The following is a 51509-nucleotide window of genomic DNA, read 5'->3' as shown; positions in this document are numbered from 1 at the left end:
AACATCTTGCTCAATGAAGGTCTGAGGGCATGGATGGCAACTCAAGACCAACCACATCAAAACTTTGAATTCCCAGAAGAAGTATTACCTCGTGGTAACGCGCTGTAATTAACCTTGATTAGACTTGCTTAAATTTCTTTAAGCTTTGTTAATAAGCTCCTCGTTACGGGGAGCTTATTTTCATAGATATGTTTGATGTGGTTTTAGAGCTATATTTTTTGTTGATGGTTTATCGGGTTTCGTCTTTAATAGCAGAGAGCAGAAGGATCAATTAATAATAATAATTAGCGACCTAGACTATTATTTTTAACTGCTCCACGATAGGCTGGAAGATAGGACTCTAATATTCAAGATGATTAGTACGGGATAGTAATTAGTTGTGCCAAAGCCAAAAGCCGGCATTGTTTATAACGATATTAAGCCGATCGCCTGCAAAGTTGCCTCAGAAATTACCGAAAAGCTAACCGCCTGTGGCTGGGATGTATGCATGGCTACTGGCATGGGAGGTATTTTAGAATACTCCACTCCTGGTAGTGCTGTCTGTCATACTCGAATTGAGCAGTTAACCCCTGCTAACTTCGATCCAAGTGTTAAATTTGCAGTTGTTTTGGGCGGAGATGGTACGGTTTTATCTGCATTTCGACAACTTGCTCCTTATCATATTCCTCTGTTGACTGTTAATACGGGACACATGGGTTTTTTAACCGAAAGCTACTTAAGCCATCTCAACGATGACTTAGAGCAACTAATGAGTGGAGAATATGAAATTGAAGAACGTTCCATGTTGGCAGTCAGAGTATTTCGTCACGATACTATACTGTGGGAGGCTCTTAGCCTCAACGAAATGGTTTTGCATCGCGAACCCTTGACTAGTATGTGTCATTTTGAAGTGAAAATTGGTGATCATGCTCCTGTAGATGTCGCGGCGGACGGGATTATTATTTCTACCCCTACTGGCTCAACTGCTTATGCTTTGAGTGCAGGGGGGCCTGTCTTAACCCCTGATGTACCTGTCTTGCAGCTAGCGCCGATTTGCCCTCATTCTCTGGCTTCTCGCTCGTTAGTATTTAGCGATCGCGAACCCGTAACAGTTTTTCCCGCCACGCCAAACCGCATGGTGATGGTGGTTGATGGGAACGGTGGCTGTTATATTTTGCCAGATGACCACATCTTAGTCGAAAAATCCATCTATCCTGCCAAATTTATTCGTCGGCGATCGCCTGAATTCTTCCGTATTCTACGAGAAAAGTTAGGCTGGGGACTGCCTCATATCGCTAAACCGACATCGGTAGAATTGCCCTAAACTAGCATTAACCTGATTGTTGCCGTAGGAGTCCTAAGATTTTGGTAAATAAATACAGCGCTACTGATTCATCTATTCTGCTGCTGACAGACGATCTTTTTGCTCAGCAGGCGAGTCTTGATCTGAAAACTTTAGGCTATCAGCCTGTGATCGAAACAGCTCAAAAGGGATGGTCTAAACTAAAGGTTTATCAACCAGTAATGGTGATTGTTGACCGTGGGTTTACAGGCAAATCTGGATTTGATTTGTGTCGTCAGTTACGTTGTGCGGGAGAACATATTCCTGTATTGATGTTGGTCGAACAGGAGACTGTTCCTGAACGGGTTGCTTGCCTTGAAGCAGGTGCTGATGATTACTTGTTGAAGCCTTATCAGAAAGATAAATTGTTAGAGCAGGTCAATTTGTATCTTCAGACAGAAACAGATATTCCTGAGCAGTTAAGGTTTGGTGAATTAATTTTAGATTTAAGCACTCGTCAAGCTATGAGAGGAGATCAAGTAATCGGACTGACAATGAAAGAGTTTGAATTACTTAAGTATCTCATGTCCAATCCCGAACAGGTAATGACTAGAGAAGAAATTATTGAAAATGTTTGGGGCTACGATTATCGTGGTGAATCCAACGTGATTGAAGTATATGTTCGCTATTTGCGTCTGAAGATTGAAAGTCAAAATCATAAAAGGCTAATTCAAACTGTCAGAGGAATTGGCTATGTACTACGAGAATAATTATAGCTGGCGAAAGTTAATAGCTGAAAATCAAAATTTAATTCTCAACAAAACAAATTTTCGTCAAAAATATAAAGACTTTATGTAGATTTTTATCGCGATCGCCAAGCAGGCATGGAGTCTAATCACACTTATCTATCAGAGGAAAGAGCCAAAATATTGCTATAAATATTATCCTTTCTGACAAGTAGTTTTATTAAGTGTATTTACGTATTAGAATCCATGTGTCATTATTAAGAACCTAAGATTTTTATTGCAGTCGTTGCTGCTGTATTTAATTGGGTTTAAAGTTTTTAAGCTTCAAGATTGATATTTTAAGAAGTAACTCAATCTTTTAGTGATTAAAAACACAGGCAAAATCTGCGCAATATCTAAATAATGACAAAAATCTTACGAGAAATAATAGCCAAAATTGCGCTTTTTAGTTAGTAAAACTCTCTGATAATTTATAATTTGAAAATTTAAAAAAGGTAACTTACCATGAAACCAGCCATATACGCCACGTTCATCAAGTTTCTAAAAGAAGAATTAGCTCTTTCCAATGATTCCATTAAGATTGTGCAAAAATCTGTAGAAGAGCATCCTGCTCCTATTCCAATGATTCTTTGGCAATATGGTCTAGTTACTTTAGAAGAGCTAGATCGTATTTACGATTGGCTTCATAGTAAAACAAAAATAGATCCGAGCTAAGTCAGAAGAGACTATCTAATATTTAATTCTATATTTACGTTTCATCTGGCGTTTAAATTCTAAAAAAGTTTAATAATTGTTTTGACTGCTAGCCAATCAAAAAGGTGAAAGCTGATTTAAGCTATGCTCACTTTTGTTTGTTTAATTTGTCCGTGTCCTCAATTTATCTGTTCAAAACTAAAACTGTCTTTTGCTAAAAAATACGGTTAAATGGCTTGAAAAGCTCGAAATAATTGCCTTTAACTGCCGCCAAGTATTAATTTTCCACTCTTTGATAGATGAGCTTACCCTGGAGCGAACAGAAGTCAAGAGAGAAAAGTAGTCTTCAACTGTCTAATTTGATCTCGATCGAGTCTAAAATCACTAAATCGCTGATAATGAGGTAATTGCTCACTGCTTACTGAATAATCATGGTGCTTTTGTTGCGGACAATTTCTGAACTGCGCTCCCATTTGAAGGGCTATCGCCAGGCAAATCAAGGCAAAATCGGTTTAGTGCCGACGATGGGAGCGCTGCACCAGGGACACTTAAGCTTGATTACCAAAGCGATCGCTGAAAACAGCTTAGTAGTGGTGAGCATTTTTGTAAATCCCTTGCAGTTTGCGCCGACAGAAGATTTGGCTAACTATCCCCGACAGCTAGAGCAAGACTTACAGCTATGTGAATCAATGGGAGTAGATCTAGTATTTGCTCCCACACCCGAAGAGATGAACAGCAGGGGTGATACAAACGCTTTAAATAATAAGACTACGGTAATTCCACCTCAAAGCATGACGCAGGTGTTATGTGGTAAATATCGCCCCGATCACTTTACGGGGGTTGCAAGTATTGTTACCCAGTTATTCAATATTATTCAGCCAGATAAAGCTTATTTTGGGCAAAAAGATGCCCAGCAGCTAGCTATTATCCGTCGTCTAGTCCAAGACTTAAATATTCCTGTGGCAATTGTTCCTGGTTCGATTATTCGAGAAGCATCGGGACTCGCATTAAGCTCCCGCAATCAATATTTAACCAAGCTAGAAAAAAAAGAGGCTGCTAAAATCTACGAGAGTTTACAACAGGTAAAGTTGGCTTTTACTGAAGGCGAAATCAACGCTACAGCATTAATTGATTTAGTTAAACAGAAATTAGCCAACTCAGAAGAAGTTAAAATTCAATACATTGAGCTAGTCGATCCTGTGAGTCTGCAAGCAATTACCCAGATTAAGCAAACTGGATTACTAGCGATCGCTGTTTATGTTGGTTCTACTCGTTTAATTGATAATATTGTGTTACAAAAACGTCAGCCTATTATTGCTATCGATGGTCCCGCAGGAGCGGGAAAATCTACTGTTACTCGTTCTTTAGCCCATCAATTAGGCTTGCTCTATCTAGATACAGGAGCAATGTATCGTGCTGTCACTTGGTTAGTACAATCATCGGGAATTGCGATTAATGACCATCAGGCGATCGCTAATTTACTCCAAGACCTAGACTTAAAGTTAACCTCTCCCAGTAGTATCGATTTACCCACCGTAGTTGAGATCGACGGTCAAGATGTAACTACAGCTATTCGTACTCTAGAAGTTACGGCAAATGTATCGGCGATCGCAGCAATTTCTGCGGTCAGAGAGAAACTAGTCGAAATGCAGCAGCAGTGGGGAGAACAGGGAGGATTAATTGCCGAGGGACGAGATATTGGCACGAATGTTTTTCCTCATGCCGAATTAAAAATCTTTTTAACCGCAACAGCCTCGGAAAGAGCTAGAAGACGTTTACAAGATTTGCAGGCTCAAGGCATAAATGATATTGACCTTCAACAGCTAGAGCAAGATATTCAACGCAGGGATGAGCAAGACAGTAATCGAGCCATTTCACCTTTGAAAAAAGCCGATGATGCGATCGAATTAATCACGGACAATCTCAGTATTAATCAAGTAATCGACAAAATCGCTCAACTGTATCGACAATTGGTTGCTAGTTATTAGTAATACTAATCAGCTTGGCAAAGGTAATGTTTAATTTCTGCTAGGACTTGTTACTTGTTACTTGTTACTTGTTACTCACTGCTCACCCAAGCTTTTTTACAAATTACAAATAGTTCAACTCCATATTCATCTGACTGAATTGACAAGGGAAGAGAGCGAAATTTAGAACGAGAGAATAGCGATTCTAAATCCTTTGCGAAACGATAAATCGAATGCCACTCTAAAATATGTTCCAGCAAGATCCGATCGGGGTTAGCAGCGTGTAAATTAGCTAAAACAACAATACCGTCAGGTAAAAGATGGTCGTAAATCCAATCAAGGATACGGATAAATTCGCGATCGCACAAACAATTTGCCATACTGACGCTATAGATCATTTTTTGGGGTGGAATATCAATCTGACTATAGCCTTCAGCCATCAGAAAGAAATTATCCTGAACAAAGGTAAGATGATCTTGAAAACCCCATTTATGAGCGATGCTAGCGGCTGAAGATATTTCCTGATGATTAAAATCAACGCAGGTGACATGAATATTAGGTGGCTCGGCTTGAAAGTATAAATTTAAAATTTCTGATGCTGAACCACTGGCGATACTAGCGATGGGTAGGGGAGTTGATTCTGTCCAGCTATGGATTAAATGTTTAATAGTTTCAGTAATTATCCCGCCACGGTATTTGAGAGCTAAACAGGTAGGTCGAGAGCGAATCCAACGATCTAAATAAATGCCTAAATAGCCATCTCCTTCTGGTTCATTTTGGGAAAGCAGCTCAGTAATATATGAGTCGCTAAAATAGCCTCCAGGTCGACGAAAAGATCGATCTAGGAAGCTACTGAGCATAAAAAACGGAAAAGTTTCGCGAAAGATAAAAGTACCAATTGCCTGAGCAATTTCTGGCTCTTCAATAATCTGTTCTCTGAGGGTGCTAATCAACATATTACAGATTTTGTCGATCTGTATTTGAGCATCCAGTTCATTAATTTCTCGATGACGAATTAATTGTTCGATGCTGCTTAAATTCTTTTTAAATAGTTCAGTTTCACTAACTAATTCAGGAGGAATTTCATTTTGTCCCGTTTGTCCCGTACGATAACCGCAATATTCTGGCGCAATACGTACCCGTCGCATTAGATGAGACACCAGAGAAGAAGTTTGCTGGAGACGACTAGAAAGATTGTGTACCAAAGATTGATAAAACCGATCTGATAGACCAGGTTTAGTATCTAGCAAGCCTGCCAGTTGTGCCTGGTTAATCACAAAAATTTCGACATCTTCTTGAGCGATCACAGCGTCAGTAGTCGGTACACCCTCCAAAAAAGAAACCTCGCCAAAAACCTCCCCTGGTTCGAGAAAAGCGATCGCCACATCTCTACCAGTAGCGGCTCGTTCGATTCTAACTGTGCCTTGGCGGACTAAATAGATTGCCTCAGACAAACGACCTTCTTTAAGAATTACGTCATGCTGTTTATATGTGGCTACCTGAGCTTGCTCCAGTAGAACGCTATAGTCCTCAATAGTCAAATATTTCAATCTACTGTCCATTTAGTTTTGGGTTCTCCATACTGCACACCCCAGTTCATTGTTCCCAAATTAATTGCGCTAATCACTATGTATGATTGAGATTAGGATTGGCAGTTAGATACATCAGGATGTTGTGTCTGATGGTAAAGTAAATTCTTCAGTGCAGCCTGTCTTGTGATGGGAGACTCTGTTGCTAAATTCCAAAGACTTTCATAAAAGAAAAAAGATATGCCAGCAAACTTATGCTCACGGGCAATTTTAACCTGCCTGTAGATTCTCTGCCAAGGAATCGGACGACCTTTTAAACCAGTGAGAATGCCTATGCCTACGGGAATGTGTTCTCTTGCTGCTAGAATTTCAGGTTGCTCTAATTCATTAATAAAGGTATCGTGGCGATCGCGATAGATTTGAACAACTAACTCTTCAATTAAGCCTTTTCTTTCCCAGCGGTGCCAGTCAAGTAAGAAAGAATTGAGGGAAAAATCTTGCGGGTTGGGAGAAACAGAAACGATGGCATCAGGATTATGCTGTTTAATTTCGTGGAATAAAGTTTCCACATAATCTGTAATCTTATCCGCACGCCAGCGCACCCAATCTGGGTCTTGTGGATCTGTTGGCGGTAGTTTACCTTGATGCTCCTGTTGATATAGCTTAACGGTATAGTCGTCATAACCTAATTCTGATGGATAGCCAAAATGATCGTCTAGCTGAATACCATCAATGTCATAATTAGAGACAATCTCCACAATTAAATCTGTCATAAACTTCTGTACATCTGGACGCAAAGGATTTAACCACACCCGTTGATGCACCTTGCCTTCCCACCAAATAGTGCTGCCGTCTTGTCTAGCGGTAAGCCATTGAGGATGACGCTTTGCTAATTCCGAATCCGCAGGAGCCATAAAGCCAAACTCAAACCAAGGAATAACCCTCATGTCCTGTTGATGTCCTAGTTCCACCATTTCCGCTAAAATATCTCGGTTTTGAAGTCCTTCTGTTGGGTCGAGAGCTAGACCCGTAAAGGATTCAGCTATCTTAGAAGGATAAAGAGTATAGCCCCAATTCCAAACCGTAGGATAAAGAGTATTAAAATTAGCTTTGGCAAGTAAAGTGATCGCTTCTTTAGTCTGATCGGCTTTAAACAAAACGTCACTATCAACATTAGTTAGCCACACACCACGTATTTCCTGTTGTGGATCCCCAAGGCAAATTTGCTCAGATTGATTTTGATTTATAGGTAGCTGAGAATGTCCAGGGAAAGGCGCGATCGACACAAGAGTAAAAGCCAAAACGAACAAAAATACCCACCAATACAAACGACCCCTCTCTTGGCTAAACTGCACCAATTTATTAGCGAAAATATCAAAGGATTTAGCAATGCGCTCTTTCATGGATACCGAAAATTTTACAGAATATCGCGATTATAACGGGTTTGATAATTACTGATTACCGATTAAGGACAGGTGTTAAAAATATCTAAAACGATTTGAATCCCACAGGCAAATGCTACCAATGTAATAACGACTAAGGAAGATAAGAAATTACAGGCAAAAGCAAGAGTTAAGACAAAAGCAGCAGCACCAAGACGATAGTAAGTTAGGATTTTTTTACATTTAGTTTGACCTAATTCACAGCTTGTCCAATGGAGGTTAGAGAGAATCATTAAACATAAAGCAACTGCTAGACAAAATAAGACTTTCTCTCCTCTGGTAGCATCACTATCTAAGCCACTAATCATTTTTTCGACTCCTACCCCCGTAGCGGTTAAACCGACAGCCAACGGCAAATGAGAATATAGCCAAGTAAGAGCAACTATCATTTTACCTACCCTCATGGCGTGGAGAGGAGATTCATCCACCGTATCGAAATACATCCACCAAAAGCTAAAGGCAATAGATAAACCTAACAAGGCGATCGCAATTGAGGTGGGAGTCCAGACAAGTTCTGACACTCCACCAACTACAGAAACAATAGATTCACCTAAAACAATAATCGTAAATAGCCCAATTCTTTCGGTGATATGAGCCAGATTGGGCGGCACTTTTGCCACTCTTTGTCCTGCGCTTAAAGGAGTGGCAAAGTCAATGATTAAACCCACCCCCCACAGCACCAAACGCCAGGGAAGAGGCACAAATACTGAAGCTAGCCAGAACAATAGGCTGAGACTAAAACCAACTGTATACCAATTGGTAAGCAGTCTTGCTTGGGGAACATGATAACCTGCATGGAGATATTGGCAGATTAATAAGGCACGAAATGCGATATAACTGAGAGCAAAACCCATGGATGAGGTGCTTAAACCATGATGGATATTGGCTGCCAGGCTTGCTGAGATCGCCATCTGGATCAAGGTAATGAGACGATCTATTAAACCATCATTATTAAAACGAGTGTCATAAAAAACTGCACCAGTCCAACACCACCACACGGGGATAAATAAAATACCTAGTTTGGCTAACCCCACTAGGCTAAAATCTCCGTGAAAATTATGGGCTAACTGGGCGATCGCTACTACGAAAATTAAATCGAAAAATAATTCTAGCCAAGTTACCTTACGCTCCCCATCCTCGCATTCTTCTAGCCGTAACTTGGGAGGTTGAAATATTACTCTTGTCATGACAATAAGCTCACCAGCGTTAGTTACCCATAATTTACCAGAAGTAATTTGGCTTGTGAAAGCTTATGCTGAATTTAAATGTGTTTACTTTAAAATAAAAATATCGAATGTGGATTAGCTTCGTTTTATTAGCTCAAATAGGGCGCAAGATTGCCCTAGCTAAACCGCCATCGCCATCTTTAAGCTTAATTGGTAAGCAAATTAGCTCATATTCTCCAGGTTCTACCTCAGCTAAGTTTAGTCCTTCAATTGCCCAAATACCTGAGCCTAATAAAATATGGTGTATTTCGATTACATTTCCTTTGTACCCACCAACAGATAGGTAATCTACGCCTATGGTACGAACTTTTTTTTCTGCCAGGTATCGAGCCGCTTCTGTAGAAATATGCACAAAGTCTTCTACAAAAGTATCAGATTTTAGAGCGAAATCACTGTTGCGAGTTTTAAATAAAATTCGTTCTCCTGGCTTAATCTTGTGGGGTTCTAGCTCTTCCACCTTAACCTGATGGGAATCTTTGATTTCAATTACCCTAGCTCTGCCAATAGTTGCATCCAGAGGCATTTGGTCGATACCGATGCCACCTTTAATGAAGTGATTAATACCGTCAATATGTGTTCCTGTATGAGTGCCAATCGTCATTTTGGAAACATTGCACACATCTCCATGAGCTAAACATTGACTTGGTTCTATACTTATGGCAGGATTATCAGGCCAGTAGGGCATTTCTGGATGAATAGTCAAAGAAATATCGATCCAGTCGTTTGATTGTGGCATAAAGTTGTTTTAGTTTAATTGAATTTGTTTTCCTTGAATTGAATAGTCTAATAACTCAACAGGATGAAATAATTGAACATTTGAACCCTGTAACTCCAAATGTTTTTGAATTTGCAAAGAACAGCCAGGATTAGGCGAAGCGATGACACTCGCTCCAGTATTGATTAAATTATTCGCTTTTTGTCTGCCTAGTTCATCAGCAGTTTCTGGCTGCAACATGTTGTAAATGCCCGCACTTCCGCAGCATAATCCTGCGTCTAGAGGTTCATGCAGTTTAATTCCTGGAATCTGCTTTAACAGTTGGCGCGGTTGCAGGCTAATTTTTTGTCCGTGCAATAAATGACAGGCATCCTGATAAACAAGGTTTAATTCACCTGATGCTAAAGGATGTAGCTTAGTAGTTAACTTAATTTCGGCTAAAAACTCCTGGATATCTTTAATTTTGAGGGAAAACTGTTTGCCTTTGGCTCGATATTCAGGATCATCAGCTAAGATTTGACCATATTCTTTAAGAGTATGACCACAGCCGGCAGCATTAATAATAATTGCATCTAAATCTTGGTCGCTAAAACTATCAATCATCTGTCTTGCTAAAGCCTGTGCCTGTAACTCTTGCCCTTGATGAGCGGGTAAAGCAGCACAACAGCCTTGACTTGGGGGAATTACCACTTCACAACCATTAGCAGTCAATACCCTGGCTGTAGCTTCATTAACAGGAGAAAAGAATAATCGCTGCACACAGCCTAAAATCATACCTACTCGATAGCGTTTTTTGCCCTGGGCAGGTATTACATTAGGTAAATCATTCTGCCAAGCATTGTCGGTTACTTGGGGAAGAATTGCCTCCATTGCAGCTAACCGAGGGGTTAGCTTGTTGAGAATTCCTGTCTTTCTAATTAACCGCTGTAAACCTGATTGTTGATAAAGCCACAGAGGAGGAAGCAGATGTTGCAAGCGATTGGGATAGGGAAAGAGATTAAAAATTAAGGTTCTAATTAACCGATCAGGTAGGCTGCGAGTTAGGTTGCGCTCGATCTGAGGGCGGGTAGCAGCAATTAACTGATCGTATTTTACTCCTGAAGGGCAGGTAGTCACACAGGCTAGACATCCTAAACAGGAATCAAAATGTTGAGCTGTAGTAGTGTCAACGGTTGCTTCTCCTTGATTGATTGCATCCATTAAGTAGATTCTTCCTCTAGGAGAATCCATTTCTTTGCCAATAACTCGATAGCTAGGACAGGTAGAAAGACAAAAACCGCAATGTACGCAAGAATCGATTAATTTTGGTTCAGGAGGATTTTTAAAATCAAAATTGCTCATGTGTCTTTCTTTTATTAACTGATAAAGAGAAGTTCTAGGAGAGTCACTATTCGGAGGCTTCAAAGGCGATCGCCTTTTTTGTTGCTGTTTCTTGACGAACAGCTTGCTTAATTGATTACACTGATAAAACGCTCTAGTTTTAGGCTCTAGTTTTAGTAACGCTTTATTGACCCTGCAAATTTTTTAGAAATAGCTTTTCGCTATTAGGTAAATCTTCTCCCGATTTCTTTTTATCCGCTAAATTATTCAGCTTTTCATTAGCTTTGTCTTGAGCATTATCTAGAAGTTGCTCACCGTTAGCTGACTTCCCAAACTGATCTTTTACCCCCGTATCTTTAATTACCTCTTGAGCAGCTTGTTTAGTAGAATCAGCAGTATTTGTTTTAACTGTATCAGCAAGTGCGGTGGATGGGAGAAAAGCGATCGCCAGATAAAGAAAGGCGATCGTCATTAGTCTAATTAAATTTTTCATATTTATTAATTTACGGCAAAGCTACTGTAGTTTTGTTGCTGCTGGGCTATTTCTTGTAATTTACGTACTCGCTCTTCTGTAGAAGGATGAGTACGGAATAAAGATTGTATCCCTCCGCCTGAAAAAGGATTGATGATCAATACTGGTTCAAATGCGGGATTCCCGTTCATAGGTATTTGCTTACCAATGGATTCGAGCTTTTGCAAGGCACTGGCTAATGCCAAAGGATTGCCTGTAATTTCTGCTGAACCCCGATCCGCTGAAAATTCCCGAGTACGGGATATTGCCATTTGAATTAATGATGCTGAAATTGGCGCGAGGATCACTAGAACTAAGACTCCTAGAGGATTACCTCCTTGGCGATCGTCTCGATTGACAGGGCCATACATTGCACCAAAAGTAAGCATTCTACCCAGAAACGTCACTGCACCTCCTAGAGTACCTGCAACTGCCTGAGTCAGAGTGTCACGGTTTTTAATATGAGTTAATTCATGGGCAATGACCCCTGCTAACTCATTTTTGTCTAAGATCTGCATAATTCCCTGAGTTACGGCAACCGCAGCATGATTAGGATTTCTCCCCGTAGCAAAAGCATTAGGAGTTTGCGTTGGTACAACTGCTAACTTAGGCATCGGCAAATCTGCTTTTTTGGCTAAGTCGGCAACTATATCGTATAGTTCTGGTGCTTGTTCGCGCGTTACGGGCTGTGCTTGATATGCAGCTAATGCTGCCTTATCCGAGTAAAACCATGAGCCAAAGCTAGTAACAGCAGCCAACAGTAGACCAATTAAAGCTCCTTGCTCAGTACCAGTTGCCCAATAACCACCTAGCACTAATATTCCGCTCATTAATCCCAACAGGGCAGCAGTTTTAATTTGACCACCTTTTAACATAATTCTAAATGTAGCTAGATTTAATAATTTTTTTTTACTAACTACATTAAAAATTGCCAGTTGTTTTTTATGTATCTGCCCACAGCTGTATATTTAAGCGCTTTGACAGATCTATTGCTAAATTTTCCTGTTGGCTGAGTGTTTTATATAGCGATACGCAATTATTTATAAAGACAATCGTTACTTGTTACTTGTTACTTGTTACTTACGAGCAAAGAACTTTAACTTTAATATGTCCTAACCTAATCTTGTACGGCTATAGGTGATGAGTGAGATTCACGATTTATATTTATAATTTATTTATAATCCGCCAAACCACTCGTATCCTCGATCTTCCCAATATCCAGTCTTCGGCATCAATTGATTAGTCAGCATAATTTGAGTTACCCATTTGCTTTGCTTGTAGCCTAACTTAATTGGCGAAGCAAGACGTAATGGCGCACCGTTATCAGCCGACAAAGACTGCCCATTTTTCTGATATGCCATCAGTGTTTGCGGATGTGTTGCTGAGACTAAATCCCAACTTTCGTAATAGCCATCGGCAGATTTGAAATAAACATAGCGGGCATTCGGTTTTGGTTGAGCTAATCGAAGTAATTCCTGCAACCGCACTCCTCCCCACTGCACAATTGCAGCCCACCCTTCTACACACACATGTTGAATCACCATTGATGTCAACGGCATTGTCTGAAGGTCGTTCAGACTTAACTGCATAGGGTGATTGACTTCACCTTCAATCTGGAGGCGATATTTGGCTGGATCAATTTGTGGAGTTTGAGCAAAGGTATTAATTAAAAGTTTATCTGGTTCGATCTGCTCGAGCGAGTATTCAGGAACAGGTTTCTGGGTAAGTAACAAGGCTTGCGTTGCTTGATTGAGTGGCTCAATAGCTTGTCCTACTTCCTTCGACCAGAGATTTGAGCCACAGCTATTGAGCAGTAAACTGGCACTAGATAATCCAGACCATTGCAACAATTGACGACGAGAAATCGATTTTGACATTTTTAAATCATCCTTTTTAAACAAACATCGATTTTATGAGATGAATGCTACCAACTCTCAAAGCCAATAATGAGTGAACAAAAGTAAACAAAATAAAGATAGGAACGGCAATAAAATGAACAGTACGCAGCGTCTGCCAATCTACAAACAAACTAGATAACCAATGAAGCGAAGCGGGTTTATACATCGCCAACCCTGAAGCGATCGACAAAACTAAAATCGGGATAATAGCTGTGTAGACTAATCGATGGAGTGCATAATTTTTGCGCTTGGCGTTCTGACTTACTCGCAATGCCTTAAGATCACTGCCACTGGCATATCGTTTCTGCCAACGGCGGGAAATCATTACATACAAACCATACCACAACAGATTCAAGGCATAAAACCACATCGCCGCAAAATGCCAATTTCGCCCACCTGCCAACCATCCTCCTAGGGTTAAGTAATCGGGAAAATTCCAACCAGAACGTCCGCCAAACACTGGATTTGCATTATATATCTGCAATCCACTAAAAAGCATCACAAATAAACTAATCAAATTCGTCCAGTGAAAAATTTTTGCTAGCAGTGTTTGAGTTGGTAACCGTGGTGATTTTGTCCGTTTTGGGGGTCTTGCCGAAGTCATGATTAAAACTCCTGGTGTTACTGAATACAGGTATGATTTGTACAATTAACCTTATAGTTTCTAGTTTCTAGTTTCTAGTTTTAGCAATCAAAGATGTTAACATTCTGGCAATTTCATTTATTTTACTTTCAAACAAATCTGACTTTTTTTTTGCTTAGATAACCTAAATCTCTAGCTATTAATATTTGACATTCAACCTCTAACGCGCTACCTTTAGCAATATATAAAAATCTAGTTAACTCCTTGTTACCATTTCTTTCGCAGCCCTCTGCAATATTAGATTTTATGCTAATTGATGCTCGTCTTATTTGGTTAGTTAAACCGTATTTTTTTTCTATTGGAAAATTAGAAATTATTTTGTATAAATTAACCGTAAAATTAGGTGATTTTTGCCACACCGCTAATTTCTTAAAATCTTGCATTTTTAATGTAGTTTTTAATATCGGCTATTATACTACTAAACTAGAAACTAGAAGCTGGAAACTAGAAACTAGAAACTAGAATTTTCATACTTTAAATCAGCAACGACCACTGCTGAATCCCCTGAAAATCAGGAATTGTCTTTACAGCTGTCGCCACGGGTGTATTGGTCTGGGTTGCATCGGCGATCGGTTGAGTTGGCAGAGATCTTGTGGTTGGATTCGTTCGTTGATTGCTAAACCCACAAGCAGCCGTTGCACCAGCACCTAGTATACCCAGACCCAAATACATCAAAAGTTGACGGCGCTATAGAATCTAATAATTTAATTTAACGGGTTAAAACAAATGATTAACTCAATTTTTGACACGATTTAATTGGCAAATTGTCCATAAAATGCGTAAAGTTGCTTCAAAATAATAACTCATCCCATTCTACTTGATAGTCATATGAGCTTAGAGCGCTTTTATTAATAAGATTGAGTATAAAATCTATCTATTCATTTTGGATTTTCCATCTCAAAACAATATCATAATTACCTAACTTGAGAAGCATAAACTTAAATTGGTTAGTTATTATTTTTTATGCACAAAATGAGGGATAAGACTCTTTCTTTTTTGCTGTTGAAAAAAAATAGCAAAGTTTAGTTCCCCTACTTGAGATTGTAGGTAATTTAAAATTGCATTAATAAATATCACTACACCCAACATCTCAGATAACTCTTCAATAGTTGAAGCCATCCCATAAACCGTATGATATCCATAATGATCGGCAATATATCCTCCAATCATCTCCATTACTAAAGCACCAAAAACATAAATTGTTCCTGATAATAAAAACATGACTTTAGTTTGACTGGGTAAGGCTAAAATAAATTTTCTATAGATAATCAAAAAAACAACTACCAAACAGAATGCAGGTATGACCCAAGGAAAATATAAGAACCCCTTGGCATTTATTAATCCTTTGAAAACTGGAATTAGCAATTCATGAATACCGCAATTTTCATCTATGGCTAAATACAAAAAAATTAAAGATAATGCTTGCCAATGTTGAGCATATTTTGCCTTGACTGTTTTTTTGAAAGTAGCGATTATAGCAAGTAAATAGCTACAGAATCCTAACGTCACAGATGAATACAAAGTAGGAAAATTCGCCTCTTCGTCAAAATTAAAATATATCGAAATTAATTTACCATCATTTTGAGCGTTTAACCAATGGACTATGCCTCTTTCGAGCAGATTAAACAGAACGAGTAAGGCAATTATTGAAAGTAAAAATTTAGTAACTCTTCTTGGTGACAAGTTATATGTTGCTAGCCATAAAGGTTGGGAAAATTGGCTATTCATCATAGATATTAGTCAATCTTGCTAAATAATAATCTATAGTATAATGTCTAATTAAGCTAATGTTAGTATATTCTTAACCCATGATTATGTCACCTATAATGAATGGGTAATTAAAACACTTAGCATTATTTTAGAGATGCTGCTTCAATAGCTCAAATCAAAAGTTAAGTAGCTGGGTGAAATTAAATATAAAATAACGGATTCTTATTTTTCTCCCCTATCTCCACTACTTTACTACTCCACTACCTCACATAAGTCTTTAAATTAATTATGCCTAGCTACTTAGTTAGCTGAATATATTTTCTTGGCAGACATATATTTATCTGTTTCTCTCAATCTGCGACTCAAGAAGCGACAAAGTTCTAAAATGATTTGGGGGCGTTGAGAGATGAGGCTAATAAAACGTTTTTTCTCTAAACAAAGTAGGGTTGAGTCTTCAAGAGCGATCGCCCCATCCCAGCGGGGAGCTTCATCAAATAGAGCAATTTCGCCAAAATACTGTCCTGCGGTCAATTGTTTAATTGCCTGTGGTTCACCATCAAGCTCTTTGATAATTTGAATTTTGCCCCCAGCGATCATATATAAATGACCGCCCCAACTGCCTTCGGTGTAGATGGTTTCTCCCGCTAGAACCTGTTTTTGTTCGAGGGCTTGATCGATGGAAAACAGTTCATCTAGAGAAAGATTTTTAAACAGAGCAATGTTGCGCAGCAAGAGTAATCGATTCATGGAGTTGCTAACAGGGCAGGTAAGCTGATATGCCAGAGGAAAGATTTCCCGTATCACTGATTGTACGACGGGATCGGGATCGTTGAGTAAGGCTGTGGGTACAACCGCCAAGGCAACGGATGCCCCTGTTTTGATCCAGCGATCGCTTGACTCTAGAGCCTCAAGAAGTATTTTATACCCTTTATCTTCCAGCCATTGAGGATTAGGTTGGAATTTACTGGGGATTTTGCTGGATACTCTCTGTTCCAAGAGGGGCATTAAAGGTTGAATAAAGCGACGATGATTGATGGAGGCGAGAATTTCGACGGCGTTGGCTAAGTCTCGGCGATCGCTGGTGGAGAGGACTCGCTGTACTAAGCTGACGGTACGGGAATAGCCCAAACAGGAAAGAATATATAATACTTTTTGTAATAATCGTTGTTGATAGTCTTCAATGGCTATGGCTAAAAACTGCCAGCTAGGATCTTTTGCAGGTATTTGTTGTTGCCATTTACGAGTTAAATTAAACTGCTGAAATTCAGGAATTAGGTGTTGAAACAGAATTTCATTGGCATGTTTATTTTTATATTTAGCGATCGCGGCGATCGCTGTCTGAACGATCGCGGGATTTGATGCCGTTAGCTGTGATTGAGCTATTGCTAATCCTTTTTGACCATAGGCAGCGAGAGTACAGGCTACCTGTTGACGTACTTGTGCTGAGGTATCTGCTAAACCTTGAGTTATTTGGAGTATGGCTTCTGGAGTATGAGTAATTTCTAAGATTTTGTAGGCAGCAACGCGCACAGCAGGATCTTCATGATCGGTTTCGGCTAAAGCTATTTTAGTTAAGTTAGAGTCTTGAGCCGTAGCCAGACTAACCAGCGCTTCTAAGGCAGCTTGCTTGGCTTCAGGGTTGGCTTGTGGTAATAAATATTCAATTAGGGTAATAAATTCGGGGTTGCCACTATAGCGCACCACTCTGGCGATCGCCTTGATCGTTTCATCTGTTAATTTAAGCTGCCAAAATTGTTCGGCAATTTTAGAATCTAAATCTTTGGCGTGAGTATTTTGAAAGGTAGCAACCAAGGCTAAGGCATGTACTTGACGTTCGGCTTCGCGTTGCGAAGAGTACACCTTCGGATCAGCGCCTTCAAGCGCGTCTCGCTCGGCACAAGGCGTACTATTTGGGGTTGGGGGAAAGAGTACTTGAGGGTAATCGAGATCGCCAACTAGATGTTTCAAGTCAGAGGGATTAAAAGCATACTGATTGGCGATTAAAACTTCTAAAGCAACTCCCCGTACATTGGCACAATCGTCAGCCAGTAATTGAGCAAATTCTTGGAGGATAGCTTGATTGCTGTTTTGATAGAGCTTTAAAATCTCCTGACGCATGACAGCGTCAGCATTTGGTAATAAAGACCTCACTTGAGTAAAAAACTGCTCGGGATTACCAACATTAGCAGCCAACTCTAACCCCTTAAGCTGATTATAGCGATCGCCACTAGTTAAAAATTCATTGATCAAGCTGCTTGATTGCAATGGCAATTGAGTTCCTGGCTGCTCAAAATCATCCAGATTGATGAGATCCCCCCGAATCATATCCTCTAGACTTTGGATATAATATTTGCCCATAGGAATGCGCACCAGCAACAAGATCACCGTCAAAATTAGCGCCAGCCAGGTAATCTGTTCTAGGCTGAGATAAAGATGACATAGCCACAAGACTAGCCCCGCTAAAGTTAAACCGACAGAATAAATTAAGCCGTCGCTCAAAGCCCGAATCCGCCCCACATATTGGTGAGGAATACCGTTATAGTTAAGCTGATGTACGGGCAGGTTAATTGATTTATAGAGAGCATCACCGTTAATCTGCAAAGCGATCGCCGTGGGCAATTTAAAATTAAACAGCAGTCCTCCTAAACTCACTAAAGTTGTGACAGGATAAACAGCGTTGAGCCTGGCTACTCCTACCCATTTAAGCAGTGGGCGAGTAACACCATAAAGAAATACCACCTGAATCAAGGAAATAATCATCCGCATCAGTCCGAGAAATCCCGTTAATTGGGACTCATCAAACTGCTGTCCATAAATATTAAACCAAAGGAATTCAGAGCAAAGATAAATAATTACCAGTAAAAAACTGCTGGCAGCCAGAAAAAACACCAAAGGATAACGTTTGCCCAATTCAGGCAGAATTTTCCAAGATTCAACTATACTCAGTTTTTCTTCTTTAATAGTTTGTAAGCGACGCTGAGAACGTTCCAAATAAACCAACTGCCCAAAAGCGATCCCCATAAACCAAGGCAAGCACCACAGCAATTCTCGGCTGGGCAAATAATTAGATAGCAGCAGGGTCAAACCGCCCCCAACCAACGTTCCCACTGCCTGAGCAATGCCGATAAAAGGAGCATAGCGCTTATATTCCAGCGTAGTAAAATAGTCCGTCAGTAGCCCAGGATAAAGCAAATTATTATAAAAATCCCACTGAAAAAAGATCGCAATCAGCAGCAGATAATAAACCCAGGTTGCATTCAGGTCAATCAACCACCTCAACCCAATCATCAATACAATTGAGCCTAATAGCACGTAGCGAAATACCAACAGGCGACTATAGCGATCGGCAATCTGCGAAAATGCGCCATAAATTGGCACAGAACACAAACCAATTAACATAAAGGCGATGGGCAGTTGTCCCGCACCGACTTGACTGACAAAGAGTGAATTGGCGATCGCCATTGCCATGACGTTATAGATTAAGACAGTGACGGCCAAAAGCAGGAGTTGAGGTAAGCGATCGAATTGCTTAATCATGATACTGTCTGCTCATCTGCTTGAGTGTTGGTGACTGAGGTAAAATCTGGGTTTTCTGGCACCTCTATGCTTAAATTATCCGTATTTTGCAGAAAAAACGTTAACCCCGCCGCAATCATTAAGGAGACTCCACCCAAAACAACTGCTAAGAGGCGATCTTCGTGGAGTAAATACTGCATAATCCAGCCAAAGGCTAAAGCTGCTACAACTTCTGGTAACACTACAAAAAAATTAAATATCCCTTGATAAATTCCTTGGCGCTGGGGGGGAATTGAATCACTTAACATGACATAAGGCATAATTAAAGCGCTCGACCAGGCAATTCCTAAGCCCAACATTGCCAAGAGCAAAACATATTGATTATGGATAGTTAACAAAGATACTAAACAAATCCCGCCACAGAATAAACATAAACCATGAGTTAAAGGACACCCTAAGTATCTAACAAGACGTGGAATTACAAAAGAAAACCCCACACATACCGCGTTATAAACAGCGAAACAAATTCCCGCCCATTCAATACCGTCACTGTAGAGTAAAGAATTTTGACTAGTCGCCCCAAAAATATTGCGCGCCACTGCGGGAGGAAAATATAGTAAGAAACAAAAAATACCCAGCCAGGTGAAAAACTGGATCTTAGCTAACTGTTGCATGATGTTGGGCATTTGTCTGAGAGTATGCCAAGATTGTTTCAAACTGTTCATCACGCTACCCTGAGATGACTTAAGCTGCTCAAACTGAGCCAAATTAGCGGGGGGATATTCAGGGGTGGTCACAATCGTCCACAATACAGTACCTAAAAATAATACTCCGCCTACATAAAAAGATACTTCCACCGTCAGGGGGATCTTACGCCAAGGGGTAATCCCATTGCTGAGGGAAAAAACATTACTCAAAATCCAGGGTAGCGCTGAAGCTGAAACTGCTCCTAAACCCAGCATAATACTTTGCATCGCAAATCCTTTAGTACGCTGTTCTTGAGGTAACAAATCTCCCACAAAAGCGCGAAAAGGAACCATACTGATGTTAGCGCTGGTGTCTAAAATCCAAAGTAATCCTGCTGCCATCCACAGGGTTGAAGCATGAGGCATCAAAATTAAGGCGATAAAAGCCAAAACCGCTCCTGCTAAAAAATAAGGTCGTCTTCTACCCAGAAAATTCCAAGTATAGTCACTTAAATTGCCGACAATAGGCTGCACCAACAAACCAGTTAAGGGGGCAGCTAACCAGAGAATTGGTAGCTGATCGGCATGAGCGCCCAGATGCTCAAAAATAGCGCTCATGTTTGCCATCTGTAGTCCCCAGCCAAACTGAATTCCCAAAAACCCGAAGTTCATATTCCATAGCTGTCGAAAGCTAAATACAGGCTGGGGGGCAGATTGTGGAGAAATTGACATAAAGCGAAAAGTACCAAAATATTGAGCCTGCAAAGACCTAATAATATTGTAAGTTTAGGGCAACTTCAACTCGTTGCCGATTTATCTTTACCTAAAATCGGACAGCCTGGTAGTGTGTATGCTTAAATATGAGGACAGTAATTGATATTTATAATTACGCTTATTTTTCTTTTTCTTTTTCTTTGGTAGATAAATAATTTGGAATTAGCAGAAATTTAAGCTGAATTTCAAACTTTATCCTGAGGTCATAAGTCAAGTAGAGTTGTAGCTATCCACAGTGCGATCGCGTGAGGGATTAAAATGATGAAAATTTTAGCACTAGCTTGGGAATTTCCCCCTCGTATCGTTGGTGGAATTGCTCGTCATGTAGCAGAATTGTACCCAGAAATCATTAAACTGGGCTATGAAGTCCATTTGCTTACAGTGGAGTTTGGTTCAGCTCCCAAATATGAACTGGTGGAGGGGATTCATCTCTATCGCTGTTCTGTTAATCATGGTAATGATTTTTTCCATTGGGTTGCCAATATGAACGATAGTATGGGCTGTCTTGGTGGCGAATTATTAATGAAGCATGGCGACTTTGATTTAATTCACGCCCATGATTGGTTAGTGGGGGATGCAGCGATCGCCTTAAAGTATAATTTCAAGCTGCCTATGCTAGCGACGATCCACGCCACAGAATATGGTCGTTACAACGGCATCCATAACCTCAGACAACAGTATATTAACGGTAAGGAAACACTCTTGGCTCACGAGGCTTGGCGTATCATTGTCTGTAGTCAATATATGCGTGAGGAAATTCAGCGAGTTTTTCAGTCTCCTCCAGATAAAATTGATGTGATTTATAATGGCATCCGTCCAGAAAAGAAACATCACGGTAATAACTTCAACCGCACTAAATTTCGTCGTCGCTTTGCCAACGATCGCGAGAAGATTATTTATTATGTTGGGCGTATGAGCTACGAGAAAGGCATTTCTGTTTTGCTTGATGCTGCTCCACGAATTATTAGTTTAATGGGGGGAGGAGTGAAATTTGTAATTATTGGTGGAGGAGATACTGGGCGTTTAAAGCACCAAGCGAACAGCTTGGGAATCTGGGAGCAGTGTTATTTTACTGGCTTCATGTCAGATGCGGATTTGGATAAGTTTCAGACGATCGCCGACTGCGCTGTTTTTCCTAGTTTATACGAACCCTTCGGAATTGTGGCGCTAGAAAGCTTTGCTGCCCGTGTTCCCGTAGTTGTTTCCGATACAGGTGGACTGCCTGAAGTAGTGGAGCATAACCGTACAGGCATTGTCACTCGTGCCAACGATCCTGACTCTTTAACTTGGGGAATTTTGCAAGTGTTGCAAAATCCTGAATACTCCCAGCAACTCGTAGAGCAAGCCTACAGATCGATTGCCGAACGCTTTAGCTGGAATAATTTAGCTAAACAAACCTGTGGGGTGTATCTGCATATTGCTTCAGAGCGATCGCAAATTGTTTGGTAATTAATGTTCACGGCTCATGGCTCACTATTCTACTTGTCAACTCAGCCAAAAATTTGCTAGCTTATACGTAGTCATAATGAGTATGAGTTATCATGGTTAAAATAGTCGGAATTGTTGGTAGTCTGCGCCCAGATGCATATAGTGCTTTAGCTTTACAGCAGGCAATCGAGCGGGTCAAAGAATTAGGTGCTGTTACGGAAATCCTAGACTTAAGAGATATGCAGTTACCTTTTTGTGATGGTGGTAGCGAATATCCAAATTATCCAGATGTGGAAATATTGAGAGAAAAGGTAAAGGCTGCGGATGGATTGATCTTAGCAACTCCCGAATATCATGGTAGCGTCAGCGGGGTTTTAAAAAATGCGCTAGATCTGATGAGTTTTGAGCATTTATCGGGCAAGGTGACGGGACTAATTAGCGTTTTAGGCGGACAATCTAATAGTAATGCTCTTAATGATTTAAGAATTATTGTTAGGTGGGTACATGGGTGGGTTATTCCTGAACAGATTGCGATCGGGCAAGCATGGCAGGCATTTACGCCATCAGGAGAGCTAAAAGATGAGAAGCTAGGGGCAAGATTCGATCAGTTTGCTCAAAGTTTAGTTAATAGCTCTGCTTTATTAAAAGGTTCAAGCTAATTTTCAGATTAATCATCAAACATACGTCCTGCTAATTCTTGGTCTTTGAAATGTCACAAGTATCATTAGTATCATCAACATGCTTATCTATCAATTGAATTACTAATTGCACTAGACAAAGTTAAATTCTCTACGACTTCAGCGAGATGTTGGTATTAAGCGATCGGGTTATTAATTGAAGTGTTAACTAGCGTGAGTAAATTCCAATTTCGGCGCAAACATTTGACCAACAATTAATGAACAACAAAGTGATTTCTTTTGAATGTCGCTTTGAGGAGAAATATCATGACCAACACAGAATTTGAGCCAGAATATACGAATCAAAATCCTTATCCGAATCTTCCCCCGATTATTGAAAGCCTAGAGACTGAGTATTTAAGTAGCGGTGTTACTAGTTCTGTAGCAATTGCTGGACATCCTATTCATCCAATTATCGTTGTATTTCCCGTTGCTTTTTTAACGGCTGCTGCTGGTGCTGATCTTGGCTACTGGCTTACAAACGACTTTTTTTGGGCGCGTGCTTCAACTTGGTTAATTGGACTGGGATTAGTCGCAGGTATTTTGGCTGCTTTGGTAGGAATGTTAGACTTTTTTAGGGTTCCTAGGGTACGCAAGCGTACTGCTGGCTGGGCGCATATGATTCTTAATATTACAGCTTTAGTTCTAACTGCAATTAATTTTGGGTTAAGACTAGGTAGCCCAGATTTTATCGTCCCCATCGGTTTAATCATATCTTTGCTGGTAGCAACTCTCCTCGGACTTGGGGGATGGTATGGCGGAGAACTTTCTTTTCGGCACAAAATTGGCGTTATTGGTGCTAACGACTAAAAATAGCTACAAGTGAACTTACAACCGTTTTCTTGAAGCAGTCCTAAAGGATTCCTAAAGGATTAGCTTCGCGTCACCGCTCCGCATATCGCTCATGGGGCTTCGCTTTTAATTAGCTTGTTCGTAGCTATCCTCCTTCGAGGACGTAGTCAGCTATCAGCTATTAGCCCTTCGAGTTCTCCTATGAAGATGCTTCGCAAACGGTAGTTACTCTTTTTACGGGGCGTTTTGGGTAAGAATTCTTATCCAAAAGTCGCCTTTGGAAACCAACAAGACCGCATTGAAAGATTGGACATATTATTTAAGGCTTTAAGGCGACACCCAGATTCGAACTGGGGGATAATGGATTTGCAATCCACGGCCTTACCACTTGGCTATGTCGCCGCGCATAACGCTTAGTTAGTATATCAAATTTTGCTTAATATATAACTCTAGTAAATTAAAACTTATAAAACTTAAGTTCAACAAATTGCAGGCTGTCTTTCTTTATGGCTGACGACTGCTTTAGAGAGAGTTAGTTGAGTGCCATCTCTGTTCCAATGAACATCGTCAAAGATCTCGTGCAGAATTGAATAACCTCTGCCATTCTCGGCTTCATCTACAGGGAGCATCTGAGCTTGCTCAATTTTGCTTTTAAGGCACTTGCATTCGGAGGCAAAACCATTTCCTTGATCGACAATTACCCAAGAGTATTCACTACTGGTGGCAGAAAATCTCACAATAATAGTTTTATTGGGATCGAGTTTATTGCCATGCTTGGCTGCATTAACTAAAGCTTCTTGTAGTCCTAATCTTACTTCTGCCTGCCATGCTGAAGGTACGTTTACTAATAACAAGTCAAGAACAGGACAGAGATAGAGTGTTGACGTGAAGCTCATGGTAGTCCACTTGCTTCTATTCCAAGGAATAGGGATGGCAATCACTTAATATATACCTCTTTAAACTCTAGGATTTGTGCTGTGTTAAAGGTCAAATTTGCTGGATTCATGGCAATAACTTGAAGCGATTTAACCTGGGTTTCTAGTCAATACCAAACGGTTGATAGCTAGTTTAAATTGCTTGGCTATAACAATCCTGTCTTGGCAATAATCTGAACTAATTTAATGACTGATTTAACATCTAAAACCATAGTGTTTCTGTTTAGATTAGAGAAAACGCTTTTGTTTCACATATACATTATACTAAACTTTCTGACAAAATAAGGTTTAGACTGCTTTCTACAGCTTGTTTAACAAGGCGCAGCACTCAACGTGAGTTGTTTGAGGGAAAAAATCGGCGGGTTGGATTTGGGTTAGTTGATATGCTCCTGATGCGCATAAGATCTGAACATCTCGTGCTAAAGTTGCTGGTTTACAGCTAATATAAACAATTAGACTAGGGTTGAGCTTAAGAATCGTCTCTAAGACTTGAGGATCACAACCTTTGCGCGGTGGATCGAGCATAAAAATATCAGGTTGAAATTCAATTTGTTGTAAACAGTCTTTCACTTTGCCAGTCAAGAAAATTGCATTGTTAATTTGATTTAACGCAGCGTTACTTTGTGCTTGTCTAACAGAATTATGGTTAAGCTCGATACCAACAACCTGTTTTATTCTTTTTGCCAGAGGCAAACTAAATGTACCAATGCCACAATAGGCATCAACCATGGTTTCTGATCCCGTGAGATTTAGCTGTTGAATAATTGCTTGTAGTAGCAATTCTGCTGCACTAGTATTAATCTGAAAAAAGGTATCGGCAGCAATATGTAGTTCAACTCCAGCAAAGATTTCTCGTAGATAAGGCTTACCGAGTATTGTCTGAGTTGTCTTACCTAAAATTGCGTTAGCGCGATCGCGATTAATATTTAAACAGACTCCCACTAGTCCAGGATATTTATCTAACCATTTTTGTGCCTGTGCTTCAATTCCCGCTAAATTAGGATCGGCGGTAACTAGAGTGAGTAATATTTCCCCTGTATTTTGACCAATTCTTAAGGATAAATGGCGTAATTTGCCTTGATGAGTAGCTTCGTTGTATATTGACCAGCCTTGCTCTTGAATATCTTGCTTTACTTCCTTTAATAAAGGATGCAAACGTTCATCTTGGACAGGACACTGATTAAGATTAATTAATTTATGGCTACCCTGACGATAATAGCCAGCCTGTACTTGTCCTGTACTCGATCGCCCTAGAGGATAGGTAGATTTGTTACGGTAATTAAGAGCATTACGAGCAGATAAGATCGGCTGTATTTCCACATCAGCAAACCCACCAATCCGCTGAAAAGACTGAATTACTTGCTGTTGTTTAGCCTCTCGCTGATAGTCTATGGCGATATGTTGCCACTGACAGCCACCGCATTTATCCGCCACAATACAGTTAGGACGGATTCGATGGGGAGAGGCATGTAATAACTTCTCAACCTTACCCTTGGCAAATTTAGCTTTCGACTGAACTATTTTTGCCGTTAGGCGATCGCCTGTAACCGTATTCGGCACAAACAATACTCTCCCTTCATGTCTACCTACTCCATCCCCATCAGTATTGAGATCGGTGATTTCTAGCTCGACTACTTGACCCTGCTGTAATTTTTGACTCATGAATAAATTGTTGCAGAAAAATGGTCATTGATTACTGATTACTGATTACTGATTACTGATTACTAATTACTAATTACTGATTACTAATTACTAATTACTGATTGCTCAATTTTCACTGTTCATTGTTCATTGAATTAACGGCGACTAAAATTAACTTTTAAACCATCACGAGGATGAGGAGTGGGTACGGTGACTAAATCTAGGTTCTGATCGGGGATTAATTCCCATTGATAATGCTGCAATAGTTTTGAGGCAAATAGACGCATTTCCAGACGCGCAAACTCTTTGCCGATACATTCTCTTAAACCGCCACCAAAAGGAATATAACCAAAGCTGGACTTATCTATTAAATTATCCGCTGCAAAACGATCGGGGTTAAAGCGATCGCTTTCGGGATAAAGATCTTTGTCTTGATGAGTTTGGGCAATTTGGTACTGAATATTCCAGCCTTTAGGGATACGATAGCCAGCAAATTCAAAAGTGGCGATCGCTGCTCGAAAACCACCACCTACAGGGGGAATGAGCCGCATGACTTCTTTGAGTACCTGTTCGAGATAGGTCATAGCTTGCAAGTCTGCTAAAGTGGGAGTCCCCGTGATGTTTAAATTAGCTTGTTCTGCTCTAAGTTTGGCTAGAACATCAGGATGTTGAGCGGTTAAGAAACAAAAAGAGGCGATCGCACTAGTCAAAGTCTCGTGTCCTGCAAACAACAATACAAGAATCTGATCTTTTAATTCTTCTAAGCTAAGACCATTTCCTGCTTCATCTTTTGCTTGAATTAGTAACCCTAAAGCGTCTTCTCCAGGCTCATCTGCTTGCTGACGTTGGCGAATAATTTGTTCCAGACTTTTTAATAACTTTTTACGAGCTTTTAAAGCCTTACCAAATTTAGTCCAGGGTAGAGAAATTGGCAGCGTAAATAACCCAGCACACCAATCCTCGAAATAATGCTTTATGGGAGTCTGTAAATCGACCTCAGTGCTGACAAATAAATTACTGGCAATGTCAAAAGTATAGTCACGTAATTCTGGATACCAGGTAAGCGTACCTATCTCTGACCACTTGTTTAGATAGGCATCAGTGATTTGTGTCATTGTGGGAATATAGCCAGTTAAAGCTCTTGGTTGAAATGCCTGATACAAAAGCTTACGGCGTGAGGTATGAACACTGCCGTTACTAACTGACAAAGATTTTTTACCCAACAAAGTTCTCGTGCTTTTTGGCCAACTAGAAACAACATACTTATTCTCATTACGAAACAAAAAAGTATTAGCTTCTGAACCAATCATGACGATTGTAGGACTACCAAAGATATTAGTTTTATAAACCTTACCGTATTTAGCTACTCTCTTATTGTTAAAGTCAGGATCGTTAAAAAAGGCAATTGTTTCGCCGATAAAAGGTAATCCCTTTGCTCCTGGAGGTTCAGGTAAAGAGTGAATCTTGTCACTTATATTCATATTTACTTTACTGCCTAGAATTAGCTTATAGCTTATAGCTTATAGCTTATAGCTAAATTACTAGAATTTAGCCCCAGTGGTTTGAGCAAACAAGGCAGCAAAGTCTTTAGTGATGGAGTCAGTGTCTGCTTCGGGATAAGACATTAAATCAAAGGCTTTATTGATCGCTGATGGTTCTTTTAATGCCTGTACTACTATTTCTGCCACATCTGCTCGCGGAATTGAGGTTGGGATATCATCAGGTGGATTAATCAGCAATTCGTCATTGTCACCCACTATGAGCTGTCTAACTCCTCCAGGCTGATCTAGCAAACCTGCTGCGCGAAAATTGTGTAGTTTATTCCTGAATTAACTAAATATTCTTCTGCCTTACGCTTCCAAATCAGGATCTTGCCATTACCCATCATGTTTAAAGGATGATTTTCATTCGTCCCACCCATCGAACCGACTAAAACAATCTGTTGAATCCCCTCAGCGATCGCCATATCGATCTGATTTTTTTGTCCCTGATAATCTACTAATTCTGGTGTCCCATCGGGGACATATTCAAACTGAGGACGCTCTCCTGGTTGTGGTGGCGCGACCATTTTTGGCGCTGCGCTGGTGAGAATTACTAACGCCTGACAGCCTTTTAACGCTTCTGTCAAACTTTGGGGATCTTTAATATCACCAAAATAAAAGTTTTCAGTTGAACCAAATAATTCTTGAGCTTTTTCTGGCGATCGCGCAAATCCTTTAACCTCAAAGTTCTGCTCTTGCTGAAGTTTTTGATAGACTATTGAGCCTGTTTTTCCTGTTGCGCCAGTAACTAGTACCTGTTTGATAGACATTAATTATTGAGTAATGCTAGTGGTGATAACTAATAATTAACTTAACAGATTGCTGGAACATGGTTAAACACCGCAAGTTTGGAAAATTACTTGTTAAGTAGCTGGGTGGAATTAAATATAAAATAACGGATTCTTATCTTTCTCCCCTATCTCCACTACTCCCCTACTCCCCTACCTCACATCAGTCTTTAAATTAATTATGCCTACCTACTTACTTACAGCGAATTTCAGCCAGGATAGAACCCATTACCCATTACCCATTAATTCTAATTATCAATCACTGAAGTGACTGGTTGTTGACCATTACTAGTCACGACGATGTTACTATTTCCCAAAGTGCCGCTGGCTTTTTCCCCCGTTAAACGTGCTTGAGGATTAGTTTGTTCATAGATTACACTTCCCATTGCTTCAATTTCTTCAGTATCTATATTCCAGTTCATTTGCCGCGCATATAATTCGGACGCTTTTAGCCGATTGATGCCTTTTACCCCGTCTTCTAATTTAGCTAGCCGTTGCTGAAGATCGATCTCGCCTTTATTCCCCGTCAGGCTAATTTGACGATCGCGGTCTAAAATTTGAATTGGGCGATCGGTTTTGCCAATTCGAGTTTGGTAATTCCAGATCAGAAAGTCTGTGGCGATCTGTAATTGGGGATCTGAAGTAATTAAATCGATATTTTTGCTTAAACTTGCCTGGTTCTTGCGCAGGTTTAATTCAGCGCGATCGCTAACTAGCTGATCGATAATAGTTTTATTTTGATCGTAGTGAACTAGTTTTATGGCACCTGGACTGATGATTTGCTGATCGGGGATATTCCATTCCAGGCGATCGCTAGTTAACTGTAGAGGCGGCTGTTTGCTAGTGGCAACTACATTATCCTGTATTTCTAGCTTTTCAATATCAGTAAAATATTTGCCTGAATCGGCAACAACTTCTAAATTAGGATGATTACCAGTTAATTTGGCTTTAATCAGCATTAGATTATCTTGAGGTCGCCATTCCACTGCCTCACTGCTAATAACACTGTCATTACGTGGGTCACTAGCAATTACTTTTTTATTCAGTAAGATTATATTACCCTGCTGCTTAACTTCCCCTAACTCAGCACTAACTTTCAAAATGACAGCGCCATCTTGGAGCAAGTTACCGACTACTTGGTCTAAAGTAGCAGTTTGTTTATCCTCACTATAAACAATTTTATCTGCCTTAATTTTCCAGACGGTATTAGATTTTTTGTTTGATTGCTCTAAGACAGCATTATTTAAAACTAACTGAGTATCAAGACGACTAACCTCTGAAGCTCGATCCAGATTGACATCTGGACTTGATGACTGACAGCCAGTAATACTAATCAGAAGTATCAACAGCCAAACATTTGGCTGATGGGCTAATTTTAATTTAGGTCTGTTCAAGGACAATTAACAGGAATGATGGTTAAATCCACTCTATACCCTCTACCCGATCATTAACCATTGCTGGAAACAGAAGCAATCTTTCCTTCAGCTACACAGCGCCAGCAAAAAGAAAGATCAAGGCTTATAAGCCTTGATCCCTGGGTCAATTATCGATTAATTTATTTTCTATCTTGCTCAGTTCATGGCAATTTAGAACTCAACCAATAAATAAAATCAAAATTATCTAATCATCTAAAATGCCAAAACCCGAAAAGCTATGGTATGGGTCGCTGTGCTTGTTACTTTTTTGAATATCTTCTTTAATCTGGTCTAGATCTATATAGCGATCTGCCACATTGATTAAACTATCGCTAGTCATAGAACGTAAACTCACCACCTCTACTCTCGCGCCTCGATAGCTAACTGCATCTACGGCATAAGCAAGATCTCCGTCTCCACTGACCAAGACAGCTGTGTCGTAGGAAGCAACAAGAGCCATCATGTCTACAGCAATCTCTACGTCCAGATTAGCCTTCTTTGAGCCATCAGGTAGCTGGACGAGATCTTTGGCAATCACACGATAGCCGTTACGACGCATCCAGAGCAAAAATCCTTGTTGTTTCTCATTGGTGCGATCTACTCCAGTATAGAAAAATGACCTTAACAGTCTTGAACCACCAGTAAGACGATACAGCAGCTTGCTGTAATCAATTTCAATCCCTAGCTGTAGTGCTGCGTAAAATAAATTAGAGCCATCAATAAAAATTGCTACTCGCCCTCTATTTTCTAGAATTTGTTCTGGCGTGAAAATAAGATCGCTTCCGAAATTGTCCAGCATTATATTAAGCCTCGTTTTTATGAAAAAAGTATTTTATTGGGATGGATTAGTGCCTTTTTAACCCAGATTTTTTTATTTAAAGGAGATGTAATGTTAACTACTAAAGAAGCCAAGGCTAGTGTTCTAGTTTGATTGGCAACGAAGCTTTTAAAATTTTGCCTGTTTAAACTAATGGATGACTAGAGCGAATTGGATATTGATTGAGTATTTATACTCATTTTATTAAAACATGGAGCGCCCTAATTTTATATGCCTTAGTTATATCAGTAAAAAAATATACTTAGTCTAATTACTCGTCATTATTTAATCTTTTGACGGTAATTCTAATTTTAAAAAAACAGGACTAGCTTGCCCCAAAGCTTTGCTCATCGGCAACTCACCCCAGTTTGAGTGGGTTGAGAATGCGCCTTGGCTATTTTCTTGCTCCTGGTTAAAATCCCAGTCAAAGCCCAACTGTTGATATATTTTGCTGCTGGTACTAGGAATTACAGGAGATAAAAGATAAGCCGAGAGGCGAATAGACTCTAAAACCGCGTATAAAATTTGCTCAACTTCACTATGCTGTTCCTGTTTAAATAGTTTCCAAGGCGCGCTGTCGTCAATATATTTGTTGACAGCTCGTACTAAGGTTAGAACCGCTGTACAAGCTTGGCTAACTTGCAGATTTTCATATGCTTGGACTACGCGATCGCCTAAAGTCATACCAATACTTTTTAAAGGATGGTCAGAACTAAAGTCAGCACTAGATAATTGCGGGACAGTACTCTGACAATATTTTTTCAACATTCCCAAGGTGCGGTTCAGCGAATTTCCCAGCACATCAGCTAGATCGTTGTTAAGCACGTTAATAAAACGAGTTTCATTAAAATCACCGTCATTACCCAGTTCAATCTCTTTAAGAAAGTAATAGCGCACGGCATCTGCACCATATCTATCTACTAACTCAATCGGATCGATGGTGTTCCCCAAAGTTTTGCCCATTTTAAGTCCGTCCTTAGTTAAAAAACCATGACCGAAGACCTTTGATGGCAAAGGCAAACCAGCAGAAGCTAACATAGCGGGCCAGTAAACCGCATGAAATCGTAATATATCTTTACCAATTAAATGGAGATCGATTGGCCACCATTTAGCCAAGGCATTATCTAGGGTGGGAGCTTGATCTGGGTCGAGCAAAGCTGTGATATAGCCCAATAAAGCATCAAACCAGACATAAATTGTGTGTTGATCGTCTATGGGGATAGGAAAACCCCAGTCTAAATCAATCCGAGAGATGGAAAAATCTTTTAAGCCTTGTTGAACAAAGTTAAGTACTTCGTTGCGCCGACTGGCTGGTTGAATAAAGTCTGGCTGAGACTCATAAAGTTTTTCTAACTGTTGCTGATATTTAGAAAGACGAAAAAAATAGTTTTCTTCATCACGCCATTCTGCTTGTTTATTGGTATGAATGGCACAATAATGATCTTCAATTAGATCTCGCTCTTCTTTAAACTCTTCACAAGATACGCAATACCAGCCTTGCTGACGATCGAGATAAATATCGTCTTGTTCCCAGACGCGAGCAAAGAATTCATTAACAATTTGCTTGTGCTGAGGATCTGTAGTACGGATAAAGCGATCGTATTTAATGTCTAGCTTGTCCCACAAAGACTTAAAACTTTCGACAATGCGATCGCAATGAACCTGGGGTTCTACATTTTCCTCAGCAGCAGTGCGTTGAATTTTTTGTCCGTGTTCATCTGTTCCTGTGACTAGTAAAACTGATTTACCCTGTAAACGGTGGAATCTAGCTATAGCATCTGCCACCATGGTAGTGTAGGCACTGCCAATATGAGGAACTCCGTTGACGTAATAAAGAGGGGTAGTTAAAGAGAACTTATGATTTTCAGTATGATTCATTTGAGTTAACGAGAAATTGCTCTAAGTAAAGGTTTATGGGTTTTGTAACCTTTTCGTCAAGAGCAATTTTCTATAAATTGATGCAGATTACCTGCCATCGATCATGTTGATTCTCGACGAGAGGCAATTGAGACTAAGGAGATAATTTTCGAGACAAATTTAAATAGTTAAACCGCTCTAGATTGAATTGTTATATCTTGAGAACCTAACTAATACAGTATCAATTAGAACAGAGCTTTTAATTAACCTTAAGAGTAATACTTAATAAATTTTCGATTTCGTTAACAAAGTTACTTAGCAGTCCCTAGTAGTTTTCAGCAGAATACAGTGTAATTACTTGAATGTCTTGGATCTACAGCAAATCTTTATCGTTTAAATCTTGGTTAAAGGTTAAGTATTACTTCATACTGTAAATAACCCGATCTAAATAATCAATCTCAGTAATAAAAACGGGATATTAGTACTTTAGCTTGAATATGCTAGTAATTTATTGAATGTTGTCATTTACACCACGTTTGCTTGCTCAATCTTTGATATCGGCAGTTAATCTAAATCTAACGCAGTCTTATACTAATCATATTCCCCAGGATATTCCCACCATCGTGGTTAGTAATCATCGTAGTTTTTTAGATGCACCAATTTTGATTAAGACGATTCCTAACACACTGAGAATTGCCTGTCATCATTACATGGGACAGACTCCAGTTGTGCGAGAAATTGTTGATGCCCTTGGTTGTTTTCCTTTAGGAGTAGCACAAAACAGACAACAAGATTTTTTTGACCGAGCAAATGATCTTTTGACTTCTAGACAGTGGGTGGGATTGTTTCCCGAAGGGACGAAACCGATGATTGAACCCACAGCACCTCATGAAATTAATCAATTTCAGCGCGGTTTTGCTCATCTGGCTTGGAAAGCACCAGTGAGTAATTTGGCTGTTTTGCCTGTAGCGATCGCTTCTTTAGAGGAAACTAACTATCCTAGTATTCCTATTCGCTGGCTTAAGCAGTTTGACCAAAATGAACCTTTTTTTGAGCGCCAAGGTTTACATCCTATGTTAGTTTATCATCGCGTCCATATATTAATCGGTAGACCCTACTTGATTAATTCGACTCACAAGCAGGAATATAAAGGTAAGCAGGCAAAAAAACTTGCTTTGGATCTGACTAACTATTGCCAGGATCAAATCACGGAGTTATTAAAAAAAGGGTGTTATTAAATGAAGTATAAGTTAGACAAATATGAAGAAAAAGAGGATGAAATTAATTTTCATCAGTAAATGTTAGAGAATAATGATTAAGAAGATATAAGTTTTGTTTTATTTTATATATCTATGAATTCTGAACTTAGCGTAGATTTTATCGATCCCAGGGAAGTTAATCCCAATGCGCCTTTATTTGTTTATCTTCCTGGGATGGACGGGACCGGAAAATTACTCCAATCTCAGTCCAATCATTTAGCAGCTGATTTCGACCTGCGCTGCCTGTCGATTCACCTTAATAATCATAGTACTTGGCAAGATTTGGCTAGGGACACAGTGCAGTTAATTAAGTCGGAGCTAGATCACAAAACCAATCAAGAAGTTTATTTATGTGGTGAATCTTTTGGTGGTTGTTTAGCATTGAAAACCGCCTTAGCTGCGCCAAATTTAATTAGTAAACTAATCTTAGTTAATCCTGCTTCTAGCTTTAACCAGTTACCAATTCTCAGTTGGGGAGTAGATATTACTGGGTTTTTACCTGCTTGGGTGCATCGTTATTCTGCGGCTGGACTATTGCCTTTTTTAGTACGTCTCAATCGAATTAGTGATGGCGATCGCGATCGTCTCATTGAAAGTATGAAGTCGATCCCACCTAATGTGATCAGTTGGCGACTATCTTTATTAAGAGATTTTCGAGTATTAGATGAAGAATTACGTAGCCTCAACATTCCTAGTCTAATTGTGGCAGGAGCAGCCGATGACTTATTGCCTTCCGTTGCCGAAGCACGCAAGCTAACTAGTTTATTACCTCAAGGACAGATGATCGTACTACCTCAAAGCGGTCACGCTTGTCTGTTAGAAACAGAGATCAACCTATATAAAATCTTGATCCAGCAAAATTTTATCTCCGCTCAAACTAAACTGCTGGTGAAATTGTAGTAGGTGTTTTGGGGAATGTAGAAATGGTAGCAACGGCGATCGCTTTAGCTAAATCTTCAAAATAAGCCTTTCTTTCTCTTTTTCAATCTTTACAAAGCAAAAAGTGGGAACATCAGCTATAAAGTAACTTTTGCTTCTAGGGACTTAAGATATTCAGTATTTACTTTCGATTCTCTAACTAGGGCAATTTTACCTGTACGAGCAATTTCGCGAATACCAAATTTAGTTAGCATCTGAATAATTGCCACAATTTTACCAGGATCGCCTACAACTTCTAAGGTCAGAGCTTCTTCTGAAAGATCGACCACCCGAGCGCGGAAAATTTGCGCTACCTGAATCACTTCAGCGCGATTAGAGGCATTAGCATTGATCTTAATCAGCATCAACTCTCTTTCAACACAAGGCTGTTGGCTAATATCCTGTACCTTCAAAACACTAATCAACTTGTATAGCTGTTTAATTAGCTGCTCGACGATTTTCTCATCTCCAGGAACAACCATGGTAATCCGTGAGACACCCGATTGTTCAGCAGGACCTACTGCCAAGCTTTCAATATTAAAACCACGGCGAGCGAATAACCCAGCAATGCGGGTTAAAACTCCTGCTTCGTCTTCTACTAAGACAGAAATAGTTTGCTTGGTCATAGTTGAAAAATGAAAAAGTTTAGGTGAGGTTAGTTTCTTATCATAAAGGAATTTGGTAGTGTATAGAACCTATTTGATGTCTTTTGAGGTAATAACAAGCAAGAAAAGAGGTTGAAATCTCAACCCCTGACCAATTATTTAAATTGTTTGAAAGTTATCAAATGTCAGTTGTTCGGTATTAATCCCGTTGAGACTTACCAATACGTCTGTTCCAATCAGAATATTATGATCGGCAAAACTGAGATCCTCAAACTGCAAACCATCAGCTAGACCGAGACTATCACTTTCCAAATTAAAGTCGAGAATCTTATTAGAGCCATTATCCGACCTTAAAACAAAGATATCGTCACCTTTTCCACAATTGAGGGTATCATTACCAATTTGACCATCTAGCAGATCGTTGCCACTTCCTCCGCTTAAAACATCATTACCCTGAACTCCCAATAGGGTATCATCACCGTTTTCACTATTAAGGGTGTCGTTACCATTGCCACCAAGTAGATTATCATTACCTCCGCGGCTAATTAGGCGATCGTTGCCATCACCACCATCAATAGTGTCATTGTCGCTTAAAGCCTGAATTTGCTCGCAGAGATCGCTTCCCAATAAATTATCTGAACCTTCCGTACCGTTAATTGAAACTTCTGTTCCGTCTGTTGAATCATCAACGGTCAACTTAAACAGTTCAGTTCCAGTTTCACCGTTGTCAGCACTGAAAAATAATTCATCACCAATGACAGTTAAGTTAGAAGCATAAGAACCACTTTCCCCTGGATTAAGATCCGCTACTAATTGAGTCCCTTCGGCAGTACCATCGCTGACAAACAGCTCAGTGCCATGAACACCATCATCCGCCGTGAAATATAGCTTGTCATTGAATTCCACTAGGTTATCAGGATCCCAAACGTGACCATTGCTGTCTTGATCCTGTCCTGGATAAAGTAATTGAGTTCCTTCAGCCGTTCCGTCACTGACATATAGCTCTGTGCTTTCTCCATCATACGCAGCGAAGTAGAGCTTGTCGTTAAATTCCACTAGGTCACTAGGACCAGAACCGTAGCTGTTGCTGTCTGTTTCTTCATTAAGATCGACTAGTAATTGAGTTCCTTCAGCAGTACCATCGCTAACAAACAGCTCATTGCCATGAACACCATCATTCGCCGCGAAATAGAACTTGTCTTTGAATTCCACTAGGTTACTAGGTGCGGAACTATTATTATAGCCGTACGGATTTTCTCCTGGATAAATATCCTTAACTAATTGAGTTCCTTCAGCAGTACCATCGCTAACAAACAGCTCATTGCCATGAACACCATCATTCGCCTTGAAGTAGAGCTTGCCATCAAATTCCAATAGGTTACGAGTATAAAAATCATTAAATTGATTACCGTAATAATAGCTGCTGGACTGCAATTCTCCTGGATAAATATCCTTAACTAATTGAGTTCCTTCAGCAGTACCATCGCTAACAAACAGCTCACTGCCATGAACACCATCATCTGCCGTGAAGTAGAGCTTGCCATCAAATTCGGTCAAGTAACGGGGTGAGGAATCCTTCTTATTGCCGTACGGATCTTCTCCTGGATAAATATCCTTAACTAATTGAGTTCCTTCAGCGGTTCCGTCGCTGACAAATAGCTCTTTGCCACTTTCTCCATTATCAGAAGCGAAATAGAGCTTGCCATCAAATTCGGTTAAGTTTGAAAGATTCCTAAAATAGAAACGGGACTGACTATTGTTCTCTGGATAAATATCTTTAACTAATTGAGTTCCTTCAGTGGTTCCGTCGCTGACAAACAGCGCTCGACCAGTTTCTCCATCATTAGCAGCGAAGTATAGTTGGTCATTGAATTCAACCAAGCTATCGGCAGAAGAGTTGCCATCAGGGTTGATATCTTTAACTAATTCAATTTGACCTAAGTTAGTATCCATTTGTTTGATTGTTTTTGATGAGATAAAGTTTATTCTTAATCCGTTATCATATTTCTCTCTCGTCAGCTAAGAGAGATTTTGCCAGTAACTTGGAGTATTTTGCCTATTGTTTTCTACTTGCTCTAAAGCAAGAATTGACAAATCTAAATATATCAGTTTTAAGGTCTATTTTCTGATTTTAGGTCTAATTACTCAAAATTTGATAATAATTTGGAATCGTTGCTGTGATAAGCTCGGATACGTTGATTTTTTCCAATTTGCTTTGCTAGTCCTTTCGAGGAAACGCGATCGCGATCGCATCTATAACAGCGATTAAGCTCCCCTAGAAGATTCACTAAAGTACTAGCTTCGCGTCAGCTAGCACGTTCTTCTATCCTTTGTGTCGCGCGTACTTAACGGATCGTCTCTACAGATCGATTCTAAATTCAAAACCTCTGGATTCAAATCCCAGTTTTTCGTAAAGCTGATGGACTCTGGGACGAGATTTTCTGCTCATGGCAATTAGCTTATAGCAATTTTGCTCTTGAGCGATTGTAATTACCTGCTGGACTAATTTTGTTCCCCAACCTAAACCCCGATAGTTCTCATCAACATAAACATCTTCTAAGAGACCGAAAGGTTTTTGATGCAGTTCATTGTGCATTATGTAAAGATAAGCTCTAGCAACTTCCTGTTTATCTTCGATGATCGAGAATTTGATTCCTCTAGCTTCAACGGTTTTAGTTTGAATTTCTTGAGCAGTATTCATGACAATTTAACTAATTAACTACAACTCTTACTGATAGTGACTATAATAATTGCCGAAGTAAAGCTGCCTTTTCTGATAATGAGTTGATGCCAAAGTCAAAATACCCAAAAATAAGCCGAAACAATCTCTATTTGCTTTTGTTGCTGTTGTTTCCGTTTGTGCTGCTTTGCTATCAAACTTTCAATAAAAACTATTATCCTCTTGACCTGCATACCTTAGAGTTTTTAGGCAATCTGCGCAATTTTTGGCTAGACTTCATTTTTACTAATGTTTATCGGATAAGCAATACCTATGTTACTGGGACAATTGTTTTAATTGCTTTGATTACTTTAATTCGCCAACGTTATTGGTCAGAGGTCAAGGCTTTGGTATTTGCCACTTTAGGTATTTTAATATTGGTAGACAAGGTGCTTAAGCCTTTCTTTGATCGCGATCGCCCACCGAAGCCAAGATTGGTTAGCGATTTGAGTCCAGATAGTTTTCCTAGTGGTCATGCAGCGGGAAATCTAGTTTTCTACTTCTATATATCTTTTATTATTGCGGCTAGATATCCCCACCTGGCTAAATATGTTTATGGGGTTGCTACTTGCTTAGTCTTGTTAATTGGCTTTAGTAGCGTATATGTCAAAGCTCATTGGACAACAGATATTTGGGGAGGGTATTTTTTTGGCTATTGTTGGCTATTAATTAGCTTGAATCTGTTAAAGTTTCTGAATCATCGCCAAATAAAACCAGAATAATTTGCTGCTCATGACTACTGATTCTTCATCTACAGCATTTGCATATGCTCCCAAAACTGTCCGCCGAGCCAAAATAGCTCTATCTTGTTCACCTTTTCGACTAAAGCTATTTCAACAGATGCGGAATCAGAGTGTGCCAATTCAGCAAATTGCTGAAGAGACAGGAATTAAACTAGGCTATGTCAAAGAAGCTTTGAGCGAGTCAAGGATAGAAGACAAATTAGTGTGGCTGATTAATGTTGGCTTGTTACGTCGCGAAGTTGATGGACAAGGTTTAACCGATAGTTTTCGCCTAACTCCTTTGGGACGAAAAATTTTAGCAGAGTGGGAATCAAAAACAGAAATTCCTGCCCCAACCTTGGTCAATCGGCTTTCACATTGGCTCAATCGTTGGTTAAAATTGTCGCTGTAAAGTAGCTAATTAGTAGCTAACTACTGTTATAACAGTGTATATCTTCCACCACAGGAGCAATCGATGAAAGCGATCATGGTAGTCGGAACAACATCTCATGCAGGAAAATCCTTTCTGACTGCTGCACTATGCCGTATCTTGGCAAGACGTGGTTGGCGCGTAACTCCCTTTAAAGGACAGAACATGGCACTCAACGCTTATGTCACTGCCACAGGAGGAGAGATAGGTCATGCTCAAGCTGTTCAGGCATGGGCAGCAAGGGTTGCTCCTCGAGTAGAAATGAACCCAATTCTCCTTAAGCCACAAGGAAACATGACTTCGCAGATTATTATCAAGGGTAAAGCAGTTGGCACGGTCAAAGCGTCAGAATATTACGAGCAGTATTTTGACATGGGTTGGGAGGTTGTTCAAGAATCTTTGTATCGTCTTTCTTTAGAATTTGATTTAGTTGTCTGTGAAGGGGCAGGAAGCCCAGCCGAAATCAATCTCAAGCATCGCGATCTGACTAATATGCGGGTGGCAAAACATCTTAATGCCCCCACTATTTTAGTGGTAGACATCGAACGAGGTGGTGCGTTTGCCCATGTGGTAGGAACTTTAGAACTACTAGATCCTCAAGAGCGATCGCTGATTAAGGGAGTAGTGATCAATAAGTTTCGAGGACAAAAAGAACTATTGGATTCAGGGATCACCTGGCTAGAAGAGAAAACCCAAGTTCCCGTTTTAGGCGTTATTCCCTGGAGTGATCAGCCATTTCCCGCCGAAGATTCCTTAGATTTATTAGAAAGAAATCGTCGCCGTAGCACTCAAGATATCAATATCAACGTGATTAGACTACCCAGAATTGCTAATTTTACGGACTTCGATCCCTTAGAAGCTGAGACTAGCGTGGCGGTAAATTATGTTGATATTCAAGAGTCTTTAGGACATCCTGATGCGGTTATTATTCCTGGGACGAAAACTACTATTCCTGATTTGTTGGCAATGGAAAGAAGCGGTATGGCTGAACAAATCAGAAATTATGCAGCAGCAGGGGGGACTGTGTTAGGAATCTGTGGCGGATTTCAGATTTTAGGACAGCGAATCATCGATCCTGAAGGTATTGAAGGAATGGCAGGAGAGTATAATGCTCTCAATCTTTTACCAATTATCACAATTCTTTCTCCTAATAAAGTTGCTCGACAAAGACAGGTGGTTTCTCAATTTCCTCAAGCAGGACTACCTGTAGATGGGTATGAAATACATCAAGGACGTAGTCGGATCAGTCGTAGTTTGAAAGAAGATACAAATGATTATCAGCCTATTTTTGATGACCCAGGATTAGGATTGGTTGATAAAAGCCAATCGATTTGGGGCTGTTATCTTCACGGTCTATTTGACAATGGTGCCTGGCGACGCTCATGGATTAACCAACTGCGTAAGCAAAGAGGTATGTCATCTCTGGCTACAGGCATTTCTAATTATCGCGATCAAAGAGAGGCTACTCTTAATAACCTGGCAGACTTGGTGGAAAAAAACCTAAACTTAAAAGGATTTTTGTCTACCCATCTTTAAAGTATGAGTATCAAAGTTTGTTTTTTACCAGATGATATTACTGTATTAGCAGAACCAGGAGAACCAATGCTAGAAGTGGCAAACCGAGCAGGAGTAGCTATTGCCACAGGCTGCTTGATGGGTTCTTGTCATGCTTGTGAAGTTGAACTAGATGATAGTGAAGCTGTTTGTGCCTGTATTAGTTCTATTCCAGGAGACAAAACTGAACTAACCATCAATATCTATGAAGATCCGACTTGGTAATTATTATTTACTATTTACTATTTATTGTTCGTTGATTCCATAAATTGTTGGAGAACTAACAGGTATTTTTGCTCATTTAATTCAGGTAGGTTATTATGCCCAGCGCGAGCAAAAATTTCAATGTATTTGGGTTCTGGCGCAGCAGCATATAGCTCTTTTGCCATCAACGGGGGAATTGTGCGATCGCCAGCGCCATGAAGAATTAAAATTGGTGTTTGCAGAGATTTAATCTTCGTAATCGAATCAAAACGTTGAGTTATCAGCAAGCTTAAAGGAAATATCTTTATTCCAGGCATTAAGCCAACCATGTTTTGAATTGAGGTGAAAGTTCCTTCCGTGATTAAGCCAGCCAGATCTGGGTGTTTGCTAGCTAGTTCAATCGCGATCGCTCCCCCCAAGGAATGACCATAAACAAAGATCTGCTGTGGTTTGATTTTTCGCTTTTGAGTTAGATATTGCCAAGCGGCTTCTGCATCTTCATATACTCTTGTTTCATTAGGGAATACTGGACTACTTTTGCCATAACCTCGATAGTCGATTAGCAGTATCGATACTTCAAGCTGATGCAAAATAGCTGCAATTTGAGTTAAATCGCCATTATTACTCCCATTGCCGTGAAAATAAAGTAATGTTGGTGTTGATACTTGTGCAGCAGGAATCCACCAACCATGAACTCGATCTTTTCCCAGACTGAGCCAAACGTCTTGATAATTTAAACCATAGTCTTGGGGTGTAGATTCAATATGGCTATCAGGGAAAAAGATTAATTTAGTTTGTCCCCAACGCAACAATAAACAGAGAGAGATATACAGGGTTACCGAGACGCTTAAAAGAATTACACTTAATTTAGACAGCATTTAATTAAGTTGGCTAAAACTTATTTGCCATGCCGAAAAACATTGCAAAACCACCGAGAACTATTACGCTGATGCCGATCAAAATACCGCGACTAGCAAATTCTACGTTACCTATTCTTTTGTCTAGTTGGTCGCTTTGAGCTTCTAAAACTTTAATATTACCTTTAATTTCAACTTGACCTACTTCTAACTTGCCTATGTTGTCATCTAGTTTGTCTATTTTTTCGCCCAGTTTGTCTATTTTTTGGTCAAACTTTGCTTCAAGAGAGTCAAATTTGCGATCAAACTTTGCCTCAAAAGAGTCAAATTTGCCGTCTAACCTATTTAATACCTGTGCTAGATCGGTTTGAATTATCGGGTTGTCCATCGCTACAATTAATTTAGTTTTACTAAAAAGCACCCCGCGATTTGCAGTCTGAGGGGGTGCTTTTATTTTATCGCTGTCTTGATTGTTATTTGACGAGCTACCTTCCCTAAGTGTGAAGCCATCAAGAAGTTAAAACTGCTTTTGCGCCTGGACGGCTTGGTTTACTAAGCAAATAGGCGATCGCTATGGTAATTTTTACAAAAAAAAGCTTTTAGCCTTTAGCTATCAATGCAAAATGAACATTCAAAATGGAGTTGCAGGAAAAATTAAGCGATTATGGCGTTATCCTGTCAAATCTTTGCTTGGTGAATCTTGTAGAGAATTGTCTGTAAATAAACGAGGAGTTATTGGCGATCGCTGGTTTGCCATTGAAAATAATAGAGGAAAATTTGGTAGTGGAAAAAACACTCGCAGATTTTGTAAGATTGAAGGTCTGTTTAATTTTCAAGCACAATATGATGGAGATATCCTTGTCGTTACGTTTCCCGACGGACGGAAAATAAGAGGAGATAATTCTCTAATTAATCAAGAACTTTCTTTGGCATTGGGACAGTCTGTGACACTAGTTAGTGAAAGACATATTTCACATTTTGATGCTGATTCGCTTCATCTTTTAACTACATCATCCTTGCGATCGCTTAAATCGCTTCTGCCTCAATCAACTATAGACGAAAGAAGATTTCGACCAAACTTATTAATTGATATACCAGGAGAAGGCTTGCTCGAACATGACTGGATCAAAAAAAGATTGTTGATTGGCAAAGAGTTGGAAATTGAAATTACGGGGTTGACCGAACGCTGTATCATGACTTGTCTACAGCAAGAAGAATTAACTAATGATTCCAGAATTATTAGATCTATTAGTAAAAACTTTCAACATAATTTTGGTGTTTACGCCAAGATCATCAAAACAGGAATAATTCAGCTAGAAGATCCAGTTATTATTCTCTAAGAAACTTTTGAAAAATATTAAATAGATAATCAGGTTTTAAAACCTTTTATATTCCTTAGATACATTAAATATTATTTGATTGCAATTAAAGTCATTTCAACGTCTTTAATTAAGTTGCAATATATTTCACTTTCTTGAAGTAAAAGATCAATGAATGACTTATTCTCGACAGCACCACTCAACCTAAATCAATGGCTAATTCGTTTTTTGATTGGCTTACCGATAATTGCAGCAATCTTGATCAATCGTTTTGATCCTCTTGACTAAATTGCTCGCCATTCTTGGTTGAACGTCTTGAGATCAGCGATCTAAACTTAAACAATGAATAATGAATAATTATTTTTTCCTTAGAGATAAGAGTATTAAAAGCGATCGCGACTAAAAGAAGATAAAATGCCCCATAGGATAAAAAGTCAATTGAGCGATCGCAGCGATCATTTGAAAAATATTTGTAGCTATCCAGATGAGATGGAAAACAGAAGAGTATTGGCGATATGACAGGTTTATTGAGGTGCAAGTTTGGGTTGATCGCCCCATTTGGGAATTTGTAGAAAGTAGTAATTTGTAAAGTCGCAAAATCGCCAGCTCACAACCCCGTTGCACCATATTGGTCTAACTTTGAGAAAGACGTTTAACAGGTGCGCCACCAAGTAGCCTGTCGGTTTCGATTAATAGATTGGGGATTTTTTCTGCATAGGGACTATTAATCAAACAAGGTTGTAGATTTAGCTGAGATACCTTGTCAGCTTTAGCGCCAGGAAACCAATGACCACCATTTGTTAGGAGGTTATAACGAGCCTGACCATATTCAATCATGTCGTAAGCCAAAGCTAAATTACGCAGCCAAAGAATTACAGGTAGATTGACATTGCCCGGAGTTTGTTCATAGCTAGGTAGCCCCACTTTCCAGTTACTAAACCAGTCTTTGCCCAGTACGGCGATCGCCTCTTGCTCTAAACGTTCTAAAATTGGGGGTAAGATTTCGTCTGCTTTGTCTAGCAGTGGTAAAACTTTGAGATGTTCCTCAAAATCTGAAGGTTTAGCTGCACCTAAGCTGAGGGTATGAACTTGAGGATGAGATAAGCAAAATAAGTCGTTAAATACCATTGGACTAAGAGGCTGACATAATTCCACTAGTTTTGCTGGCGGATTATAAAGATGCCCTCCCTTATCAGCAGGAGAGATAATAAATACACCCATATCTTGACGTTGTGCTGCTTCAATGGCTGACCAATTCCACTGATTGATGTAGTACCAGTGGAGATTCACATAGTCAAACTCCCCTGTGGCGATCGCTTGGGTAATAATTTCTGTTGAGCCGTGGGTAGAAAAGCCAATATGTCTTACTTTTCCTGCTGCCTTAAGTTTTTTAGCTTCATCAAGACATCCACCAGGGCGCATACTGTTGTGGAAAGTTTCTTGATTATTGATGCCGTGGAGTCCTAAAAGATCGACATATTCTAACTGACAAAAGTTTAGAGACTGTTCAAATTGACGGCGGAAGTCTAAAGAATCGCTCTTAGGAGAGACTTTGGTTTGAAAGATTAGTTTTTCTCTAGGCAGTTGGGGTAAAATCTGTCCCAACTGCATTTCAGAAGTACCATAACCCCTGGCAGTTTCAATATGATTGATTCCTAGCTCAAACGAACGACGAATAGTGGCTTCTAGATTGTGCTGATTAGCTTCGGGGATGTCAGATTGTGGTAGCTCCTGCCATTTATATTGATATCTCATTCCTCCACAGGAAAAAATGGGCATCTGTAACTCTGTACGACCAAAGCGCCGATATTGCATAATCAAACTACTGTTTTTTTTTATATTTCTAATCTCTATATTTTAAGCTATAAGCTATAGGCTATAAGCTGTAAGCTAAAAACCAAAAACTAAGAACTAAGAACTAAAAACTAAGAACTAAGAACTAAGAACTAAAAACTATCTTACACAAACAATCTCATGAAAATTCTCTTGGTGGATGATGAAACTGAATTAAGCGATCCTTTAAGTCGAATTTTATTACAGGAAGGCTATCAGGTTGATGTCGCTAATAACGGCGCAGCAGGAATGAACCTAGCGTTGCAAAACCAATACGATCTACTAATTCTAGATTGGATGTTACCCCATCATTCGGGAATAGAGATCTGTCGTTCAGTGCGATCGCACTTTTTGGCTACTCCTGTCTTATTTTTAACCGCTAAAGATACAGTAGACGATCGCGTTGATGGCTTGGATGCAGGAGCAGATGATTATCTGGTTAAACCCTTTGAGTTGAGGGAATTGCTGGCTAGAGTGAGGGCTTTATTACGCCGCTCAACCCTAGAAATGCCTAATAGCGATCGCTTAAAAGTAGCAGATCTTGAATTAGATCCTGATAATCAGGTGGTATATCGCCAAGGCAAAGCGATCGACCTTTCGGAAAAAGAAATCCAGCTACTAACCTACTTCATGGAACATCCAGAGAGGCTTTTAACCCACGAAGAAATTTATCGCTATCTCTGGCAAGCTGATGAGCAACCCAGTAGTAATGTGCTAGCTGCATTGGTAAGACTATTGCGACGCAAGATTGAAATTAAACATGAAACTCAATTAATTCATACTGTCTATGGTAAAGGCTATCGCTTTGGGATTAATTAATTATGTTTAAAATCTGTTTAAAATCGTAGAAGAGGAGTATTTTGCTCGTGACACTCTAGTTGAGTTGCTTTTGCTTGCGCCTGCATTTTAGCAACTAACTGTCGCTCTTGTTCTGAGCGGTTGGATTTAAGTGATGCTTCAACTTCAGGCGGTTTAACGGGTTTTAACTCCGTTGTCAGTTGAACAGTTTTTTCAATGGGAATCGCCAAACTAGAGCGGTTAATTAATTCCTGTAGTGCTGGACATAGTTCTGAACCATCTTGATAAATTTCTGGAGATTCCCACAAAGGGAAAGCGTGCTTGCCGTTTACTCCAATTACTTCTCCCTGAGAATTTAATAATGGTCCGCCACTCATGCCTTTTTTGACATCATTGGTATAGCCAATCTGGTAGCCTTCGTCCAAAGCTTGATTGAGAACGATTGCTACCCTACCTGATTTTAAAGTTAATTTTTTTTGGGGAAAAAGATTAGATTTCGTCGCAACTCCAGCCGTTTTTGTAGAGCTTGATTCTTGGTACGGAAAGCCCGCTGCAAAGACTGATTCTCCCACTTCTAAGTTTAAAGAACTGCCGATTTTTGCTGTCTGATAGTCAGTATCGGCTTTGAATCTAAGAACTGCGAGATCGTATTGATCTTTGACAGTGTTCGCCTCAGTAATTACTTCTCCACGATAAGTACTACCGTCAACAGTTTCAATGGTGTAAGGAGGTTCTCCTGCCCTCAGAACATGCTGGTTCGTAACTACCAGATATTCTTGATTATTGTGTTGGACAATAAACCCAGAACCTAAAAAATCTTGGTTTAAGATTCTGACGGTAATATTTGATGCTATTTGCGTAATCTTGGTAGCTAAACTTTGGGGAGAAACCGAAGCGATCGGCGTTTTTAAGCGATCGCCATCTCCAGACAAAAACACCCCAGTACAGATAAGACAAAATATCATCTTGGCAACTTGGGATGTTGGGTTGAAAAAGGAATAGTTATAATCCCTTTTCCCTTTGATGTCCTGGTTTTTATAACCCTGCTGGGGTGGCCATTTCATTAATTAAATCTAGCATTAGTACTTTACAAGCTGGAGCTTAATTTTCCACAGGTACTTTTTCGAGGAATTTGTCCATATCGACATAAAATTCTCCGTCAGCGTAAAATCCAGGATCATCCGCACTGAGGGTTAAGGTTTCTCCACTAACACTACGACGGAAATCTACTAACTGAATTAGCACCTGTTCTGGATCGGTTTCTGGCTTGAGAGTGACCAGCACATTTTCGTCAGGGCAGCTACCACCGCGAGCGTCAGCTACACACAGAACTGGCAGATTGTTGACGTTTCCTGTGCGGATGAACTTCAAATTACCCTGGTCAAGAAATTTTTGAAATCTACTGGATACCGCAGAACATCTTTTTTGAGGTGTCCAATCGGGAGAAAATTCATTTTCCCAGTTGATCAGTTTTACTCTGCCTCTTGGGGTATTAACAAAAGTGTTCCAACTATTGTTTAATTGAGCGCAATAATAAGTATTAGTATTTTTAGTTTGGGCTGTGGCAGGGTTGACGACCGCGCTACTGATAATCACACCAAGCCCAGCAAACATGCTAGCTAATGTTTTAATTTTCATGATACTTTCTGAGATATATGAGCCGTTAACAGAATAAACTACAGGTTTACTCCACCGTAATTCTAGCGGAAGTTACCACATCACAGTCATGATGATCTAGTTTAGCTAGCAAATTTTACAGTAAATTCACATATATTGCAAAAATTAGCACTAATTTAATAGCTCTTAGCTTTTACCCAATTAGCTAAAAGCTAAAAGCTAAAAGCTTTTTTGATAAATAAATTAAAATTATTTAGGCTAAGGTTTTCGGTTGAACCAGTTTAGCTTCAATGATCTGGCGGTTTAAATTTTGTCCAATTAAGACTAATTTAGTTTGCCGAGATTCATTTTTTGTCCAGAGGCGATCGTAAAAAGTCTCAAAACGATTTCCTACCCCCTGCAATACTAAGCGCATGGGCTTATTGCCCACGTTGACAAAACCTTTAACGCGATAGATTTCCTGTTGGGCTGATAGTTCTTTTAGTTGTTGAATTAAAGCTTGAGGCTCAAACGATTGGTCTAAAATTAGTTCGATGGAATTAATATCTTCATCATGTTCGTGTTCCGCTTCATGGTCGTGGTGAGAATGACGGTTATCCAAGTCATCTTCTACCGCAGCATTAAACCCTAACAGCAGATCGGGGCTAATTGACCCATCTTTGACAGTGACCACTTTTACCCCAGGCTGCAACTCATGCTCCAGCCAGCTTTTAACTTTGGTCAAGGTTCGATCATCTACCAAATCGGTTTTGGTGAGCAATACTAGATCGGCACAGGCTAACTGATCTTCAAAAAGCTCTTCAATCGGAGTTTCGTGGTCGAGATTAGGATCGTCTGCTCTTTGAGATTCTAAAGCAGCCAAATCGCCGACTAAATTACCCATCCCCAGGGCATGACAATCGACTACTGTGACTACACCATCTACAGTGGCGCTGTTACGAATTGCTGGCCACTGAAAAGCTTGAATCAGGGGTTTAGGTAAAGCCAACCCTGAAGTTTCGATCACTAGACAGTCTATCTGATCTCGACGCTTGAGTAACTCTTGCATCACAGGATAAAATTCTTCTTGAACAGTACAGCACAGACAGCCATTAGTTAATTCAACAATATTACTCTCAGGATTGGATTCATCATCACAAATCTGACACGATCGCAATAAATCGCCATCAATGCCAACTTCGCCAAATTCATTAACTAAAACAGCGATGCGTTTGCCCTGATTGTTTTGCAGTAGATGACGTACCAGGGTAGTTTTGCCTGCCCCTAGAAAACCTGAAATGACGGTTACTGGTATTTTGTGCATTAGTTTAATTAGTTATAAGTTAGTTAAAGTTAAACGGGGAATAATAAACCTAAAACTACGTTGGTCAGAAAAGTAAAACCAACGCCACAGATTGCAAAGCCCGCAAAGCGCAGAGACAAAGGTGATTTGACCGTAGATCTGTTCAAAGCTTGAGCAGTATAAAAAGCGATCCCGCTGATGATTAACTGAATTAAACTAAAACCTAATAAATAAGCGCCTAAAGTGGTCATTTCTACGCCAAAAATAGATTCTGCGTAAGCATAACCATGAAAAATGCCTGCAAACGCTGTTAAAACAGTTAATAAGCTCAAATTAGCTTGACTTTCTCTAGCTAAGAAGATGCCCATCGCTAATACAGAAGTAGAAATAATTAATTCTGGTACAGGTAAGTTGATTCCTTGCAAATGCATTCCTGCCCCCACAGCAGTGGCAGTTACAAAAATCCCAGGCATAACTATACCGATTTTCTTACTTAATGCAGCGAGTAAACCAATGGCAATGACAAAGGTTAAATGGTCGATGCCGATTACTGGATGAGCCAAGCCAGAAATAAATCCTTCCCCAAAGTTATTGGGTAGGTTACCTCCCATGGGATGATGGGCTAAAGCAGGAGCAGCATTAAATAAAAGGTTAATGCTCAACAAGACAGTAGCAGCCAAACCAAAAGCGATCGCTTTCTTATTCATGAATTACCTAAGTTTTGTATTGAATCAGCCGAAAATAAACCGAACTTGATGAAATCCGAGCAGATGCTAACTGGTGTAGGAGTGCCCAGCACTATCTGCTTAATTAGCCTCACCGCCAACTTGGTAACGTTAAGCTGGCGATCAAAGCTGCAAATAAGCAGAAATTTTGTAGAGTAATTAAACTGCCACAGGAATTTACGGAAACTAGCATTATCTGTACCTCGCAGATTTCAAAAAAGCTAATGTATAAGACCATCGGTGGGCATTCTGACTTTGGAGATTGCCGAGGGCAAACTCCTTACAGTTGCGGGACAGTGCCAGATTTTCACTGGGCTTTCCCCCTTACGTTCGCACAGAAAATCTGCGCCAAACCGACTGATAATTATAGTTAGGCGATACTATCACTAATATTGCCAGTAATATTGCTACTACAGCCCAATTTACCATAAGGCGGTAAAATTAAGACTTGAAACTACTCAAGTTTAAGATTTATAAGTCTTGGTATAATCAGCCTGAAACCACTTAAATAATTGCAGAGAAATGGCAGATTGGCAGGTAGTTGAAGGTGGCGTCACTGCCCCCAAAGGATTTATAGCAGCAGGCATTGTCGCAGGATTAAAATCTACTGGAGCAAAAGACTTGGCGCTGATTTTGTCCCAATCAGACGCGATCGCCGCAGGGGTCTTTACCACTTCACAGGTGCGTGCTGCCTGCATTGATTATTGTCGTCAGTGTCTTCAATTAAAAGCCAGTGCCAGAGCAATCTTATGTAATGCAGGACAGGCTAATGCTGCCACAGGGGAGGCAGGCTGGTCAGATGCTCAAGAAAGCGCCCGACTACTGGCTCAAGAACTGAATATCGATCCTCAAGCCGTTCTGCTGGCTTCTACAGGGGTAATTGGCAAAAGAATCAAGATGGAACAGCTTCGTCAGGGAATTATGCCTTTGGTTAGAGCAGCCAGTGAAAAGGGTGGGGCTGATGCAGCCAAGGCGATCGTTACCACTGACCTGGTTACTAAAGAAATTGCCTTAGAAAGTACTATTGAAGGTCGTCCTGTCCGAATTGGGGGGATGGCTAAAGGTTCGGGAATGATCGCCCCTAACATGGCGACAATGCTCGGGTTTATTACCTGTGACGCTGCCGTATCTACTGGTTTATGGCATCAAATGTTAAAACGAGCCGTAGATCGAAGCTTTAATCAGGTTACTGTCGATGGTGATACAAGTACTAATGACTGTGTGCTGGCGCTGGCGAATGGACAGTCTCGCACCACCGCAATTACCGAAGATAGTCCCAACGCTCAAAAGCTAGAGAGTATGCTCACCGCAGTTTGCCAACATCTAGCTAAAGCGATCGCTCGTGACGGCGAAGGAGCAACCTGCCTGATTGAAGTTCAAGTATCAGGCGCACCTAGTGATCGAGCAGCGTCTCAAGTAGCCAAAACTATCGTCGGTTCATCTTTGGTTAAGTCAGCCGTATTTGGTCGAGATCCCAACTGGGGCAGAATTGCAGCAGCAGCGGGTAGAGCTGGAGTTAAATTTCATCAAGATGAGCTAAATATTAAGCTGGGAGATTTGGTCTTGATGCGGAATGGACAGCCTCAAGAGTTCGATCGCAATGCTGCTAGTAATTACCTTAAAACAGCAGCAGCAGGAGAATATCTACAAGGAGATACTGTTTTAATTTCAGTTGATATTGGTTTAGGTTCTGGTCAAAGTACTGCTTGGGGTTGCGACTTAACTTATAAGTACGTTGAAATTAACGCAGAATATACAACTTGAGCAGTGAACAATGAGCAATGAGCAGTGAACAATGAGCAGTGAGCAGTGAACAATGAGCAATGAGCAATGAGCAATGAACAATGAGCAATGAGCAGTGAGCAGTGAACAATGAACAATGAGCAATGAGCAGTGAGCAGTGAACAATGAGCAATGAGCACTGAACAATGAGCAATGAACAATGAGCAATGAGCAATGAACAATGAGCAATGAACAATGAGCAATGAGCAGTGAACAATGAGCAATGAACAATGAGCAATGAGCAGTGAGCAGTGAACAATGAACAATGAGCAATGAGCAGTGAGCAGTGAACAATGAGCAATGAGCAGTGAACAATGAGCAATGAACAATGAGCAATGAGCAGTGAACAATGAACAA

General features: G+C 40.0%; 46 protein-coding genes, 1 tRNA gene, 2 pseudogenes and 1 riboswitch. Of the genes and pseudogenes, 17 read left to right on the top strand and 32 right to left on the bottom strand.

Translation table 11 applies throughout. The features are described from left to right. The 5 genes and pseudogenes from C7B62_RS27100 to C7B62_RS08250 form a co-directional block, all read left to right on the top strand. Positions 1 to 108 (top strand): annotated as a pseudogene (locus C7B62_RS27100) (photosystem II protein D2); the annotation flags it as partial. Between the two features lie 271 nt (positions 109 to 379). Then, positions 380 to 1303 carry an NAD(+) kinase gene (locus C7B62_RS08265; protein ID WP_106234617.1) on the top strand — a complete coding sequence of 308 codons (924 nt, stop codon included), beginning with the start codon at positions 380 to 382 and terminating at the stop codon, positions 1301 to 1303. A gap of 41 nt (positions 1304 to 1344) precedes the next feature. Next, positions 1345 to 2031, top strand: a complete 687-nt coding sequence (nblR, locus tag C7B62_RS08260) for a response regulator transcription factor NblR (RefSeq protein ID WP_106234614.1) — start codon at positions 1345 to 1347, stop codon at positions 2029 to 2031. 480 nt (positions 2032 to 2511) lie between these two features. Beyond that, positions 2512 to 2721, top strand: coding sequence for a DUF2949 domain-containing protein (locus tag C7B62_RS08255; RefSeq protein ID WP_106234612.1), 210 nt, complete (start codon positions 2512 to 2514; stop codon positions 2719 to 2721). Positions 2722 to 3131: 410 nt separating this feature from the next. Continuing rightward, positions 3132 to 4688 (top strand): bifunctional pantoate--beta-alanine ligase/(d)CMP kinase, encoded by a 1557-nt coding sequence (locus C7B62_RS08250; RefSeq protein WP_106234609.1) that lies wholly within the window; start codon positions 3132 to 3134, stop codon positions 4686 to 4688. Between the two features lie 71 nt (positions 4689 to 4759). Here the strand turns inward: C7B62_RS08250 and C7B62_RS08245 are convergent, their stop codons facing one another. The 14 genes from C7B62_RS08245 to C7B62_RS08180 form a co-directional block, all read right to left on the bottom strand. Continuing rightward, positions 4760 to 6229, bottom strand: a complete 1470-nt coding sequence (locus C7B62_RS08245; protein WP_106234607.1) for a cyclic nucleotide-binding domain-containing protein — start codon at positions 6227 to 6229, stop codon at positions 4760 to 4762. A gap of 80 nt (positions 6230 to 6309) precedes the next feature. After that, on the bottom strand, positions 6310 to 7599 hold the full coding sequence (locus C7B62_RS08240; protein ID WP_106234604.1) for a glycoside hydrolase family 10 protein: 1290 nt from the start codon (positions 7597 to 7599) through the stop codon (positions 6310 to 6312). 62 nt (positions 7600 to 7661) lie between these two features. Then, positions 7662 to 8825 (bottom strand): low temperature requirement protein A, encoded by a 1164-nt coding sequence (locus C7B62_RS08235; RefSeq protein ID WP_106234601.1) that lies wholly within the window; start codon positions 8823 to 8825, stop codon positions 7662 to 7664. Positions 8826 to 8958: 133 nt separating this feature from the next. Further along, positions 8959 to 9600, bottom strand: a complete 642-nt coding sequence (locus C7B62_RS08230) for a cyclase family protein (protein WP_106234598.1) — start codon at positions 9598 to 9600, stop codon at positions 8959 to 8961. Positions 9601 to 9609: 9 nt separating this feature from the next. Continuing rightward, positions 9610 to 10920, bottom strand: coding sequence for a (Fe-S)-binding protein (locus tag C7B62_RS08225; protein WP_106234596.1), 1311 nt, complete (start codon positions 10918 to 10920; stop codon positions 9610 to 9612). Between the two features lie 163 nt (positions 10921 to 11083). Then, positions 11084 to 11392: a hypothetical protein gene (locus C7B62_RS08220; protein ID WP_106234593.1), complete on the bottom strand. Its 309-nt coding sequence runs from the start codon at positions 11390 to 11392 to the stop codon at positions 11084 to 11086. A gap of 5 nt (positions 11393 to 11397) precedes the next feature. Further along, positions 11398 to 12285, bottom strand: a complete 888-nt coding sequence (locus C7B62_RS08215; protein WP_106234590.1) for a zinc metalloprotease HtpX — start codon at positions 12283 to 12285, stop codon at positions 11398 to 11400. Positions 12286 to 12585: 300 nt separating this feature from the next. Then, a complete protein-coding gene (locus C7B62_RS08210) occupies positions 12586 to 13287 on the bottom strand; it encodes a molybdopterin-dependent oxidoreductase (RefSeq protein ID WP_106234630.1) in 702 nt (233 codons plus the stop codon). A gap of 16 nt (positions 13288 to 13303) precedes the next feature. Next, on the bottom strand, positions 13304 to 13912 hold the full coding sequence (locus C7B62_RS08205; RefSeq protein ID WP_106234586.1) for a cytochrome b/b6 domain-containing protein: 609 nt from the start codon (positions 13910 to 13912) through the stop codon (positions 13304 to 13306). 128 nt (positions 13913 to 14040) lie between these two features. Then, positions 14041 to 14334, bottom strand: a complete 294-nt coding sequence (locus tag C7B62_RS08200; protein ID WP_199194109.1) for a four helix bundle protein — start codon at positions 14332 to 14334, stop codon at positions 14041 to 14043. A 91-nt stretch (positions 14335 to 14425) separates the two neighbouring features. Continuing rightward, on the bottom strand, positions 14426 to 14623 hold the full coding sequence (locus C7B62_RS08195; RefSeq protein WP_106234582.1) for a hypothetical protein: 198 nt from the start codon (positions 14621 to 14623) through the stop codon (positions 14426 to 14428). Between the two features lie 282 nt (positions 14624 to 14905). Continuing rightward, a complete protein-coding gene (locus C7B62_RS08190; RefSeq protein WP_146132065.1) occupies positions 14906 to 15682 on the bottom strand; it encodes a hypothetical protein in 777 nt (258 codons plus the stop codon). Positions 15683 to 15961: 279 nt separating this feature from the next. Beyond that, a complete protein-coding gene (locus C7B62_RS08185; RefSeq protein WP_106234573.1) occupies positions 15962 to 19198 on the bottom strand; it encodes a cyclic nucleotide-binding domain-containing protein in 3237 nt (1078 codons plus the stop codon). Beyond that, a complete protein-coding gene (locus tag C7B62_RS08180) occupies positions 19195 to 20595 on the bottom strand; it encodes an MFS transporter (protein WP_106234627.1) in 1401 nt (466 codons plus the stop codon). Before C7B62_RS08180 ends, C7B62_RS08185 begins: the two co-directional genes overlap by 4 nt. Before the next feature lie 303 nt (positions 20596 to 20898). Here C7B62_RS08180 and C7B62_RS08175 point away from each other — a divergent pair, with 303 nt between their 5' ends. The 3 genes from C7B62_RS08175 (at position 20899) to C7B62_RS08165 (ending at position 23552) form a co-directional block, all read left to right on the top strand. Next, entirely contained in the window at positions 20899 to 22086 is a 1188-nt protein-coding gene (locus C7B62_RS08175) for a glycosyltransferase family 4 protein (protein ID WP_106234571.1), read from the top strand. A gap of 92 nt (positions 22087 to 22178) precedes the next feature. Next, the gene (locus C7B62_RS08170) at positions 22179 to 22724 is read left to right on the top strand and encodes an NADPH-dependent FMN reductase (RefSeq protein WP_106234568.1); all 546 of its coding nucleotides are present in this window, start codon (positions 22179 to 22181) and stop codon (positions 22722 to 22724) included. 285 nt (positions 22725 to 23009) lie between these two features. After that, the gene (locus tag C7B62_RS08165; protein WP_106234566.1) at positions 23010 to 23552 is read left to right on the top strand and encodes a DUF2231 domain-containing protein; all 543 of its coding nucleotides are present in this window, start codon (positions 23010 to 23012) and stop codon (positions 23550 to 23552) included. A 312-nt stretch (positions 23553 to 23864) separates the two neighbouring features. Here C7B62_RS08165 and C7B62_RS08160 read toward each other — a convergent pair. The 8 genes and pseudogenes from C7B62_RS08160 to metG form a co-directional block, all read right to left on the bottom strand. After that, positions 23865 to 23936 (bottom strand) — tRNA-Cys (locus tag C7B62_RS08160). Positions 23937 to 24013: 77 nt separating this feature from the next. Next, positions 24014 to 24475 carry an anti-sigma regulatory factor gene (locus tag C7B62_RS08155; RefSeq protein ID WP_106234563.1) on the bottom strand — a complete coding sequence of 154 codons (462 nt, stop codon included), beginning with the start codon at positions 24473 to 24475 and terminating at the stop codon, positions 24014 to 24016. Between the two features lie 294 nt (positions 24476 to 24769). Then, positions 24770 to 26131, bottom strand: coding sequence for a 23S rRNA (uracil(1939)-C(5))-methyltransferase RlmD (rlmD, locus tag C7B62_RS08150; RefSeq protein ID WP_106234560.1), 1362 nt, complete (start codon positions 26129 to 26131; stop codon positions 24770 to 24772). Positions 26132 to 26265: 134 nt separating this feature from the next. Then, on the bottom strand, positions 26266 to 27591 hold the full coding sequence (locus C7B62_RS08145) for a cytochrome P450 (protein WP_199194108.1): 1326 nt from the start codon (positions 27589 to 27591) through the stop codon (positions 26266 to 26268). Positions 27592 to 27651: 60 nt separating this feature from the next. Further along, positions 27652 to 28421: pseudogene (locus C7B62_RS08140) on the bottom strand (SDR family oxidoreductase). Positions 28422 to 28687: 266 nt separating this feature from the next. Next, positions 28688 to 29833 (bottom strand): LPS export ABC transporter periplasmic protein LptC, encoded by a 1146-nt coding sequence (gene lptC / locus C7B62_RS08135; RefSeq protein ID WP_233219864.1) that lies wholly within the window; start codon positions 29831 to 29833, stop codon positions 28688 to 28690. 226 nt (positions 29834 to 30059) lie between these two features. Continuing rightward, the gene (locus C7B62_RS08130) at positions 30060 to 30653 is read right to left on the bottom strand and encodes an NYN domain-containing protein (RefSeq protein WP_106234557.1); all 594 of its coding nucleotides are present in this window, start codon (positions 30651 to 30653) and stop codon (positions 30060 to 30062) included. A gap of 303 nt (positions 30654 to 30956) precedes the next feature. Continuing rightward, entirely contained in the window at positions 30957 to 32549 is a 1593-nt protein-coding gene (metG, locus tag C7B62_RS08125; RefSeq protein WP_106234555.1) for a methionine--tRNA ligase, read from the bottom strand. Positions 32550 to 33043: 494 nt separating this feature from the next. On the opposite strand from metG, the gene C7B62_RS08120 reads away from it, so the two are divergent. Both C7B62_RS08120 and C7B62_RS08115 read left to right on the top strand, forming a co-directional pair. Beyond that, the gene (locus tag C7B62_RS08120) at positions 33044 to 33766 is read left to right on the top strand and encodes a 1-acyl-sn-glycerol-3-phosphate acyltransferase (RefSeq protein ID WP_106234552.1); all 723 of its coding nucleotides are present in this window, start codon (positions 33044 to 33046) and stop codon (positions 33764 to 33766) included. Positions 33767 to 33880: 114 nt separating this feature from the next. Continuing rightward, positions 33881 to 34687 carry an alpha/beta fold hydrolase gene (locus C7B62_RS08115; protein WP_106234550.1) on the top strand — a complete coding sequence of 269 codons (807 nt, stop codon included), beginning with the start codon at positions 33881 to 33883 and terminating at the stop codon, positions 34685 to 34687. Between the two features lie 116 nt (positions 34688 to 34803). On the opposite strand, the gene ilvN is transcribed toward C7B62_RS08115, so the two are convergent. The 3 genes from ilvN to C7B62_RS08100 form a co-directional block, all read right to left on the bottom strand. After that, positions 34804 to 35331 (bottom strand): acetolactate synthase small subunit, encoded by a 528-nt coding sequence (gene ilvN, locus C7B62_RS08110; protein WP_106234547.1) that lies wholly within the window; start codon positions 35329 to 35331, stop codon positions 34804 to 34806. 138 nt (positions 35332 to 35469) lie between these two features. Further along, entirely contained in the window at positions 35470 to 37263 is a 1794-nt protein-coding gene (locus C7B62_RS25630) for an ELWxxDGT repeat protein (RefSeq protein WP_106234545.1), read from the bottom strand. Between the two features lie 406 nt (positions 37264 to 37669). Beyond that, complete coding sequence (locus C7B62_RS08100; protein WP_106234543.1) at positions 37670 to 38011, bottom strand: N-acetyltransferase; 342 nt, start codon at positions 38009 to 38011, stop codon at positions 37670 to 37672. 86 nt (positions 38012 to 38097) lie between these two features. On the opposite strand from C7B62_RS08100, the gene C7B62_RS08095 reads away from it, so the two are divergent. The 4 genes from C7B62_RS08095 to C7B62_RS08080 all read left to right on the top strand — a co-directional run bounded on the left by C7B62_RS08095 (position 38098) and on the right by C7B62_RS08080 (position 40960). Further along, positions 38098 to 38751 (top strand): phosphatase PAP2 family protein, encoded by a 654-nt coding sequence (locus tag C7B62_RS08095; RefSeq protein WP_106234541.1) that lies wholly within the window; start codon positions 38098 to 38100, stop codon positions 38749 to 38751. Between the two features lie 10 nt (positions 38752 to 38761). Beyond that, on the top strand, positions 38762 to 39163 hold the full coding sequence (locus C7B62_RS08090; protein ID WP_106234538.1) for an Npun_F0494 family protein: 402 nt from the start codon (positions 38762 to 38764) through the stop codon (positions 39161 to 39163). A gap of 63 nt (positions 39164 to 39226) precedes the next feature. Next, positions 39227 to 40717, top strand: a complete 1491-nt coding sequence (cobQ, locus tag C7B62_RS08085) for a cobyric acid synthase CobQ (protein WP_106234535.1) — start codon at positions 39227 to 39229, stop codon at positions 40715 to 40717. 3 nt (positions 40718 to 40720) lie between these two features. Beyond that, entirely contained in the window at positions 40721 to 40960 is a 240-nt protein-coding gene (locus C7B62_RS08080) for a 2Fe-2S iron-sulfur cluster-binding protein (protein WP_106234533.1), read from the top strand. A gap of 17 nt (positions 40961 to 40977) precedes the next feature. Here C7B62_RS08080 and C7B62_RS08075 read toward each other — a convergent pair whose 3' ends face one another. Together C7B62_RS08075 and C7B62_RS08070 are read right to left on the bottom strand one after the other, a co-directional pair. Beyond that, positions 40978 to 41817, bottom strand: a complete 840-nt coding sequence (locus tag C7B62_RS08075) for an alpha/beta hydrolase (RefSeq protein ID WP_106234530.1) — start codon at positions 41815 to 41817, stop codon at positions 40978 to 40980. A gap of 13 nt (positions 41818 to 41830) precedes the next feature. Further along, complete coding sequence (locus C7B62_RS08070) at positions 41831 to 42184, bottom strand: hypothetical protein (RefSeq protein WP_106234527.1); 354 nt, start codon at positions 42182 to 42184, stop codon at positions 41831 to 41833. Positions 42185 to 42419: 235 nt separating this feature from the next. Here C7B62_RS08070 and C7B62_RS08065 point away from each other — a divergent pair, with 235 nt between their 5' ends. Continuing rightward, positions 42420 to 43136, top strand: a complete 717-nt coding sequence (locus C7B62_RS08065; protein WP_106234524.1) for an MOSC domain-containing protein — start codon at positions 42420 to 42422, stop codon at positions 43134 to 43136. Positions 43137 to 43748: 612 nt separating this feature from the next. On the opposite strand, the gene C7B62_RS08060 is transcribed toward C7B62_RS08065, so the two are convergent. After that, complete coding sequence (locus tag C7B62_RS08060) at positions 43749 to 44930, bottom strand: aldo/keto reductase (protein WP_106234522.1); 1182 nt, start codon at positions 44928 to 44930, stop codon at positions 43749 to 43751. A 159-nt stretch (positions 44931 to 45089) separates the two neighbouring features. On the opposite strand from C7B62_RS08060, the gene rppA reads away from it, so the two are divergent. After that, positions 45090 to 45767, top strand: coding sequence for a two-component system response regulator RppA (gene rppA, locus C7B62_RS08055; protein ID WP_106234520.1), 678 nt, complete (start codon positions 45090 to 45092; stop codon positions 45765 to 45767). Positions 45768 to 45784: 17 nt separating this feature from the next. Here the strand turns inward: rppA and C7B62_RS08050 are convergent, their stop codons facing one another. The 4 genes from C7B62_RS08050 to C7B62_RS08035 form a co-directional block, all read right to left on the bottom strand. Next, complete coding sequence (locus tag C7B62_RS08050; protein WP_199194107.1) at positions 45785 to 46810, bottom strand: serine protease; 1026 nt, start codon at positions 46808 to 46810, stop codon at positions 45785 to 45787. A gap of 37 nt (positions 46811 to 46847) precedes the next feature. Beyond that, on the bottom strand, positions 46848 to 47384 hold the full coding sequence (locus tag C7B62_RS08045; RefSeq protein WP_106234518.1) for a COP23 domain-containing protein: 537 nt from the start codon (positions 47382 to 47384) through the stop codon (positions 46848 to 46850). A 232-nt stretch (positions 47385 to 47616) separates the two neighbouring features. Beyond that, entirely contained in the window at positions 47617 to 48666 is a 1050-nt protein-coding gene (cobW, locus tag C7B62_RS08040) for a cobalamin biosynthesis protein CobW (protein ID WP_106234516.1), read from the bottom strand. Between the two features lie 29 nt (positions 48667 to 48695). Next, on the bottom strand, positions 48696 to 49352 hold the full coding sequence (locus C7B62_RS08035) for a HupE/UreJ family protein (RefSeq protein WP_106234514.1): 657 nt from the start codon (positions 49350 to 49352) through the stop codon (positions 48696 to 48698). 239 nt (positions 49353 to 49591) lie between these two features. After that, positions 49592 to 49743, bottom strand: a riboswitch (cobalamin riboswitch). A gap of 149 nt (positions 49744 to 49892) precedes the next feature. Between C7B62_RS08035 and argJ the strand changes: the two genes are divergently transcribed. Next, positions 49893 to 51134, top strand: a complete 1242-nt coding sequence (gene argJ / locus C7B62_RS08030) for a bifunctional ornithine acetyltransferase/N-acetylglutamate synthase (RefSeq protein ID WP_106234512.1) — start codon at positions 49893 to 49895, stop codon at positions 51132 to 51134. The last annotated feature ends 375 nt before the right edge of the window (positions 51135 to 51509 follow it).

The sequence above is a fragment of the Pleurocapsa sp. CCALA 161 genome (assembly GCF_003003995.1).
Lineage (GTDB): Bacteria > Cyanobacteriota > Cyanobacteriia > Cyanobacteriales > Xenococcaceae > Waterburya.
The sequence above is the reverse complement of the archived record's forward strand: the minus strand, read 5'-3'. Positions and strand labels throughout refer to the sequence as shown.

Excerpts from the sequence above, each read along its gene's own strand:
- C7B62_RS08255 (WP_106234612.1), top strand. The coding sequence starts at position 2,512 with ATGAAACCAGCCATATACGCCACGTTCATCAAGTTTCTAAAAGAAGAA.
- C7B62_RS08250 (WP_106234609.1), top strand. The coding sequence starts at position 3,132 with ATGGTGCTTTTGTTGCGGACAATTTCTGAACTGCGCTCCCATTTGAAG.
- C7B62_RS08245 (WP_106234607.1), bottom strand. The coding sequence starts at position 6,229 with ATGGACAGTAGATTGAAATATTTGACTATTGAGGACTATAGCGTTCTA.
- C7B62_RS08240 (WP_106234604.1), bottom strand. The coding sequence starts at position 7,599 with ATGAAAGAGCGCATTGCTAAATCCTTTGATATTTTCGCTAATAAATTG.
- C7B62_RS08235 (WP_106234601.1), bottom strand. The coding sequence starts at position 8,825 with ATGACAAGAGTAATATTTCAACCTCCCAAGTTACGGCTAGAAGAATGC.
- C7B62_RS08230 (WP_106234598.1), bottom strand. The coding sequence starts at position 9,600 with ATGCCACAATCAAACGACTGGATCGATATTTCTTTGACTATTCATCCA.
- C7B62_RS08225 (WP_106234596.1), bottom strand. The coding sequence starts at position 10,920 with ATGAGCAATTTTGATTTTAAAAATCCTCCTGAACCAAAATTAATCGAT.
- C7B62_RS08220 (WP_106234593.1), bottom strand. The coding sequence starts at position 11,392 with ATGAAAAATTTAATTAGACTAATGACGATCGCCTTTCTTTATCTGGCG.
- C7B62_RS08215 (WP_106234590.1), bottom strand. The coding sequence starts at position 12,285 with ATGTTAAAAGGTGGTCAAATTAAAACTGCTGCCCTGTTGGGATTAATG.
- C7B62_RS08210 (WP_106234630.1), bottom strand. The coding sequence starts at position 13,287 with ATGTCAAAATCGATTTCTCGTCGTCAATTGTTGCAATGGTCTGGATTA.
- C7B62_RS08205 (WP_106234586.1), bottom strand. The coding sequence starts at position 13,912 with ATGACTTCGGCAAGACCCCCAAAACGGACAAAATCACCACGGTTACCA.
- C7B62_RS08200 (WP_199194109.1), bottom strand. The coding sequence starts at position 14,334 with ATGCAAGATTTTAAGAAATTAGCGGTGTGGCAAAAATCACCTAATTTT.
- C7B62_RS08195 (WP_106234582.1), bottom strand. The coding sequence starts at position 14,623 with ATGTATTTGGGTCTGGGTATACTAGGTGCTGGTGCAACGGCTGCTTGT.
- C7B62_RS08190 (WP_146132065.1), bottom strand. The coding sequence starts at position 15,682 with ATGATGAATAGCCAATTTTCCCAACCTTTATGGCTAGCAACATATAAC.
- C7B62_RS08185 (WP_106234573.1), bottom strand. The coding sequence starts at position 19,198 with ATGATTAAGCAATTCGATCGCTTACCTCAACTCCTGCTTTTGGCCGTC.
- C7B62_RS08180 (WP_106234627.1), bottom strand. The coding sequence starts at position 20,595 with ATGTCAATTTCTCCACAATCTGCCCCCCAGCCTGTATTTAGCTTTCGA.
- C7B62_RS08175 (WP_106234571.1), top strand. The coding sequence starts at position 20,899 with ATGAAAATTTTAGCACTAGCTTGGGAATTTCCCCCTCGTATCGTTGGT.
- C7B62_RS08170 (WP_106234568.1), top strand. The coding sequence starts at position 22,179 with ATGGTTAAAATAGTCGGAATTGTTGGTAGTCTGCGCCCAGATGCATAT.
- C7B62_RS08165 (WP_106234566.1), top strand. The coding sequence starts at position 23,010 with ATGACCAACACAGAATTTGAGCCAGAATATACGAATCAAAATCCTTAT.
- rlmD (WP_106234560.1), bottom strand. The coding sequence starts at position 26,131 with ATGAGTCAAAAATTACAGCAGGGTCAAGTAGTCGAGCTAGAAATCACC.
- C7B62_RS08145 (WP_199194108.1), bottom strand. The coding sequence starts at position 27,591 with ATGAATATAAGTGACAAGATTCACTCTTTACCTGAACCTCCAGGAGCA.
- C7B62_RS08130 (WP_106234557.1), bottom strand. The coding sequence starts at position 30,653 with ATGCTGGACAATTTCGGAAGCGATCTTATTTTCACGCCAGAACAAATT.
- metG (WP_106234555.1), bottom strand. The coding sequence starts at position 32,549 with ATGAATCATACTGAAAATCATAAGTTCTCTTTAACTACCCCTCTTTAT.
- C7B62_RS08120 (WP_106234552.1), top strand. The coding sequence starts at position 33,044 with ATGTTGTCATTTACACCACGTTTGCTTGCTCAATCTTTGATATCGGCA.
- C7B62_RS08115 (WP_106234550.1), top strand. The coding sequence starts at position 33,881 with ATGAATTCTGAACTTAGCGTAGATTTTATCGATCCCAGGGAAGTTAAT.
- ilvN (WP_106234547.1), bottom strand. The coding sequence starts at position 35,331 with ATGACCAAGCAAACTATTTCTGTCTTAGTAGAAGACGAAGCAGGAGTT.
- C7B62_RS25630 (WP_106234545.1), bottom strand. The coding sequence starts at position 37,263 with ATGGATACTAACTTAGGTCAAATTGAATTAGTTAAAGATATCAACCCT.
- C7B62_RS08100 (WP_106234543.1), bottom strand. The coding sequence starts at position 38,011 with ATGAATACTGCTCAAGAAATTCAAACTAAAACCGTTGAAGCTAGAGGA.
- C7B62_RS08095 (WP_106234541.1), top strand. The coding sequence starts at position 38,098 with ATGCCAAAGTCAAAATACCCAAAAATAAGCCGAAACAATCTCTATTTG.
- C7B62_RS08090 (WP_106234538.1), top strand. The coding sequence starts at position 38,762 with ATGACTACTGATTCTTCATCTACAGCATTTGCATATGCTCCCAAAACT.
- cobQ (WP_106234535.1), top strand. The coding sequence starts at position 39,227 with ATGAAAGCGATCATGGTAGTCGGAACAACATCTCATGCAGGAAAATCC.
- C7B62_RS08080 (WP_106234533.1), top strand. The coding sequence starts at position 40,721 with ATGAGTATCAAAGTTTGTTTTTTACCAGATGATATTACTGTATTAGCA.
- C7B62_RS08075 (WP_106234530.1), bottom strand. The coding sequence starts at position 41,817 with ATGCTGTCTAAATTAAGTGTAATTCTTTTAAGCGTCTCGGTAACCCTG.
- C7B62_RS08070 (WP_106234527.1), bottom strand. The coding sequence starts at position 42,184 with ATGGACAACCCGATAATTCAAACCGATCTAGCACAGGTATTAAATAGG.
- C7B62_RS08065 (WP_106234524.1), top strand. The coding sequence starts at position 42,420 with ATGAACATTCAAAATGGAGTTGCAGGAAAAATTAAGCGATTATGGCGT.
- C7B62_RS08060 (WP_106234522.1), bottom strand. The coding sequence starts at position 44,930 with ATGCAATATCGGCGCTTTGGTCGTACAGAGTTACAGATGCCCATTTTT.
- rppA (WP_106234520.1), top strand. The coding sequence starts at position 45,090 with ATGAAAATTCTCTTGGTGGATGATGAAACTGAATTAAGCGATCCTTTA.
- C7B62_RS08050 (WP_199194107.1), bottom strand. The coding sequence starts at position 46,810 with ATGAAATGGCCACCCCAGCAGGGTTATAAAAACCAGGACATCAAAGGG.
- C7B62_RS08045 (WP_106234518.1), bottom strand. The coding sequence starts at position 47,384 with ATGAAAATTAAAACATTAGCTAGCATGTTTGCTGGGCTTGGTGTGATT.
- cobW (WP_106234516.1), bottom strand. The coding sequence starts at position 48,666 with ATGCACAAAATACCAGTAACCGTCATTTCAGGTTTTCTAGGGGCAGGC.
- C7B62_RS08035 (WP_106234514.1), bottom strand. The coding sequence starts at position 49,352 with ATGAATAAGAAAGCGATCGCTTTTGGTTTGGCTGCTACTGTCTTGTTG.
- argJ (WP_106234512.1), top strand. The coding sequence starts at position 49,893 with ATGGCAGATTGGCAGGTAGTTGAAGGTGGCGTCACTGCCCCCAAAGGA.